The following is a 57,671-nucleotide window of genomic DNA, read 5'->3' as shown; positions in this document are numbered from 1 at the left end:
CCCTTGCCGCGCACGAAATGGTCCACATGCATCACCGGCGTGCCATCCGGGGCCTCGTCATTCACGGGCCACTGCAGGCTGCCGTCCCGGTCAAGACGGGCGAAGCTAACACCTGCAAACGTGGGGGTCAGCGCCGCGATCTCATCCATGATCTCAGCCGCACTCGAATATGGCATTGGGTACCCCATCGCTTCAGAAAGCTTCGCGGTCACCTGCCATTCTTCCATGCCGGTCTGGGTTTTCATCACTGGACGCACGCGGCCAAGGCGGCGTTCGGCGTTGATGAAAGTGCCGTCTTTTTCAAGGAAGCTGGTACCGGGCAGGAACACATGGGCGAAACGCGCGGTTTCATTCAGGAACAGGTCCTGCACCACTACGCAGTCCATGTTCCTCAGCGCTGCTTCCACATGAAGCGTGTTCGGGTCAGATTGCGCCACGTCTTCACCCTGAATGTAGATACCGCGATACTTGCCCGCATGGGCTTCATCAAACATACCGGGAATGCGAAGGCCGGGTTCGCCGTCCAGTCCCACACCCCAGTAATCTTCGAATGTTTTCCTGACCGCATCATCTGCCACAGGGCGATAGCCCGCAAATTCATGCGGGAAGGAACCCATATCGCACGAGCCCTGCACATTGTTCTGGCCGCGCATCGGGTTCACGCCTACGCCCGGGCGCCCGAAATTGCCGGTCGCCATCGCAAGGTTGGCCATGCCCATCACCATGGTGGACCCCTGGCTGTGTTCGGTTACGCCGAGGCCATAGTATATGGCCCCATTGCCGCCCGTGGCATAAAGCCGGGCCGCCGCACGGATATCGTCTGCGCTGATGCCCGCCACCTTGGCGACTTCCTCAGGCGAATTGACCGGATCAAGGATGAAGGCCTTCCATTCCTCGAATGCGTCCATTTCACAGCGCTCGCGCACGAAAACTTCATCATGCAGCCCTTCGGAGATAATCACATGCGCCAACGCGTTCACCACCGCCACATTGGTGCCGGGCTGCAGCGCCAGGTGATAGTCCGCCTTCACGTGCGGGGTTTCCACCAGGTCAATACGCCGGGGGTCGATCACGATGAGTTTCGCACCCTGGCGAAGCCGCCGTTTCATCTGGCTGCCGAACACTGGGTGGGCGTCCGTGGGGTTGGAGCCGATCACCATGATCACGTCGCAATGTTCGACGGAATCAAAGTTTTGCGTGCCTGCCGATGTGCCCAGCGTTTGCTTCAAGCCGTATCCGGTGGGCGAATGGCAAACCCGCGCGCAAGTATCCACATTGTTGTTGCCGAAGGCCGCGCGGACGATCTTCTGAACCAGCCAGACTTCCTCGTTGGTACAACGGCTGGAGGTGATCCCGCCGATAGCTTTCTTGCCGTACTTGGCCTGAATGTCCTTGAAGCGCTTCGCGGTGAATTCAAAGGCCTCATCCCACGGCACTTCGCGCCATTCGTCGGTGATATTTTCCCGGATCATCGGCTTGGTCACCCGGTCCTTGTGAGTGGCATAGCCCCAGGCGAACCGGCCCTTGACGCAGGAGTGGCCATGGTTGGCCTTGCCCGCTTTTTCCGGGATCATACGCACCACGCGGTCGCCCTTGATTTCCGCCTTGAAGCTGCAGCCAACGCCGCAGTAGGCGCAGGTGGTGATCACCGTGCGGTCAGGCACGCCGTGCTCGATCAGGTCATTTTCCGCGAGTGTGGCGGTTGGGCAGGCCTGCACGCAGGCCCCGCATGACACGCATTCCGAACTGAAGAAATCGTCTGTGCCGGTTGCCACGCGACTTTCGAACCCCCGTCCTTCGATGGTCAGCGCGAGCGTGCCCTGCACCTCATCACACGCCCGCACGCAGCGCGAGCAGACAATGCATTTGGATGGGTCATAGGTGAAGTAAGGCGTGCTTTCGTCTTTCGTCAGGTCCAGATGGTTCTCGCCTTCATAACCGTAGCGCACGTCCCTGAGCCCCACGGCACCCGCCATATCCTGCAGCTCACAGTCGCCGTTCGTGGGGCAGGTCAGACAGTCAAGCGGGTGGTCAGAGATATAGAGCTCCATCACCCCGCGCCTAAGGCGCGCCAGCCGGTCTGTCTGGGTATGCACCACCATGCCGTCTTCTGCATGCGTGGTGCAGCTTGAAGGCGTGCCCTTACGGCCGTCAATTTCCACAAGGCACAGGCGGCAACTGCCAAACTGCTTGACCATATCGGTCGCGCACAATTTGGGAATGGAAATCCCAGCCTCTGCCGCCGCGCGCATCACGCTGGTGCCCTTGGGCACAGTCACGTTGAAGCCGTCCACTTCCAGCGTCACAGTCTCGTCCGACTTGACCTCTGGGGTTCCGAAATCTGGTTCTTTCAGGAGCGCCATTTTATTCGCCTCCTTCCATGCTGATGTCTTTTTGGCCCCGGCCCACGGCCTCGGGGAAATATTCAAGGACACTTTTCACCGGCACGGGCGTCATGCCGCCCATCGCGCACAGGGAGCCGTCTTCCATGACCTCAAGAAGGTCTTCGATAAGCTCAAGATTGGTATCGACATCTTCGCCCGCAATCACCTTGGCCATGACTTCCGAGCCGCGGACCGCGCCAATCCGGCACGGCGTACATTTGCCGCAGCTTTCATGGGCGCAGAAATCGAAGGCATATTTGGCCTGTGCCGCCATATCGGCTGTGTCGTCAAACACCACTATACCACCATGGCCCACCCCAGCGCCAATTTTGCCGAAAGTTTCATAGTCCATCGGCATGTCGAACTTACCCACAGGGATATAGGCGCCCAAAGGCCCACCCACCTGCGCGGCCCTGACCGGACGGCCAGACCGGGTGCCGCCGCCGAAGTCATTCACCAGTTCCCCAAGCGTGACGCCGAAGGCTTTTTCCACAAGGCCGCCATGGGCCACATTGCCCGCAATCTGGAACGGCATGGTGCCGGTGGAGCGCCCCATTCCGAGGTCACGGTAATATGCCCCGCCTTTCGCCAGAATGGTCGGCACCGCACACAGGGAAATCACATTATGGACCAGCGTGGGCTTGCCGTTCAGGCCCTCAAGTGCCGGTATGGGCGGCTTGGCGCGCACCTGACCCCGCTTGCCTTCAAGGCTTTCCAGAAGCGATGTTTCCTCGCCGCAAATATAGGCGCCTGCGCCCATGAAAAGCTCCAGGTGGAAGGCCTTGCCAGACCCCAGCACGTCATCGCCCAAGAGCCCTTTCCAATAGGCCCGGTCGATGGCGGCAGCCAAAAGGCGTTTCGCCACCGGATACTCAGACCGCAAGTAGATATAGCCCTTGGTCGCGCCCACACCGAGGCCCGCGATCACCATGCCTTCAACGAGCAGAAGCGGGTCGCCTTCCATGATCATTCGGTCGGCGAAGGTGCCGCTGTCGCCCTCGTCCGCGTTGCAGACAATATATTTCTGGTCGGCGTCAGCGCCCCGCACAGTGTTCCATTTGATACCCGCCGGGAAAGCCGCACCGCCACGGCCACGAAGACCGGAGGTCATCACCTCTTCACAGATGGCCTCAGCAGACATGCCGATGGCTTTCTGAATGCCTTCAAGGCCGCCGTGGGCCGCGTAATCTTCCACCGAAAGCGGGTCCGTGATGCCGCAGCGCGCGAAAGTCAGGCGCTCCTGCAATTTCAGAAACGGAATCTCGTCGGTCAGGCCGTGGCACAGCGCATGCGCCCGGCCTTCCATCATGCCGTCGCGGATCAAGCCCTCAATGTCATCGGCTGTCACCGGGCCATAGGCCACGCGGCCCTCCGGCGTTTCGACTTCCACCAGCGGCTCAAGCCACGCCATGCCGCGGCTACCGTTACGGATGGGGGCAATACCGGTGATGGCTTCGATCTTTTCAGCGACAGCATCAGCGCCCATGGCCACCGCGGAACTGTCGAGCGGGACGTAAATCTTGCTCATGCCTCATCCTCCGCGAAAGCATCAAAGAGGCCCGCCGTCACCCTGCCCTTCAGCTCGCCGTCCACCATGGCGGCAGGGCCGGACGCGCACAGCCCCAGGCAATAGACAGCCTCAACCGTCACCCTACCGTCTGGCGTGGTCTCGCCCAGGCCGATACCCAGTTTTTCAAGCGCTGCAGCCGTCAGCGCGCGGCTGCCCACCGCCTGGCAGGCCTCAGCCTGGCAGATGCGGATCACATGCTTGCCCTTGGGTGCACGCGTGAAATCATCATAAAAGCTGATCACACCCTTCACCTCGGCCTTGGTGATATTGAAGGCCTTGGCAAGCTTTGGAACATTGGCGGCATCAATATAGCCGTCATGCTCCTGCAGCGCATTCAAGGCACGCATCAGGCCGCCGACCTCCCCCACATGGGCTGTGATCAGGTCATGGTTAACACGCTGTGACTGGCTCAAGTTTTCGGCCAATTCCGCCCCCTCTTGGTCTTCTTGATGCATTCTAGCATATCTTTTTTGGAAGGTGCGATTTGACGGAGGGCAAATCAATGAAAAAATTGTGCGGCCTCATTCCGCTATGGGAACCAACAGGACCGAATTGGAAGGAGGATCAGTCGGTTAAGAGGCGCGGGCTTCGGGCGCGTCCTCGACCGCGATGGTAATGCCCAGCTCCTGCGCCAGGGTTTTCATGTCATAGTCCGGCAGATCCGCCGAGACCACACGCACGTTCATGGCCTGCCACGTGGCGACAAGCTGGCTCATCATTTCCTTGCCGTCAAAATGCCCGGCGAGCTTTTTCATCATTGGTGGCGGCATCTCGATCATCCCGCCCTTCAGGCACTGAAGCGCTTCGGGCGCCACCACCGCGTCTCCGAAACGGTCGATCCAGATGGGGTGGCCGTTTGCCGCCAAACGGTTCAGCGCGTCCCAGTGCAGGCCACCGCGGCGCACGGGCGGCATACCCTTGATGCGGAAGCCGATGCGCGACGCGTCTTCGCCGTGACGCTCAAGCATGGCGGCAAGCTCTTCCTGAAAACGCTCCTGAATCATGGTGGACCGGCACAGCTCATAATAGTCCGGCTTTTCGCGTTCATCCGCTGGCTTCCTGACCCGCATGCGGATCAGGTCCTCCAGCTGTGCGAGGTCATGTTCGATCGATATATCAGGGTGGTCGGCCAGCACGATAATCTCATCCGGGCGCCTGATCTGGCCCTCAAGATTCACCTTGCCCTGTTGCAGCACTGCAATGGAAACCGACGCCACGTTGTCTGACACAGACCGCGGGCTGGTGCGATACTTGTAGCGCTTGATCGCTTCCTGAATCAGCTTCCTGTTATGCTCGATGCCGTCGATAACGCCGGTGAGCTTTTCAATGCCGTGCTCGTCTTCAATTTCGCCCACAAACACGCCGCGCGCCTGATGAAGCGCCTGGTGCAGTTTCTCGGGCGCCACATCACGGTCATCGATCGCCATGTTGGCTTTATTGAGCGCGAGCTTTTCCGGCGCGATATTCAGCCGCGCCGCCACATTCTGCATCTCAAGGTCGAAGGCTTCCTCGTCGAACCCACTGGCGGTCAGGAGGCCATAGGACGCTTCATCCAGCTTACCCACCTTGCCGCCAACCGCGTGCTTTTGCAGGTTGGCCTCAAATTCAGACCGTGCGCTGTCTTTCTCTTCGTCCGTCAGGCCCGCATCGCTGCCGTCCCTCAGGGCATCCATGCTGACCATCGTCAGGTCCAGGTCGCCTTCAAACGGGGACGCCAGCAGGTCCTCAACGAAATTGAAGAAGCTGTACATATCAGCGGCGGGTGCAGCGGCCTCTGCTGTCTGTGCTGCGTTCAGATCATCCGCGCGGCCAGGCTTGTAGAAGTCCAGGCGGCGCCCGCCTTCCGCCACAGTCACCAGCTTCATGTCGAAATTGATATAGCCGCCGGTCTTGAGCCGGAGCGGCACGCGCGGGAACACCACATTCTGGAAGATGGACACATCATCGCGGTCCAAGAGGCGCTCCACCCGGTCATGGGCGTCAGCAGGGAACAGGAAACTCAGCGGCTGCCTGAAAAGATCAACATCCTTCCACCGCATGATCGTCTTGAACTGATCATCCGCCTTGTCGATGTAGCTCTTTTTGACAAGGAATAAGCTGAATTCTGGCTCGCTCACAACGCCCTCGCCTACCTAAATACTTGATGTGCCTGATTTACTCTCTTTCCCTCATAACACACGGATTTTAAGGTCATGTAAAATATTGCTTCAAATTTGAATGAACTCAAAGCAACTCGATCAGGCATCAAAGCATCAGCTTGCCAGAAACTCAACGACGTCAGGGTCGGACAGAGCCGATTGGATCAGGCTATCGAGCGCAAGGCTCAACAGCTCCCTGTTCGTTGCCTGATCCGACGTGAATTTCAGCTTCCGGTCTTCCGTGGATTTGTATCGACGTTCGAAGGTCTTGCCGTCCTTGTCAAAACTTAGCTTCGCAACGGCGATGGCGTGTCCGTTCGTACCCAGCGTTGCGAATCTTTCCTTGGTAACTGGGTCGATCTGCTCTCGCTCGCCAATCAGATCGACACGCAACAGGTCGAATTTTATTTCCAGCGGCGTGCGGGAAGTGAAAAGCTTGTCTGCGATCAAAGCACTTCCCAGGCGATATTTTACATGGTCCATCACTGCCTGATTCAGCAGCAGTCGTTCATCGTAATTCTCATAAACTTTCTTGACGAAAGCACCGCGCTGAAACAGCGGATGCACGACAACCTCAATCACCGCATATTGGGCCGGTGCGGCAACATCAGCATCCGTATCTGCTGACCGCGCAGCCAAAGGGCTGGAAACTGCCACAAGCACAGCGGCAAACAAAAGTCCCAAAGATCTCATCTTGCATCCCCCACCTAATTGCAGTTGGCGACGCAAATAGCCACCAACCACCAGTGTTAAAGATACAACTATTAGATAGGGCTGTAAACGATGCGGAAAGGCAGCCTAATTGGCCGCCCGGGTCTTTTCCACATCTGCCCGGATGCGGGCTGAAATCTCCAGCACGCGGGCACGCAGGGCATCTTCATCGATGGTCAGCACCTTGCCGTCCTGCATCAGCACGTTACCGTCCACAATAGTGGTCACCACATCCTGCTGATCCGCCACATAGACAAGCTGCGACACCACATCATAAAGCGGCTGCATGCGAAGGCTGTCAATCGATACCTGGATCATGTCAGCCCGAAGGCCCGACTTCAGCACACCGGTCACACCTTCAAGCCCTGCGGCTTTGGCGCCCATGCGGGTTGCAAGGTCAAGCGCGGTCGCCGCCGGCAGCACCGTGGGGTCGGTTGCCACGCCCTTGTGAACAAGTGCCGCCAGATGGATTTCATCCCACATATTGAGGTTATTGTTGGATGCCGCGCCGTCTGTCGCCAACCCCACAGTCACACCCGCTTCCAGCAGCTTCGGCACGGGCGAAAAGCCGGCCCCGGTTTTCATGTTGGATGTGGGGTTGTGGATCGCGGCGAAGTTTTTGCCCGCCACAAGCTTCATGTCGCTGTCGGATGGCCAGACAACATGGGCCGCGATCACCTGTGCGTCCAGCATGCCAACATCCGACAGTTCTTCGATGGAGGTCTGCTGGTATTTGCCGCGGATTGTATCGAGCTCAGATTTATCTTCCGCAATATGGATCGAGATAGGCGCATCCAGCTCGATCGCCACTTTGGCAACGTCCGCCAGATGCTCTTTCGACACCGTATAGGGCGCGTGGGGCGCAAGCCCTGGGGTGATGCGGGCATTCTTGCCCTGCCAGTCGCGCACGAACTTGACACCAGCATTGAAGCTGTCATCCCAGCCCTTGAACCCAGGGCTCGGAAAGTCAATCATCGGCGCGGTGATCACAGCGCGCAGGCCGCATTTATCCACCACACCCGCGATCACTTCCGGGTAAAAATACATATCGACAAAGCTTGTCGTGCCACTCTGGATCATCTCCCAGCAGGCCAGTTCCGATCCCACCTTGATGAAGTCAGGGTCCACATAGCGGCCTTCCATGGGGAAGATATATTTGGTCAGCCATGTCATCAGCTCAAGGTCGTCTGCCATACCGCGGAACAGGGTCATGGCCGTATGCGTGTGCGCGTTCACAAGGCCCGGCATCAGCACCCGGCCCTCGCCCGCGATAACCTGATCGGATGTGTAAGCACCGGTGATTTCCGCGTCTGTGCCCACGGCCACTATCGCGCCGTCCTTGACCGCAACCGCACCTCCTTCGATCACGCCTTTTGCGTCATCCATGGTCACCAGATAGCTGCCATGAACGATCATATCTACGGGGGTCTTGTCCGAAGCTGCACTCATGAAAAGGCTTCCTTCAACTGTCATGAAAGCGGCGATCAAACCCGCCACTCTTGCCATTGTTTTCGCTATCATTCTCTGTCTCATCCTAGCCTGAAACCTGTGTCTCAATTGTTAACCCTAGCCCAGCGGTTAAGCCCCGCCAATCACTTGCGCGCCAATTTGCGCCACTGCGCCGGAGAGGCTTGGAACCAGCGCCGGAAAGCCCGCACAAAAGCCGCGGGTTCCGAATAGCCAAGCCTTATGGCGATATCCGAGACCGGCAATGCTGTTTCCTTCAGAAGGCGGCAGGCCTCGTTCCGCCGTACCTCTGTAAGCATATCCCGAAAGGCCGCCCCTTCCGCCGCCAGCGCCCGCTGCAGGCTGCGTTCAGACATGCCGACCGCCTTTGCCGCCGCTGTGATGCTGACGTCGGTGCCGTCAGAAAGCGCTTTCAGAAGGGTGGCCTTTACCTGCGCCAGCACGCCTTCCTTCTTTGGTATTTCCGCTTCCACATGGGCGCGCAGCATTTCATTGAGCGCAGGGTTGGCATCATTCATCGGCTGACTGAGGGCCGCCGCATCCCAGACAACTGCATGACGGCGACCGCCAAATGTAACCGGCGCGCCAAAAGCATCAACAAAGGCCTGGGGTTTGGGTGGGATTGGCCGGGTCAGGATCACTTGTTTGGGCTCCACACCCGGCGAAGCCCAGCGCGCAAACCTTACCATGGGCAGCAGAACGGCTTCTGACCGCACAAAGGGTGCGCGCCAGTCTGCCCGCAGCGGTTCATAGACAATGGCGCATTCGTCCGCCGCCTCTTCCATGTGAAGCTGTCCTGCCGCGCCCACATAAAAGGCCAGGTCACACGCAGCCTTGAGCGACTCGCCCACCGTTTTCGCGGTCACAAGAAGATGCCCAAGGGTGGAATAGCTGCTGTAGCGAACGCGCGCCCCAACCTTCAGGCCCAAAAGCCCGTCGCCCGATAGCTTTTCGGCGGCCACCCACAGGGCTTCAGCGGTCTCTTCGCCGACCCGCCCTTCCGCAAGGGGCGCGATCCCCGCGGCTTTATAAAGCGCGCCGGGTGCAACACCATATTCGGCGTGCATCACATCCACGAGCGTGGCCAGATAGCGGGTAAGGACGGTATCGTTCACTTGATCTTCTTGGCGTAAAATATCAATTTTTAGACGCCGACTGTCATTCACAAGGCAGCAATCGTCAAGTAGATTTACCGCGTCCTTTGGGAAGGGGACACTTTGGGAGGGATGGAAAAGCATGGACGCAAGCGCCATCAATGACGCCGTGATCACGCTGGAGCCGGGCACGCAGCTCGCGCTCGCCGTCTCTCTCGCCTTCACCATGTTCTCTGTGGCGCTGGGGCTCAAGACCGATGATTTCTCATTCCTCAGAACCCACAAGCGCAGCGTTTTCTATGGCCTGATGGCACAGATTATAGGCCTGCCGCTGGTCACACTCGCGATCCTCACGCTGTTCGAACCCATGGCGGGCATCGCCCTTGGTATGATCATCGTGGCCTGCTGCCCGGGTGGGAATGTATCCAACCTGTTCACGCGGCTCAGCCGGGGCGATGTGGCCTACAGCGTCTCGCTCACCACATGCTCCAGCCTGTTTTCAGCCGCCTTCCTGCCGCTTGCGATCCTTTTCTGGACCAGCCTTTATGGCCCCACGCGGGACCTTGTGGAAGCCATCCATCTGGACCGGCTGTCATTTGTGCTGAACACCAGCCTCACGCTTCTTGTGCCGCTCGGGTTCGGAATTGTGCTGTCACACTACCGGCCCAAGCTTGCCCACAAGCTGCAGCGCATGTGCCTGCCGCTCGCGGTCGCGGTGATTGTGGTGATTGTGGCCGTGGGGCTGGCGACCAACCTTGACCTTCTCAAGCATTTTGGCGACCAGATTTTGCCCTATGTGGCGCTTCACAACACGGCTGCTTTCATCCTTGGTGGGCTTGTTGGCATGTTTGGCCTCAGGACCCGTGCCGCCCGGCGCGCGCTGGTGTTCGAGATCGGCATCCAGAATTCAGGTCTCGGCCTTCTTATCATGCTCAGCCAGTTTGGCGGGCTTGGCTCCGGGGCGATGGTTCTCGCCACCTGGGGCATCTGGCATTTCATTGGCGGCTTTGCTGTTACCGGCCTGTTCCGGCTGGCGGACCGCATAACACACTATTCACCCCCTAAATTGCAGGAGGACACACATGGCATATGACCTGATCATCAAGGGCGGCACCATCTATGACGGCAACGGCGGCGAGCCCACCACGGGCGACGTGGCGGTCAAGGACGGCAAAATTGCCGCCATCGGTTTGGGCCTTGGAGAGGCCGAGCGCGTGATCGATGCCGCAGGCGCCATCGTCACCCCCGGTTTCCTTGACCTGCACACCCATTATGACGGCCAGGTTTCCTGGGACGCGGACCTCCAGCCCAGCGTCAACCACGGCGTGACCACCGCAGTGATGGGCAGCTGCGGCGTGGGCTTCGCGCCTGTCCTGCCAAAAGACCATGACCGCCTCGTGCGCCTGATGGAAGGGGTTGAGGACATCCCCGGCACCGCGCTGGCGGAAGGCCTCAGCTGGAACTGGGAAAGCTTCGCGGACTATATGGACGCCATCGATTTCCCGCACACCATCGACTATGCGGCCCAAGTGGTGCATGACCCGCTGCGCGTCTATGTGATGGGCGACCGCGCGGTATCAGGCGAGCCCGCGACCGATGAGGATATCGCCAGGATGCGCGAACTGACGCGCGCGGCTCTCGAGGCTGGCGCAGTTGGTTTCTCCACCGGGCGATCAGACGTACACCGCACAGCCGACGGCGACTGGACCCCTGCATCCGAAGCCACGAAGGAAGAGCTCGTGGGCATCGCCGAAGCCTTCAAAGGGCTGGACCACGGCGTGTTGCAGGCGGTGAATGATTTCGACCTTGAGCGCGGTGACCCGGCGGCCTTCGACCGCGAGTTCGACCTCCTTGAAGCCTTCGCGGGCGCATCCGGCGGGCGGCCTTTTTCGCTGTCTCTGATGCAGCGGGACTTCGCGCCCAAACAGTGGAAGAACATCATTGCCCGCGCCGAAGGCGCTAAAGACAAGGGCATCAACATGCGCCTGCAGACCGCGCCGCGCGGCATTGGCGTGATATTGGGGCTTCAGTGCACCTTCCACCCATTCATTGGCTTCCCAAGCTACAAACGCATCAGCCACCTGCCACTGGACGAGCGTGTGGAAGCCATGCGCGATCCTGAGTTCAAGGAACAGCTGCTGAGCGAGAAATCAGAGAAGGTCGCGGGCGACGGCACGGCCATTCCGCCCCTTGCAGACATCCTTTTGCAGCAGATTGATTTCATCAGCTGCAAGATGTTCAAGCTGGGGGAAAACCCGGATTATGAGCAGAGCGTGAATGCCAGCGTCTACAAGATGGCCCAGGAAGACGGCGTAACGCCGTTATCAAAGATCTACGACATCCTCTTGGAAAAAGACGGGCAGGAATTCCTCTATTTCCCGATCTATAATTATACCGACCTGAATTATACCGCCGTGCACGAGATGATGACCCACCCGCAGGCGATCATGGGCCTGTCGGACGGCGGGGCGCATGTTGGCACCGTGTGTGACGCCAGCTTCCCGACCTATCTGTTGTGCCACTGGGCGCGGGACCGCAAGCAGGGGCCACAGATCCCGCTCGCACGCGCTGTGCAGATGCTGACGTCCGAGATCGCAGATTATGTCGGCTTCAAGGATCGCGGTAGGCTGGAGGTGGGCAAGAAAGCCAACATCAATGTGATCGACCATGCGAGGTTGCGCCTGCACGCGCCGCATATGGTCAAGGACCTTCCGGCGGGCGGCCAGCGCTTGCTTCAGGAAGCCACGGGCTATATAGCCACGATTGTAGACGGCAAAGTGGTTCTTGAGAACGACAAGCTTACAGGCCTAAGGCCCGGCCGTCTGGTAAGGCTTGGCTCAAAGGCGGCATAACAAACGTGGCGGACATTCTTTCCGAAATTGGCCTCCTCACACTTGTGGGGCTGGCCGCAACCGTTCTTCTGGCAGCGATCCTTCGCGCCTTCACCGGCTTCGGCTTCGCGCTGGCGGCACTGCCGGTCTTCAGCCTTGTGATCGCGCCAACCACGGCGGCAAGCGTGATCGTGCTGCTGACCCTGACAGTATCGCTGCAGACCATCCGCACCTATTGGAAGGACGTACCGATAAGGGATATGGCAGGCATGATCGTCACGTCTGCCGTTGGAACATTGCTCGGCACCTATCTTCTGCTGCTGTTCAGCCCCGATGCTTTCCGGCTGCTGATCGGCGGCACGGTGATGCTGGCCTGTTTCCTCTTGGCCAAATACAAGCCCGCACCGCACCGGGCGGGTGGCATCTTCGGGCTTGGCTCTGGGCTGATGTCCGGCCTCCTGAATGGGGCACTGGCCATCCCAGGGCCGCCGGTGATCATCTATTCGATGGCGGTCTATGACCGGGCCCGCGTCGCGCGCGCCTTCCTTATGGGCTTTTTCCTTTTCTCTGCCGCCTTCGCTGCCACAAGCTACACCATTGAGGGCATCATCGGGCTGAAGGAGCTGACGCTGTTCGCCGTCTGTTATCCTGCCATGCTGATCGGCAACAGGACCGGCGACTGGCTATTCGAGAAATACGGCGACGCCAGCCACCGCCCCATCGCCATCTGGGCGCTGTTCGCTATCGGTCTCAGCGTCGCGGCGGCCGCGATCTTCTAGCTGGTCATTTTAGCTGGCTTCGGCCAGCGGGTTCTCGTCCGCCGGCAACACCGGGGCGGGCTTGGCGAAATAATAGCCCTGCAGGTAATCCGCGCCCATTTTCGTAAGGCACTGGGCTTCTTCTGCACATTCAATGCCCTCAGCAATCGTTTTGATGCCGTTGTCCTTGGCAATCTGCAGCAGGCGTTTCACGATCGTCTGCTTGAAAACATCTTCATGGACATCCCGCACCAGATCCATGTCCAGCTTGACATAGTCGGGCCGCATCTCGTGCAGCATATTAAGACCGGACCAGCCCGAGCCGATATCATCCAGCGCCACGCCAAAGCCTGCGCTCCGGTAAAACGCCAGAATACCCTTCAGGTGTGCCTTGTCCCGCGCCTGATGCGTTTCCGTCAGCTCGAAAACCACGTCGCGAGGCTTGAGCCCGGCGGCCTCAATGGCCGCGGCCGTTGCGCGCAGGCAATAGGCGGGATCATAGATGCTGGATGGGTTGAAGTTGATGAAAATCTTGCCTTTCAGCCGTCCCGCCGCAGCAGCCTCAACCGCGCTTTTACGCGCCAGAAGGTCTGCAGTGAACAGCAGGTCAGACTTGCTAGCCACATCAAAGACGTGACCGGGTGGAATGATGGTGCCCTCAGCATCGCGCAGCCTGAAAAGCCCTTCCTGGCCAAAGGCCTGGTCCGGCTGTTTGGCGTGGAAGATGGGCTGGAACCATGTCTCATAGCGTTTTGCCTCCAGGGATTCGATAATCCACTGGCTCTGGAAGCGATTGATAAACACATCAGCCTGGAACACACGCCCCATGTCTGACGGCGAAAGGGTTTCATCCTTTGTCGTGACGATCTTGGTGTTGGCAAGTTCCTGGCCGTTGAACTCCCCAAAGAGGGTGGTCAGAAACGCCCCCACATCAGCCCTGCCCATGACGATGCGGTAGGATGTCTGGTCAAAGGCCTCCCCCTCAAGCCCACGATGTCTGGCGATTTCCTTCAGCCGGTCGGCAGCCTTGCTCGTTGGAACGTAAATCCAGAAGAACGTCTTCTCGAAGATGTGGGCGTGGATGGTTTCACATTCCTTGCAGTCCATGGCGGCCTCCTGAAGTTTGTTTCGTCTGGCTTACGACAGCCCAAACGCATTGGATCAGCAAACCCATAAAGCAAAAGCCCCGACCAGCAGGCCGGGGCTTCGTATTTTCTGGCTGTGTGCGAGACCTAGTCGGTCAGGCCGCGGGCCTCAAGGATAGCGTCCAGCTTGTATTCGCGGCCTTTGAATTCCTCGAACATTTCCATCGGGTCGCGCGCGCCCCGTGGCTCAAGGATCGAATGCCTCAGACGCGCCGCCACATCCTGGTTGAAGATGCCCTCTTCCGCGAAGGTGGCGTAAGCATCAGCCGACAGCACTTCAGACCACAGGTAAGTATAGTAGCCCGCCGCATAGGCCGAACCACCAAAGGCGTGGTTGAAGTATGGCGTGCGGTAGCGCACAACGATCTCGTCGATCAGGCCGATCTCATCCAGCACCTGCTTCTCGAACGCCGCCACATCAACGTCGTCCGCAATACTGCGGGTGTGCCAGTGCATGTCCAGAAGGGCGGCAGACACATATTCAACTGTCGCGAAGCCTTGGTTGAACTTCGAAGCCGCTTCCAGGCGTTCGATCATGTTCTCCGGGATCACCTCACCAGTTTTATAGTGCTTGGCGTAAACGCGCAGCACCTCTGGCTCCCACGCCCAGCCTTCGAAAATCTGGCTCGGGAATTCGACAAAGTCCCAGGCCATGCTGTTCATGCGGTCATAGGTCACGTCAGACATCAGCGTGTGCATGGCGTGGCCGAACTCATGGAATAGCGTGCCCACATTATCAGCAGACAACAGAGGCGGCACGTCGCCAGAGCCCTTGGGGAAGCTCATCACGTTGACCACAATCGGCGTCGCGACACCGTCCACTTTCTTCTGGGACCGGAAGCTGTTGTTCCAGGCACCGCCGCGCTTGGACGCACGGGCATGATGGTCTGTCAGGTAAAGACCCAGGTAGCTGCCGTCTTTTTCATACACCTCGAAGGTGCGGACATCGGGGTGATAGGTGTCAATATCCGTGCGTTCCTTGAACGTCAGGCCCCACAGCTTGTTTGCTGTGTGGAACGCGCCCTTCAGCACGTTATCTAGCACGAAATATGGCTTCAGCGTCTGCTCATCCAGGTCATAGCGCGCCTTGCGGACTTTTTCGGCATAGTGCCACCAGTCCCACGCCGCCAGCTCGAAATCGCCGCCTTCGCTGTTCACCATTTCCTGAAGCGCTGCGCGCTCTTCTTTGGCTTTTTCCAGCGCAGGTTCCCAGATACGGTTCAAAAGCTCGAACGCCCGGTCAGGGTGCCCCATCATGCGGTCCGCCATCTGATATTCAGCGTGGTTCTTGTAGCCCAGAAGCTTGGCCCGCTTTTCGCGCGCCTGCAGGATGTCCTTTACGATCTCGGTATTATCGAACTCGGTGCCCTTGGCGCCGCGTGCCATATAGCCCTTATGCAGCTTCTCGCGCAGGTCCCGGCGGGTGGAGAAGGTCATGAACGGCGTGAAGCTGGAGCGCGTGGCGGTGAACATCCATTTGCCTTCATGCCCACGTTCCTTGGCCATCTCGGCCGCTGCCGCAACCACGAAATCAGGCAGGCCCGCCAGATCCGCCTCATTTTCCACGATCATCTCGAATGCGTTCGTGGCACCCAGCACGTTGCGCCCAAACTTTGTCGTCAGGCCCGAGATTTCCTCATTCAGCTTCGCCAGTTCCGCTTTCGCGTCCTCATCCAGATTTGCGCCAGCGCTGGTGAAATCCAGGTGCGTGCGCCACAGCATGCGCGCCTGTTCAGGCGTCAGATCCAGGCTGTCGCGTTTCTGGTAAAGCGCGTCCACACGGTCGAACAGCTTCTTGTTGAAAAGCGTCTCGTTGTTGTGGCGACTGAACATGCCGGAAACCGTGGCCTGGATTTCCTGCATCTCCGGGTTGGTATGCGAGCCGGTGAGGTTATAGAAAACACCAGCTACCTTGTTCAAAAGCTTGCCTGACTTATCCAGCGCGGCAATGGTGTTCTCAAAGGTTGGCGCGTCCGGGTTGTTCGCAATGGCATCAATATCCGCGCGGCTTTCTGCAAAGGCCTTCTCGAACGCGGGCATATAGTCTGCGTTTTCGATCTGGCTGAAAGGCGCCAGGCCATGCGGCGTGGTCCATTCCTCAAAGAACGGGTTGGTGTCTTCAGCTGTCGCGGATGGTGCAGCCATCGGCAGCGCCATGCCCATAAGCGCCGCTGCAAGCGCGGCTTTCTTGAATTTTTTCATGGTAACCCCTTAGGTCTGTTTTGGTGCGGCCCTACCCTTGTCGGGCCTTCTTCTTTTTCTAGGGGCACAGTTATAAACGGGGATATTGGCAAGACACAAGGAATGCGGCGAAATGCGGGGCGTTTGCGACGGATGGTTAGCCGTCACCCTGAACTTGTTTCAGGGTCCACCACTAAATCCCTGCCACTTGAGGCAGTCATGGATGCCGTTCCCTCGCGCCTTCTGGCGCTCGCCCGGCATGACAAGCCTGCTTTAGGACTGAAGGAAGGTAGTCAGCACCTCATCCGCCAGGGCCTTCAGGGTCATCTTGCCGTCTGGTTGGAACCAGTTCCGCGTCCAGGCAAGTGCGCCGCGGATCAGCTGACGTGTGATCTTGGGGTCGCCCTTGAGAAGCCCCTTGGCGGCACAGCCCTCGAGCGCGCTGTTCCAGCAGGCATCGTAGCTGCCGTCCCGGATGGCCAGCACAGCATCGCGGTACTGCGGTTCCAGGCTGCGCCATTCGTCCACCAGCACATAAGCCGCATGGCCGCTTTCCCGGTGAATGCTGTTAAGCTCATTCAAGACAAGCGCCCTGAGCTGCTCGACCGGATCGTCAAGACCCTCAACCGCCTTCTCGGCACTTTCACCCATGGAGCGAGTCGTCAGCGCCATGGCTGTATAAAGGATTTCCTGCTTGCTTTTGAAATGATGAAACAGGCTGCCGGACAGGATGCCGGCACGCGCCGCAATGTCCCGCACAGTCGTGCGCTCGAACCCTTTTTCATAAAATAGATCAATGGCTTCCTTCAAAATCCGCTCCTTCGCGCGGCTGATTTCAAAGGCATCCGGGACCTGATTTTCCAAAGCAACTGTCATGCGGGAAGGCTACTCCATCCGACAACGCTTGACAACCAAGCGCTTGCTTGTTTTTAATTAATGCCAACAATTAAATCAAGTGGAAGGATACCGATGTCTGGGGAGGCTCAATCGGGATACAGGTCTGTCTTCAAGGGCGGGCTTTTTACGGGGACACGTATTGTCGTCACCGGCGGCGGCAGCGGCATCGGGCGCTGCACCGCGCATGAGCTCGCAAGCCTTGGCGCAGAGGTCATCATCACCGGCCGCAACCAGGACAAACTGGACACAGTTCAGGCTGAAATCACTGAAGATGGCGGCACGTGCCAAACAAGCGCCTTCGATATCCGCGATGAAGAGGCCGTAAAGGCCGCCATTGCAGACATCCTCAAGGGTGGCCCCGTGACGGGCCTGGTGAATAACGCGGGCGGGCAATACCCTTCCCCTCTTGAGGCCATTTCCACCAAAGGGTTTGAAACTGTGCTGCGCACCAACGTGGTGGGCGCCTTTAACGTGACGCGTGAGTTGGTTACGCAAAGCATGAAGGACACCGGCGGCGCAGTGGTGAACATCACCGCCGATTTCTGGAACGGCATGCCTACCATGGGCCATTCAGGTGCAGCGCGCGCGGCGTGCGATAATTTCACCAAAACCGCGGCGGTCGAATGGGGCCGCTTCGGCGTGCGGGTAAACTCGGTGGCCCCCGGCTGGGTGGCCTCCTCGGGCTTCGACACCTATACCGACCCGCAGGTGAAGGCGATCCTGCCGCAGCTCAAGAATTTCGTGCCGCTTGGGCGCATCGCCACCGAAGCGGAAATCGCCAGCACCATTGTGTTCCTTCTGTCTCCCGGTGCGGCGTTTGTATCCGGCGCCAGCCTGCGCGTGGATGGCGGCGGCAGCCTGTTCAGCCCCATGTTCCCGCCCCAGGGTGCGAAGAACAGCGAAAGCTACCAAGGCTTCCACCGCTATCGTGTGCCCAAACTGCTGGGTGGGGAAGACTGATGCCCGAACTTGACAGCCAGATCGATACATCGTCCGACACGTTCAAAGCGAACGCCGCCTCCATGCAGGCCGCGCTGGATGAGATCGCAGCCATTGAGGACCTGAAAGCGCAGGCGCAGGAAAAGGCCCGTGCGCTGTTTGACAAGCGCGGCAAGCTTCTGCCCAAGGAGCGGCTCGCGCTACTCCTCGACCCCGGCACGCCGTTTCTGGAACTATCGGCTCTCGCGGGCTACAAGATGTATGATGACCGGGACGGGTCTGGCGCTGGCGGCTCCATCGCGGGGATCGGCTATGTCAGCGGCAAGCGCTGCATGGTGATTGTGTCAAACAGTGCGGTCAAAGGCGGCACAGTATCGCCCGCAGGCCTCAACAAAGGGCTGCGCCTTCAGAATATCGCCATGGAAAACAAGCTGCCCATTGTCGGCCTGATGGAAGGCGGCGGCGCGAACCTGCAGCATGTCTCCGACATGTTTGTTGAAGGCGCGCGCAGCTTCGCAAACCAGGCGCGCCTTTCCGCCGCTGGCATTCCGCAAATCACGGTGGTGCACGGAAGCAGCACGGCGGGCGGAGCGTACCAGCCCGGCCTATCGGATTATGTCGTGATGGTGCGCGGGCGCTCGAAAGTGTTCCTTGCGGGGCCACCACTTCTGAAGGCTGCCACCGGCGAGATCGCCGTAGATGAGGAACTTGGCGGCGCAGAACTACACGCGGAAGTCACCGGCACAGCCGAATATCTGGCCGAAGATGACGCTGACGGCATTCGTTACGCCTGCGAAATAATGAAGCGCCTACCATGGAAAGCGCCCGGTACGAAACAGGACGACTATCCAGCACCGCTCTTCTCACCCAATGAGCTGATCGGCGTGGTGCCCGCAGACGCCAAAACGCCTTATGACGTGCGCGAGGTGATCGCGCGGCTGGTGGACGGCTCAGATTTCCTTGATTTCAAGAATGACTATGACAGCCAGACGGTATGCGGCCACGCAAGCGTCGCAGGCCAGACCGTGGGCATCATCGGCAATAACGGCCCCATCACGCCCATCGGTGCCACAAAGGCCGCCCAGTTCGTGCAGCTCTGTGATCAGTCTGGCGTGCCCATCTTGTTCCTCCATAACACCACCGGCTTCATGGTGGGCAAGGATGCGGAAGCGGGCGGCGTGGTGAAGCACGGCTCAAAGCTTATTCAGGCGGTCACGAACGCGCGGGTGCCCAGAATTTCCATTCATATCGGCGGCAGCTACGGCGCTGGCAACTATGCCATGTGCGGTCGCGGTGTGGACCCGCGCTTTGTTTTCTCCTGGCCTAACGCCCGCACCGCCGTGATGGGCGGCGCGCAGGCGGGTATGGTGCTCCGGATCGTGGGCACAGAGAAAGCCAAACGCATGGGTGAAACGCCGGATGAAGACATGCTGGCGGCCATGGAAAAGGCGACAGCCGACCAGATGGACGCCTGCTCAACCGCGCTCTATGGCACCGCGCGGCTGTGGGATGACGGCATCATCGACCCGCGCGATACGCGTAACCTACTGATTTACCTATTGGATATCTGCCGGGACGCGGACAGCCGCGAAACCCGGCCCAACACTTTTGGCGTTGCACGCTTTTAGGGGGAACACGACATGCTTTTTACTGACCAACATAATGAACTCCGCCGCACCGTCGCCCGCTTCGTTGCGGAAGAAGTGAACCCCTATGTGGATGAATGGGAAGAGGCTGGCATTTTCCCGGCGCATGAGCTGTTCAAGAAAATGGGTGACCTTGGCCTTCTGGGCATCTCCAAGCCCGAAGAATTCGGCGGCCTGGGCCTGGATTATAGCTACGAGATGGTGCTGGCCGAAGAATTGGGCGGCATCAACTGCGGCGGCGTGCCCATGGGCATCAGCGTGCAGACCAACATGGCCACCCCTGCCCTCGCCCGTTTCGGGTCGGACGAGCTTAGGCACGAATTCCTCGCCCCCGCCATCGCGGGCGACATGGTGTGTTCCATCGCCGTATCCGAACCCCACGCGGGCTCTGACGTGGCGGCGATCAAGACCAACGCAGTCAGGGACGGTGACGACTATGTCATCAACGGCACCAAAATGTGGATCACCAACTCAACCCAGGCGGATTTCCTGTGCCTTTTGGCCAACACCGGCGACGCGCAGGAGCATGTGAACAAATCGCTGATCATTGTGCCGACGAACACGCCCGGCATCAGCTTTTCGGAAAAGCTGAACAAGCCGGGGATGCGGTCATCCGACACGGCGCAGATTTTCTTTGATGACGTGCGCGTGCCGCAGCGCTACCGGATCGGTCGCGAAGGTGACGGCTTCAGGATGCAGATGATGCAGTTCCAGGAGGAACGCCTGTGCGCCGCCATGCTGGGCCCCAAAGGCATGTCAGACACCATCCAGCGCACCATTGAATATACCAAGGACCGGCAGATTTTCGGCGGCAGCGTGCTGGATAACCAGGTGGTGCAGTACCGGCTGGCGGAACTGCAGACGGAAGTGGAGGCGCTGCGCGCGCTGATCTGGCACGCGACCGAGCAATATATCAACGGCATTGATGTAACCAAACTCGCGACCATGGCCAAGCTGAAGGCCGGGCGACTGGGCCGCGAAGTGCCGGATGCCTGCCTGCAGTATTGGGGCGGCATGGGCTTCATGTGGGACAACCTGGTGGCGCGGAGCTACCGCGACGGGCGCTTGTCCTCAATCGGTGGCGGGTCGGACGAGACCATGCTCCGTATCCTGACCAAACTGATGGGCATGTCCAATGGTTGATCCTGTGGCTGACACTGGGATTGATCCCGTCCTCATCAGCCAGGCCGGCGGCGTTTTCTACGTGACGCTCAATCGGCCTGAGGTGAAAAACGCCATGAACTTCAAAATGGTTGACGCGCTGATGGATGCGTTTGACACAGCCGAGGCAGACGACAGCGTGCGCATCATGGTAATCCGCGGTGCAAACGGCGTCTTCTGCGCGGGCGGCGACCTGAAAGACTTCAGCACTGGCCACAAGAACGCAGATGACATCGCCATCGGCAACCGCCGGTTCGGCACACTGCTGGAGCGCGCCCAGCGCTTTCCGAAACTGCTTGTCACTTTCGTTCGCGGCGCGGCCATGGGCGGCGGCTTCGGGCTTGTGTGCGTGTCGGACGTTGCCATCACGGAAGACAGCTGCCGCTTTGGCATGCCGGAAGTGACGCTGGGACTTATCCCGGCGCAAATCGCGCCGTTCGTGCGTGCCCGCATGGGGCTGACGGAAACCCGAAGGATGGCGCTCACAGGCGATATCATCACAGGCAAAAAGGCCCGGAAAGTGGGCCTTGTGCATTATTCCGAACCCACTGTCGAAGCCATGGACCGCAGGCTGACCGACACCATTGAAAAGGCCAGGAAAGCAGCCCCCGGCGCTGTGGCTGCCACCAAGAAGTTGCTGATGGACATGGGGGACACGGTCACGCCTGAAACGCTGGATGAGGCCGCCAACCTGTTTGCGCGGTCGCTTCAGGGCGAAGGGCTGGAGGGCACCAAAGCCTTCGTTGAAAAACGCCCAGCCAAATGGATGGAGGGCGACAAATGATAAGGCGCCTGTTGATTGCCAACCGGGGGGAGATTGCCTGCCGGATCATCGGCACCGCGCGCGCGATGGGCATTGAAACCGTCGCCGTCTATTCCGACGCAGACACATGCGCCCAGCATGTGAAAATGGCGGACCGCGCCGTTCACATCGGCCCCTCACCCGTGAAAGACAGCTATCTGAAGATCGACGCTATCATCGCAGCGGCCAGAGAAACAGAAGCGGATGCCATCCACCCGGGCTATGGATTCCTGTCCGAAAACGCGGCCTTCGCAAAAGCTGTCGCAGACGCCGGCATCACCTTTGTCGGGCCTTCCGCTGACGTCATCGCCCAAATGGGTGACAAGCGCACCGCGCGCGGCATCGCAGACAAAGCCGGTGTGCCCACCGTACCCGGCTATGACGGCGCTGATGCGGACGACGCCCTGCTGCTGAAGGAAGCAAAGCGCATCGGCACGCCCCTGATGATCAAGGCCACAGCCGGCGGCGGCGGGCGCGGCCTCAGGCGCGTGGATGACCTGAAGGGTTTCACCGAAGCGCTTGAAAGCGCCCGGCGCGAAGCGGGCTCCGCCTTCGGCGACAGCGGCATCATCCTGGAGCGGATGATCGCCGAGGCCCGGCACGTGGAAGTGCAAGTGCTGGGCGACACCCATGGCAATGTAATTCATCTGTTTGAGCGCGATTGTTCATCCCAGCGCCGACACCAGAAGGTGATTGAAGAAGCGCCCTGCGCCACCATCACAAGTGAGACCCGCACGGGCCTGACAGATGCTGCCGTGAAGCTCGCGAAAGCTGTGGGCTACACGGGTGCTGGCACGGTCGAGTTCCTGGTGGACGAAGACGGTGCCTTCTATTTCCTTGAAATGAACACCCGCCTTCAGGTGGAACATCCAGTAACGGAACTGGTGACCGGCATAGACCTTGTGGCCGAGCAACTCCGCGTGGCCTCAGGCGAGGCGCTGAGCGTCAGTCAGGATGACATCACGCTTTCGGGCCATGCGATCGAGGCGCGGCTTTATGCCGAAGACCCGGCCCAGAGCTTCATGCCGCAAACCGGCACGCTGGGTGCCTTAGACATCCCCATCGGGGAAGGCTGTCGGCTCGACAGCGGCGTGGTGGCGGGTGATACAGTCAGCCCCTATTATGACCCGATGCTGGCGAAGCTGATCGCGCATGGCAAAACCCGCGAGGAGGCAAGAAACCGCCTTTCCGTCATGCTATCTGAAAGCCGTATCGCAGGCATGGCAACCAACAAGGCGTGGCTGGCCTACCTCTTGAACGATGAACCCTTCCGGTCAGGCACCATGCGCACCCACACGCTGGATCATGCCACCCCTTTCATCCCGCTGCCACCGGAGACACAGGCGTTGACGCTTGCGCTTCTGTTGCAGGGTGCGGCCCTTAAGGCCAGCCCAATGGCCGCGCTGGCAGGATGGCGAACCCATGCAGGAAACTATACCCGGCGGGTGTTTGAAGTGGACGGCACGCGCGTGCCCGTTGAAGTGCGCCAGTCACGCACCGCCACCGGCTGGGAAATCACAGCCAGCACAACCGACAAAACGCGTAGCACGCTATTTGACGGCGAGACCTTCACCTACAAGGGCGAAAAACTGCGGGTGGCCCACGCCCGAAACGGCGATCAGCATTCAGCAGATTTCGGCCGCTGGCACATTGCCGGGCGGGACGTGACCCACGCCCCGGCTTCAAGGGCCACTGCTGGCGGCACCGGCAGGCTGACCGCCCCAATGGACGGGCAGATCGTGGCCGTACAGGTTGAAAAAGGCGCGCTGGTGAAATCCGGCGACCTGATCTGCGTGATCGAAGCCATGAAAATGGAACATCACATCCGGGCCGACATGGACGGCACCATTGAAGAGTTATCCGCAAGCATTGGCGCGCAAGTGAAAAGCCGCGCGCCCCTTGCCACTATTATTTCGGGGGATACCGCATGACAGACAAAGCCATTTTGACCTGTGCGCTGACGGGCGTACTGACGGACCCAACCCAGCACAATGTGCCGGTGACACCCGAGCAGATGGCGGCTGAGGCCAAGGCCGCCTATGACCAGGGCGCCACCATCATGCATTGCCATTACCGGCAGCAGGAGTCCGGCAAGGGCCATCTGCCTAGTTGGGACGGTGCGCTGGCGCTTGAGATCAACGACGCCATCCGCGCCGCCTGCCCGGGCGTGGTGATCAACATGACCACCGGCGTTGTGGGCCGGGACCAGACGGAAGTGCTGGACTATCTTGCACACTGCAAGCCAGAGATGGCGGCAATGAACGCGGGCACGCTGAATTACCTGAAGACCCGGAAGGACGGCAGCTGGGCCTGGCCGCCCATGACTTTCCAGAACCCGGTCGATAAGGTGGCCGAGATGCTGGACTGCATGCGCGAACACAATATCGTGCCAGAATTCGAATGTTTCGACATTGGCATCCTCCGCTCCGTCAGTCTCTATATCCAGAATGGTATGGTTGATCATGCGGACGTGAATTTTGTCATGGGCGTGGCCTCGGGCATGCCGTGCGACGCGGACCTGCTCCCCTTACTCGTGAAATACCGCCCGGAAGGCAGCCCCTGGCAGGCCACGCTGATCGGGCGGGCAGATGTCTGGGGCGTGCACCAGCGGGTGGCGGAGCTGGGCGGCAACCTGCGCACGGGCCTTGAGGACTGTTTCTATCTGCCATCGGGTGACAAGGCACGGTCAAACGGTGAGATGATCGAGGCGCTGGCGGCCTGCGCGCGAAATGCCGGGCGCGAGGTCACGACACCAGAGGAAACCCGCGCACACCTGGCCACCCAGGACTGGAGGCAGGCATGATCCCCGATCTTAAAAGCTTCGGCTTCACATCTGAACACCAGGCCCTTTACGACACAGCGTACAAGTACGCCGAGAAGGAATTGTGGCCGCTGTTGCCGAAGATGGATGACGAGGACTGGTTCCCGGATGCGGCCTACCGCGCCATGGCGGATGTGGGTTTCCTGGGCACCACAGTTCCGGAAGCACTTGGCGGTGCCAACCTTGACTTCACCAGCCAGGCATTGGTTGCGGAAGCCTTCGGATATTGGAACCACTGCTTCGGCGCCAGCTGGGGCGCCAGCGAAAACCTGTGCGTGAACAATATTGTCAGGAACGCAAACGATGCGCAGAAAGAAAAATATCTGCCGCGCTTTGTGAAAGGCGCCATCGGTGCGCTGGGGCTCACGGAACCCGGCGCCGGGTCTGACGCGCTGGGGTCCATGGCTACCACGGCGACGCGCGACGGTGATCATTATGTGCTCAATGGCCGCAAGATGTTCATCACCAACGGCCCGGTGGCGGATATTCTGCTGGTGTATGCAAAAACCAACCCGGCTGCTGGCCCGCACGGTATTTCCGCCTTCATTGTTGAAAAAGAATTCGAAGGCTTCAGTGTCGCCCAAAAGCTTGACAAGATGGGCTGGCGCGGCAGCCCAACGGGCGAACTGGTGTTCGACAATTGCCGCGTGCCAGCTGAAAATCTTGTGGGCGCGGAAAACCATGGTGTCGCCGTGGTCATGAGCGGCCTCAATATCGAGCGTGCTTTCCTGTGCACATCCACCGTGGGCGTGGCGCAGCGGGCACTTGACCTCAGCGTCGCCTACGCCAAGGAACGCCAGCAGTTCGGCAAACCAATCGCGCATTTCCAGCTGATCAAGGGCTTACTAGCCGACATGTACACGGACGTGGAGACCATGCGCGCCACCGCCTACCAGTTGATGAAAGAGATCAACGATCTGGAAAAAGGCGGCGGCGGTCGCGGCACCATTCATATGCGGACGGCCATGAACGCGCTGCACACGGGCCGGGCACTGATGCGCGTGCTGGATAGCGCGGTGCAAATTCACGGCGGCATGGGCTTCATGCGCGAAACGGAAGTGAACCGGCTCTATAGAAGCGGCAAGGTGATCGAGATCGGCGCCGGCACCAACCAGATACGGCAGACGATCATCGCGCAGGAGCTGCTGAAATAGACACAATAATCGTGGGGGAGACGATCATGTGGGAAGGCAATGAAATAGGAATCGGCTGCAAGACGGTGATGGAAGACCTGGCCTTCTGGGCCAAGGAAAAACCAGACGTGTCTTTCCTTGTGGACCTGAAGGCAGGCGAGCAAATCCCGGTCAGTTGGGCGGAAACAGCCGAGACCGTGGACCGCGCCGCCCGCGCCATACACACCCACTTTGGCAAAAGTGGCCACAAGACGGCGATCCTATCAAAGAACCGGGCGCACTGGATACTGGCGGACCTCGCCATCCTTGCGTCCGGCAGCGTGGCCGTCCCTGTGTTCACCACCATGCGGCCAGAGACCTTCCATTATGTGCTGGATTTCGCCGATGTGGAATTGTTGTTCCTGGGCGAAAGCGCCAACTGGGCGGAGGTGAAAGCCCATGTGCCTGCAGGCATCACCATTGTCACCCTGCCGGGCGTGGATGCAGCCGAAGGCGACATGACATGGGACGAGTTTCTGGCGCTTGGGGACGGGAAACCCACCCCTCAAGGTCACGGACCAGAAGATGTCGCGACACTGATTTTCACTTCAGGCACCACTGGAAAACCAAAGGGCGTGATGCATTCCATGGGCAGCCTGGGGCGCGCCACCCACACGCTGGTAGAGCAAACGGAATCCGGTACTGGTTGGAATTTCATTTCCTACCTGCCGCTGGCGCATCTGGCGGAACGGCTGATTATTGAACTGCATGCGCTTCGGATCGGCGGCACCATATTCTTCAACGAAAGTCTTGAAACATTCGGGCAAGACCTGGCGCTCGCCAAGCCCAACTATTTCTTCGGCGTACCCCGCATCTGGGACAAGCTTTCATCCGCCGTGATCGCAGGCACTGAAGGCGGGACTGAGGCCTTGAGGGCCGCGCTTACCGGGCCGCATGCCGATATGGCGGCCGCTGCCGTACGTGACAAGCTTGGCCTCGCGAGCGTGGAGAAGCTAGTGTCCACCACGGCCCCCGTGCCGCCCCACATCAAGGAATGGTTCAAGCTTTTCGGCCTGCCGCTGATGGACGGCTACGGCCAGACGGAAATCCTGCCGCTGGCCACCACGCCCATGGGGTCCAACAAGCCCCATACGGTAGGCCGCCCCGCCCCCGGTGTTGAAGTGCGCATCACGGAAGAAGGCGAACTGATCGCCCGCGGCCCCGGCTGCAGCCTTGGCTACTATAAGATGCCGGAAAAAACGGCGGAAACATTCCGTGACGGCTGGGTCTATACTGGCGACCGCGCGGAACTGGACGAAGATGGCTTCGTGATCCTGAAAGGCCGGGTGAAGGAAACCTTCAAGACCGCCAAGGGCAAATATGTCGCGCCCATGCCGATTGAGGCCAAATTCCTTGAAAGCGACTATCTCGATCAGGCCTGCCTTGTGGGCCACGGCATGCCGCAGACGGTGCTGTTGCTGGTGATCGCTGAGCTGGCAGAAGGCTTGGCACGGGACGCGATTGAAGCCCATGTGCGCGAACGAGTGGCTGAGATCAACCCGACCCTTGAGCGCCACGCGCAGGTGGGCGCAGTGCTGGTGGCGCCGGAGGCCTGGACCATCGAGAACGGCATCCTGACCCACACCATGAAAGTGCGGCGCGAACGGGTGTTGGACCAGTTCGGCGATGCCATTGATAAGGCCGCTGGGGCCATGGGAAGCGGCGCGGCCTTAAGGGTCGAATTTCTGTAACTCTGTGGCTATGGACCCTGTTTGCGAAGCTAGCGGCACGCCAAACAAGTTCAGGGTGACAACTGGTTTTATCTCAACCGTCATGCTGAACTTGGTTCAGCATCCATCAGCCCGCCATCAGGCCTTCAAGCTCGACCCCTTGGGCGTTTCACCCGCGGCCAGTTGGTCGGCGAACAAATGGTTGCGGTCGCGGTGCCCGGCTTCATCCTCACGCACGACAATCACCACATCACGGAGCGTAGCGCCTGCGCCCAGGCCCCAATAATCAATGGCGATCTGCGGCGCGGGTACATTTTCGTGCCGCCCGGCGTCAATCTCCGCCAGATAGCTGGTGTAGCTCGTTACCGCCTCTTCCTCGAAGTATCCCACCACGCGGTGCGCGGTCTTGGGCGCGAACAGATAGAGGAAGAAATAGAGATTATAGAAAATGGCTTGCGTCACCATGATCACGGCGCGCTCGAACAGCGTTGGCTGTGCCACATGGATGAAGGTCATCAGGTGCATGCGCTCATTATCAGCTTCTTCGAGTAATTCCTTCACCCAGCCTTCATCGTCACGGATCTGGCGAAGCGCCTTCAGGTGCTGCAACAGGCCGCCAACCATACCGGGCACGGCCGCGACGGTCTCCAGCACCACCGCCCGGTGGCCATAGCGTTTGGCAAAGAATGTATCGGCAAAGAAGCGCAGAAGCTTAACAAAGCCGAACGCGATACGGTCCGACGCGCCTTTGGGCACATGGTGGGGGTTCTGATAGCCATGATCTGGCTTCGTCGTGGTTTGCATCTCATCTCTCCCATACTCAATGGTCACCGGGCGGCGGCGTGTTCCAAGCGTCGTGCCCGTGACCTGAATATAGGAGAGAGGAGATCAGATTACCCTGCGACAACCCGCCCCTGCGACAGTTTGGCAGGCCTACATCTTGCGATCGAGCCTAAAGCTTGCAATCGAGAATAAAGGGGTCGAACACGCTGCCGATCAGCATGCGTCCCGCATAGGGTGCTGCAACACTTGAGCCCGAAATGGGATCACCGTCATTCAGATACACTTCCTGCAGATCAAAGCCGCCGTCCGCAAGCGTCGCCTTTAACACCTGGCTGGGTGACCGATTGGCGGCATCCTTGGCATGCTCGACAAACTTGAGCGTCTGGGGATGCGCGCCAATCCACAGATTGCCGTCGGCGTCCCACTCCAGGTTATCGAGCGCGGTATTCAGGTTATCTTCCGCCACCAGGGTCAGCTCCATCGGGGTTTCGCTCGGCTTGAATTTCAGGAGCCGCCGACCGGTGGTTTCCGCGACATACAGATGCACGCCGTCCCACTGGATGCCGTTCGGGTACACAAGGCCGCCTTCTACCCGCCGCATGCCGTGTTCATCCCCATAGGCGATACCGCCGCGCGACAGGCGAAGATAGCTTTCAAGGCTGCGGCCCAGCTTTGTCTCGCTGCCCTTGTCGATCGATGCATAGAAGGTTTCAGGCCCCGTGGCCACCACGTCATTGAGGCTGTAGGGCCCGTCCGTTTTGACCGTGCGAATGTGAGTGAGCCGCGCGGGGCCGACCTCAAAAATTTCAACCTGGCTAAGGGGCATGCCGCCCGCATCCGCGCTGTTCGGGTGATTAACCACCATCAGGCGGTCCGGGCCCGTGGCGTCGAGCCACAGGGAAATGCCGTGCGGGTGAAAAGACCCTTCATAGTCATGCGGCATGGCAAGCGGGGTCGCCAGGCTGCCAGGGCGGTAAAGGAAGATATCGCCTTCTGCCTCGCCGGTTTTGGCCCAGGTGCGCCGGTCATGGGAGGACAGGTAGGCGAAGCCAGAATCCGGGTCGATCGTGATGTCCTCAACGCCCACTACGCCGGTCACCGCGTCACATTTCCCGTGATAGTGCGGGTTGATCTTGCGGAACGTGCCCGCCGCCATGAGGGTGTTGAGAACAAAACCAACCACCGCCACAACAAGCACACCGCTACCAATCAGGATTTTCTTCTTCACCAGTCATTCTCCCCATCCGTTCGACAGGTAGAACAACCGATTTCAGCATCGAATGCAAAGGGAAATTCCCGCGTGCCTAGGCCTTCGGCTTCAGGTGGATGCCCGCCAGCATGCAGCGTGCGCTGCCGCCGGCTTTCTCAATCGTCGGCACATGAAGCGGCACGAGCGGCATCTCAGCCTCGATCATTTCGATCTGGTCGGGTGTCAGGCTGGCAAGTGCAGTGTCGGAAAGCACCAGCACAAGGCCCTTGGCCGTCCGTACTTCAAGGGCGTTACCGGCAAACTGCGCGATCTGGTCTGCGCCCAAGTCAATGATGGTGCGCCCCGTGGCGGCCAGCCGGTCTTCAATTTCCTGCCGTTTGTCCGCGCCAACAATGGTTGACAGGCCAACAAGCGCAAGCTTGGTGCCCACATTCATCATCACATTGGTATGATAGATAGGGTTGCCGTCAGGTCCGCGCGTCTCGAAGGTGACGGGGTCATATCCAAAATCGCTGCAAAAGCGTTGCACCAGATCTTCATCGGCGCGATGCGACAGCGTCACATAAGCCGCCATGTTCGCATGATCCAGCACCATGGCGCCCGTACCCTCGAGGAATTTTTCAGCATATTCAAAAGACGAATAATCGATCACGCCCGCGACATCATAGCTCTCGCGCAGGAAATCGATGATGTCATCGCGGCGCTCCGCCCGGCGGGACGGCGCATACATCGGGTACAGCACCACGCGGCCATCCGGGTGGGTGGAAAACCAGTTGTTGGGGAACACGCTGTCTGGCGTGTCCACGCCCTTGTCTTCAAACAAATGAACCGTCACACCAACTGCACGCAGGGCGTCCACCGCACCCTGCACCTCATCAAAGGCGCGCTTTTCGGTTCGTTCCCGGTTGCCGCCCTCCACCTGGAAGGCGTTGTCTTCCGCCGTTTCTTCATTGGGATAAAAATGGTGGGGTAGCACCATCACTACAGCGTGCGGCGCCTGGCCTTTGCGTGGGCTGTTCGTCTCTGTCGTCATCCCTTGTCCCTTGGGCTTGGTTAATGGCTGCATATGAGCACAAAAGATGCCGAAAGAATGGCGGAAAATTATTCGTCAACCGCATCTTTTGCGGTCAGGCAGCCCATCTTCCGGCAAAAAATCAGGCGACCACATGCTACCACTGTATCAAGGGAAGGAACGCCAATGATTATTCGACCTGCAAAAGATACTGACACCGAAAAGCTGATGACGCTGGCCGCCAAGGCCGGACAGGGCCTGACCACGCTGCCGAAAAATGAGGCCGGCTGGCAGGAGCGGATCGAGGACTCGCTCACTTCCTTTGCCCGGCCCGCAGACAGCCTGAGCGCGGAGACATATCTTCTGGTGCTTGAAGAGACCGACGGCACGCTATCCGGCGTCAGCGCCATCTATACCAACCTGGGCCAGGGCCAACCCTTTTATAGCTACCGGCTTTCCAAACACGCAGCGCGCGCGCCAGAGATTGGCGTTTCGTGTGAAGCCACTGTGCTGTCGCTGGTGAATGATTTTCATGGCTACGCCGAGATCGGCACCCTGTTTCTGGATCCTGCCATGCGCGGCGGCGGGCGCGGCACGCTCCTGTCCTTCAGCCGTTTCATGCTGATGGCGTCCATGCGCGAGCGTTTCGGCCCACAGGTCATGGCGGAGATGCGCGGCTGGACAGATGCGGATGGGCGCTCGCCCTTCTGGGAAGCCGTGGGCCGCAAATTCTTCAAGCTGGATTTCGCAGAAGCCGATATGCGCTCGGGCGTATCCAACCGCTTTATCGCTGACCTGATGCCCAAGGTACCGATATACACCGAGCTGCTGCCCGATGAGGCGCAGCGGGTGATCGGCCTGACCCACGACAAAACGCGGCCTGCCCGCGCGCTTCTTGAAAAGCAGGGTTTCCGTTTCAGAAACCAGGTGGATGTATTCGATGCAGGCCCCTGCCTTGAGGCAGATCTTGAAAATATCCCGCTCATCCGCGGTGCGCGCGCCTGCACGGCTGGCGACCTTTCAGACGAAGACCTTGCGGCAAGCGCCTTGATCGCCCGCGCAGATGATGATCTCCGCGTGGTGCAAGCCGCCATCGGCCGCGAAGACCTGACTGCTGCGCTGGGCGCCGCCCCCGATACGCCGCTTATCTATTCCCCGCTCTAGGCCCTAAGCCGCCTTCGCGGGCAGGAACCAGTCCTTGAGGTGCCCGATGATATCCGCCGTGAGCTTTTCCGCCACGGCCTGTTCGCGCCAGAAGGGGTTCATGAACACGCACCGGATCAGCACCAGCCGGTCATCATCCAAGACGCCGCCATAGGCGCCCACATGGCGCTCGATCACCTTGGCGTGTGCCTTGCCCGACAGCGTGGTTTTGGAAACGGAAAATTCCGGGCAGGCAACGAAACGGTCAAACACGGCTTCCGTGGCGGCGTTTGAGGTCTTCAGGCTCATGCCCTCATGCGCCAGCGAATAACAGAGGATGTTGGTCTCTGATGGGTCCAAGGGGCGCACGAATGGCAGCTCAGCAACCAGCCTTTCCCGGAACGCCCGGCAGGCGACAATCGTTTCCGCGATCACGCCGCCAAGGCCGGACGTGTCGAACCCCATGGTCTTGCCCGTGAGCCATGTGGCAGCCGCTCCGGCGGCAGAGCGCGAGCCTTCAAGCGTGGTCGACCATTTGTCGGGCACTTCCAATTGACGCTCAAGATACGGTGCCTTGAAACTTGAGACCGCATAAGCCTGTTCGTCCTTCGTGATGATCGCCCCGCAGCTATAGGGCACATAGCCCAGCTTATGGGGGTCGATGGTGACGGAATGCGCCTGCCCGATGGCCGCCAGCGCCGCGGTGTTCGCGTCACTCAGCACGCTTGAGGGCTCACCGCGCAACAGGCTGCACAGGAAACCGCCATAGGCCGCATCCACATGGTGCCAGATGTCCCAGCCCTCGCGCTCTCGCACTGCATTCAGTACGGCCTGCACCTGATCCACGGGGTCGATCTCGCCGGTTTCCGTCGTGCCCGCGACCGACACCACCATGCTGATGGGGCGCGTCTCCTGCTTAGCTTTCTGGATCAGCCCCGCAAGCGCTGTCACGTCCATTTTGCCGCGCGCGTCCAGTGCCACAGGCCAGAAGGCATGCTCGCCATAGCCGAAAATGTTGGTCGCCTTGGTCCAGGAAAAATGCTTGTTCTCCGGCACCAGCAGGATTGGTCCGCGATAGGGCTGGTCAAACGCCCGTGTCATGCGCTCGCCGAATTCATAAGGGTTGGTGGCCACGCCGCTATAGCCGCGCAGGTCGTCAAGCGGAACATTATGTTCGGCCAGCAGCTCTGCGAAGCGGTTCCAGCCCATATGAGCAGCGGAAAAGAGGTCCAGCTTAACGCCGCGCTCTTCTGCAAGATAGAGCGCCAGGCTCAGCCAATGATCCTGCCGGAAACGGGCGCGCCAGACGGCCTCGAAGTTCGCGACCGTGCCGCCCCCGGTGATGTGTCCTGTGGCGCGGGTTGGGTCAAACCCCATCATTTCTGCCAGCATGGCGATGACCTCGGCCTCCACCTTCTGGCCCACTTTGGAGGCGTCGCGGCTGGTGTTGTTGGGGTTATGCAACAGCATGGCGAAATGGCCCATCAGCGCCGGCAGCGTCAAGTCAGACACCATATGGCCGATATAGCGCGGCGTGAACTTGGGAAGCTCATCCTCAAGAAGCTCAGTCAGGTCTTCAAGCCCCGCGATCATGCGCTCCCGCGCCTCAAGATAGGCGGGTGTGCGGCGCTCGGTTTTCACAGACACCGGCGCGTCGCCGGGGAACAGGTCTTTCCGCCACTGGAACCAATGCTCAAGGATCGCCTGGAATTCGGAACGCACCCAGGCTTCGTTTTCCGCCTTGGGGCCAAGAAAAAAGGCCTTGTAGGCCCCGCTTGCTTGATTGGTCGTCATGCTTGTCACCATATAGTTTCACTTGTAACTATGTGGTTTTCTACTTCACTTCTCCTCAGCGAGTGTTGACCGAGGTCAAGTCGCTACCAAATTTCCCGCTGGATCGGGCACCAAAATTCAATATAGTGAACAAAAGCCCGATAAGGACAGAAGCATGACACGCAATTCGCCGCCCGACGTGGGCCAGAAAATCAAGGCCCTGAGAACGGCCGAAAAGCTGACGCTGGACGGTCTGGCCAGAATGTCCGGCGTGTCGAAATCCATGCTGTCGCAGATCGAGCGGGGGCTCACGAACCCGACGCTTGGTACGCTCTGGAGCCTGACCCAGTCGCTGGGGATCGATATCGCGTCGCTTCTCGATGACGGCGCAGGCGAAACACCGGGCGGGCCTGAAATCAAGCTTACCAAAGCCTATGAAACGCCAGAGATACAAAGCGCCGACGGCCGCTGTACGCTGCGCATTCTGGGCCCGATTGATCTGGTGAGCAAAACAGAATGGTATGATATGCGCCTGGAGGCTGGCGGCATCCTCGAATCAGAGGGGCACGCCAGCGGCACAATGGAGCATCTGACGGTGCTTGATGGCGCGCTCAGCGTGCGCGTCGGTACCAGCGTACAGGAAATTGAAGCCGGCGACTCGGCGCGCTATCAGGCGGACGTGCCGCACTTTATTGAAAATAAAGGGCAAAATCCCGCCCGCGCCCTGATGCTGGTTCTGGCGCCATAAAAGCACAGTATCACGGATTATATTGGCTATTGACCAATATATTGAACAATGTATTTAACATATCGAACTCAGCCGTCACCCTGAACTCGTTTCAGGGTCCATTGGCAAACCCCACTGGATACGGCAATAATCTTGGGCATGGATGCTGAAACAAGTTCAGCATGACAAGTGGTATTTCAGGAGGACTTTGGGCATGACCGATCGCTACACAGCGTATCTTCAGGAACAGTTGGCAGAGGTGAAAGAAGCGGGGCTCTATAAGAAAGAGCGCGTCATCACCACGCCGCAGTCATCTGCCGTGCATGTGGAAGGCAGTGGCGACACTGATTTCATCAACTTCTGCGCCAACAACTATCTGGGCCTGTCAAACGACCATATCCTGGTCGAAACCGCCAAAAAGGCGTTGGATGAGCATGGCTACGGCATGTCGTCCGTACGTTTCATCTGCGGCACACAGGATGTGCACAAGGAGCTTGAGGGCAAGCTGGCGAAATTCCTGAAAATGGAAGATGTGATCCTTTACCCAAGCTGTTTTGACGCCAACGCTGGCCTGTTTGAAACGCTGCTGGGCCCTGAGGACGCGATCATCTCAGACGCGCTGAACCACGCCTCCATCATTGATGGCGTGCGGCTTTGCAAGGCCAAGCGCTTCCGCTATGCCAACAACGACATGGCCGAGCTGGAACAGTGCCTGAAGGACGCGCAGGATGCTCGTTTCCGCCTGATCGCCACCGACGGCGTCTTCTCCATGGACGGCATTCTGGCGAACCTGCCCGCCATCTGTGACCTGGCGGAAAAATACGACGCCATGGTGATGGTGGACGACAGCCACGCCGTGGGCTTCATCGGCGAAAGTGGCGCGGGCACGCCCGAGCATTTCGGCGTGCAGGACCGGGTTCATATCATCACCGGCACGCTTGGCAAGGCGCTGGGTGGTGCATCCGGCGGCTACACCGCTGCAAGCGCAGAGATTGTGGACTGGCTGCGCCAACGCTCCCGCCCTTATCTGTTCTCGAACACGCTGGCGCCTGTGATTGCGGCGACAAGCGTGAAGGTGCTGGAGCTTCTGGAAGAAGGCTCTGAGCTGCGTGACCGCGTGCATGCGAACTCAAAGCGCTTCCGCGAGGGCATGGAAAAGCTTGGGTTCACGCTGGCGGGTGCTAACCACCCGATCATCCCTGTGATGCTGGGCGACGCCAAGCTGGCCGCCGACATGGCAGACAAGCTGTTGGGTGAAGGCATTTTTGTCATCGGCTTCTCCTTCCCGGTCGTACCGAAAGGACAGGCGCGCATCCGTACACAGATGTCCGCCGGACACACGCCGGAACAGATCGACCGTGCGGTCGAGGCATTCGGCAAGGTAGGCCGCGAACTGGGTATTATCAGCTAAAGCCCAAAAGGGCACAAGTGAGGGACAAAGGCCATGAAAGCACTGGTCAAAGCAAAAGCCGAAACCGGCATCTGGATGGAAGACGTGCCGATGCCGGAAGTCGGTCACAACGACGTTCTGGTGAAGGTTAAGAAAACCGCCATCTGCGGCACGGACGTGCATATCTACAAATGGGACCAGTGGGCATCCCAGACCATTCCGGTGGGCATGCATGTGGGCCACGAGTTCGCGGGCGAGATCGTGGAACTGGGCTCTGAGGTCAAAGGCCTTGAGATCGGCCAGCGCGTGTCTGCCGAAGGCCATATCACCTGCGGCCACTGCCGCAACTGCCGCGCGGGCCAACGCCACCTGTGCCGCAATACCGAAGGCATTGGGGTGAACCGCCCGGGCGCATTTGCGGAATATATCTCTGTCCCTGCGGTGAACATCTGCCCGCTGCCGGATGGGGTTTCAGACGAACTTGGTGCGATCCTTGACCCGCTCGGGAACGCAACCCACACGGCGCTGTCGTTCGACCTTGTCGGCGAAGACGTGCTCATCACCGGCGCAGGCCCCATCGGCATCATGGCGGTTGCCATCGCCCGCAAGGTGGGCGCACGCAATATCGTGATCACGGATGTGAACGACTTTCGCCTTGATCTGGCGCGCAAGATGGGTGCCACCAAGGCCGTGAATGTGACGACAGACAGCCTAAAGGACACCATGGCGGACCTGCATATGACCGAAGGTTTCGACGTGGGGCTTGAAATGTCTGGCGTACCGCAGGCGTTTGGCAACATGCTGGAAACCATCAACCACGGCGGCAAGGTTGCGCTGCTGGGCATCCTGCCTGAAGGCTCCGGCATCAACTGGAACCATGTAATCTTCAAGGGCCTTGAAATTCACGGCATCTATGGCCGCCGGATGTTCGAGACCTGGTACAAGATGATCGCCATGCTTGAAAGCGGCCTCGACATGAGCCCGATCCTGACCCACCGGTACGGCGTGGATGATTTCCAGAAGGGCTTCGACGTGATGTGCTCAGGCCAATCCGGCAAGGTGATCCTGGACTGGGCAGCTTAAGCTTCAGTGAATTCAGAGCGGGGCGGCCTGCGGGCCGCCACCAGCCACCTGGGCAAGTAGAATAAATCCAGCTTCTCTGCTTATGGGGCTATTTCCCCTATTCCCAAGATGGTCGCGCTATGCCACAAGAGCCTGCTTCCATCGAAGGACAATAGTCATGCAGTCCCAGTCCCCAAACGCCTTTCTGACCGGCCTTATCCTGGTATGCAACACCGTGCTTTTCTGGGGCATCCTGCCCATCGCACTGGTGTTCGCGCTTGAACTGCAGGACGGGGTGACGATCACATGGTTCCGCTTTCTGGTGGCCGCCATTGTGGTTACAGGCATTCAGGCGTGGCGCGGCAAATTGCGCCAGTTCCTGAGCCTGACAGGGCGGGAATGGCTGATGCTGTTGTTCGCGGCCATCTTCCTGATCGCAGACTATGTGCTGTTCATCTATGGCCTGACCTACCTTGAGCCCTCTGCCATGGCGGTCTTCTCCCAGACCACGCCGGTGTTTCTGGCACTGACGGGCGTGGTGTTCTTCCATGAACGCCTGAACCGGTTCCAGACAGCCTGTTTCCTGACACTGTTTGTTGGGCTGGGCCTCTTTTTCAATGCCTCGATCGCTGAACTGGATTTCGGACAGGAAGGTTTTTTGGTCGGCGTGTTGATTGCTGTCTCAGCCTCCTTCATCTGGGCGCTATACGCGGCGCTGCAGAAAAAGCTGATCGGCAGGCTGTCATCAGCCAATATCCTGTTGTTCATTTATCTTGCCGCCGTTGTCAGCCTTTTACCGATGTCTGACCTTACAAGCTTTGGCGCGCTTGAGAGCGCAGACTGGATGATCATCACCTTCTGCGCGTTTAACACGCTTATTGCCTACAGCACCTTTTCGGAAAGCATGAAATATTGGCCATCCACCCACATCTCCAGCGTCGTGGCCACGACACCGGTCGCAACCATCATTGCGAGCTACGTAGGGCACCTGCTGTGGCCGGACGTGATCCGCTTTACCAACGTCAACATGCTTGGCTGGATTGGTGTTCTGGTGGTTCTGACGTCAGCTGTTGCTTTCAATGCCCGTCCACGGCGTAAAACGGAAGTCGCGGCCCTGGGCCAGGACTGCATAGAGTAAGCACCTACATCAGCGGAAGCGGCTACTGGTCCTGCTGCCAATAGCGGGCAAGCACGTTGTTCCTCACCGTCTCAAGGCTGTCGTTAGCCGCTATCAGCCGGTCGATCAATTCGTCACTTGTTTTCAGCGAACAGCCAATGGCAACGGATGCTTCCTGCAGCACATAGGCCACGCGAAACTCTTCCTCGCGTCCGGTTCGCGCCAGCAAGGTTTTCGACATCAGCAGGCCTGACATGAGAAGATCGCCCCGCCCACGCGCGAGCAGGTTGAAGCCGTCCATATCACTGTCCACCTTGACAATGGTGATGTTGGGGAAATCTTCCAGGCGCTTGCTTGTTGCCTCTGCCGTGCGCGACAGAAGCACATTGCCTTTTATGTCTGCGTCCGTCTCATACTGGCGCGGATCGTCCGCGCGGGCATAGAAGGCTAGTCCGCCACCGCCATAAAGTGGCTTGACCCATTTAAAAAGCGGGGCGCGCTCTTCGGTATAATTCATGGAAAAGAGACAAACATTGGCGTCGCCCTGCGCCTGAGCGAACGCGCGGCGCCACGGCATGATCCGAATGTCATATGCGAACCCCGCGCGGCGCATCATCTCATGAACCAGTTCAACACTGGCGCCTACAATGGCCCCGGTTTCATGGTTGCTATAGTTGAAGGGCGGATTCTGTTCTGTCAGCATCAGGAATTTCGGCGGGTCGCCAGCTTCATCCGACTGACCGGCATCCGGCAAGATACCATTCCCAAACGCCGGGAAAGCCGCCAGTTGGCCTACTGCCAAGCATAAAAATACACCGAGAACGCGCACAAACATGCATACATCCAATGTCTGGGCGGCCTGTGCCGCCAACAATACTCTCGCCCCGATAAGCGCCACCATAGGCAGCGAGCATTACAAAAAGGTTAAACTGCCCAACTCGCCTTTCTGGCAGAGCGCATCAACAGACCAATGTGGTCATCAACCATGGACATAAACTTAATCCGTGCCATCTTATGATCAAAGAAACCATGGGAGGGACACATCATGCTTCGACACATTTTGAAAGCCGCACTCGCGAGCGCGCTTCTGGCCTTCAGCGCCCAGGCGGAACAGACCGCCCTTGTGGGCGGCAGGCTCATTGACGGCTTCGGCCACCGGCCCATCGCCAACAGCGTAATCCTGATCAAGGACGGCGTGATCGAAAAGGTCGGCACCAAAGAGACGCTCAAGGTGCCCGAAGGCTATAATGTTGTGTCCACCGAAGGCATGGACCTGCTGCCTGGCCTGTGGGAAAGCCATGCCCACCTGATGCTGAACGGACACGCGGATTATGAGCATTGGGACAAGGCCTACATTAACCGCCTGGCGGACGAGATCATGCCCGCAAGCGCAGCACAGCTGCTGCTGGCCGGTGTGACCTCTGCGCGGGATCTGGGCGCGCCCCTAGAGGCTTCCGTATCCGTCAAGGCACGCATCGCATCAGGCGAAACGCCGGGGCCGCGGCTCTTTATCTCCGGCCCTTTCCTGCAGGATGAACCCTACCCCGGCACGGAAGCCTTCCGCTGGGGCGTGAAATCGGTCTCTGAGGCTCGGGAAAAGGTGAAGATACTCCATGAAGCAGGCGTCGATATCGTCAAGCTGATCGACCAGGACAAGATGGACTATGAAGTGGCGAAAACCATCGTTCACCACGCCCACAAATACGGCATGAAGGTGGTAGCCCACTCCCACCGCCCTGATGAAATCCGCCGCGGGCTGCAGATTGGTGTCGATAATTTCGAGCATACGGGCCTCACGACCGCGCCTGAATATCCAGCTGATGTCATGGAAAAGCTGAAGGAACGCACAGCCACCGGCCGCGTGGCGGGCGGGCCTTTATATTGGACACCCACGGTCGAGGGCCTGTGGAACTTCCAATATACGGTCGACAACCCCGAAAAGCTGGACAGCAATTGCTGGCACCGCGGCCTGAAGGATGACACCATCGCGGATATCAAGCAGTCCATCCAGAACCCCGGCCAGCTTGGCTATACGCAGCTGACACCGCTTAGGCGACCTACGCTCAAGCGCAAGATCGCACAGCTTCGGGAAGCGGGCCTTGTGTTCCTTGTGGGTACCGACAGCGGCATTCCGATGAAATTCCACTGCCAGAGCACCTGGAACGAAATGGACGTGTGGGTGAATGTGATGGACATCCCGGTGATGGATACCATCCGCGCCGCCACATACTGGCCCGCCGTTATGATGGGTGTGGCTGACAAACAGGGCACCGTATCGGCGGGCAAATATGCCGACATCATCGGTGTGAAGGGCGATGTGCTTCGCCACATCAACCTCCTGTCCCGCGTCGACTTCGTGATGAAAGACGGTACGGTCTATAAATATGATGGCCAGGTGAATGAGGCCGCCATGGGGCCATTGGCCCTGACCAATTAAGACAACTAACCCAGATCAGCGGTCAGTCTGTATAGGGGCTGGCCGCTATCACGGTACTTGCGCTCGAAGGCCGTCAGCGGATCGGCAGCCTCGAACTCTGCCACATCGGCCTTGTGCCCGACCACATCAAGCGCCGCAGCAAACTCGTCCAGATACAGCTTCCAGTTCGAGCGCATCTCAAACACGCCGCCCAGCTTCACCATATGGGGGAACACCGGTGAGGCGTGCCAACGCCGTTTCAGGTGAACCGATTTCGGATAAGGGTTGGGGTACAGCACATAATGACGCGCCAGGCGCCAGCCCGCCGCCACAGCAAGGCGGTAGAAATCATTCAGGTCCGCCCGCATCAGCACCAGATTATCCCGGAACAACGTGGGGCGCTCGCGCATGATCCGGCTTTCCGACTTGTCGATACCGATGACCCAGTGGTCTTCATGCTGTTCAGCGATCGTCCGGCTGCTATCCCCCACGCCGCAGCAGGCATCCAGGATAAGGGGGCGCTTCGGCGCGTCATCCAGCCGCCTGCACACTGCATCAAACGCCCGCTTGGTGTGGTCTGCCACCGGTTTCCTGAATTCTGATTCGAGGTGTTTTTTTACAACCGATTCCAGATTTTCATGGATGCCCGACTGGTTGCTGATAATTTTTTTTGAGGCCGAAATCATGCCATTTCCAACGCCTGTGCCACTCAAAACCGGCGCACATTAGCAAAATGCGCCCCAGAGTTCCAACTGCCAATTACCCGATAAGCCACATTAAATACACGAGATTTCATGCCATCGAAAAATTTATCGATATTTTAGGTTTATTCAAAACAGAACCAGTCAAAGGTCAATAAAGTCATCCATTTTTTATTATATTTTTCGCAAAAATCGGACGAAATATTGCGACGACGATATGTTTCGTAGATTTTTGGCGTCGAATTATTTTGCGATTCTTTCAGGCAAAGCTCGCTCGAGCACAAAGAAATCGCAAACCGGCACGGGAAAAACCGGCCGGATTTCCATCAGGCAAAAGAGAATACACGCCGGTTTGACCGGCAAGGGACGAACCTGTTGTTTGATAGGATGAAGTAATCGTGTTCAAAAAATTGCTAATTCTGAGTTTGGCGCTTTTCCTCCCGGCCTGCATGGGCACCGGCGAAGGCATGGGCCCTGTTGCATCCCTGAGCACCCTTGCGCCCAAATCCGCCATGCCTGCCGGCACAAAAACAGCCGCGCCACAGGCCTTTTCAGAGTTTTGTGCGCGCAACCCTGGTGAATGCAAATTGCCTAGCACAGATGCGGTGCTTGGCGAAGTTGCCTCAGCCCACGCGGAAACCAAAGCGCTGGTCATTCCTGAAGATGAAAACGGCACAGATGTTTGGAAAAGCCTGAGCGATGTCGGCCCGGGCGACTGCGAAGATTTCGCCCTGACCATGCGCCGCATCCTGCGCGGCCGCTACCCCGCATATAGTGGCTCGTTCCTTATCGCCACGGCCTATACGGAAGAAAGCCAGTATCACGCGGTCCTGACGGTTGAGACCTCAGACGGCACGCTTGTCTGTGATATCCGCTTCCCTGAATGTGCGCCATGGGAGCAGTTCCCCTATCAGTGGCGCATGCGCGAAGTAGCGGGCGCGGATCATTGGCAGGAACTCGGCCCCGTCCGCTACCTGCCACAAACGGCAACGGCGTCTTCCGGCCGCTAACATCAATTACCCAAAAAAATTACCCTCAGGCAAACGGGTGGCGTTCGGCATAACGCCACCCGTTCTTCATTCATCACCCTTCGGGCGGCCCTGATACCTCTTCTCTGGCACATCAATGCGGACGCGAAATCCGGGCGTGTTCTGCATCGGCCGTCATTTTGGCAAAGGCCATCCGGTCAATATGCAGCAGGCTTCGGTGATCCCCCGCTTCCAGATAAAGGTCATCCTGGTCATCAAGGCAACTGTCGATAATCATGGGCATGCCGTAGGCACTACCACAGGCCGGTACGGCGCCAGCGTCACAGTCATCGAAGATACTGCAGGCTTCCTCTTCGGTGGCCAGCCCGAGCCGCGCATGCGCCCGGTGGCTCAGCTCCTGCAGGTCCACATGATGCGATGCAGGCACAACGGCCATCATAAATCCGTGGTCCGACTTCAGGAGCACGCCTTTCGCCATGGCGTTTCCGGAAATATGGGCAGCCTGGGCGATCTTGGTCGCAACAACTTCCCTGTCATGGGGCATGATTTCATAATCAATGCCGTTTTGCTCCATATAGCGTTGGAGCCGCGGGGCAATAGTCATGATGGTCCTCCAAAATGTGGGTCTGAAAAGTCCCCATATGGGCATGGAGGTATGGGGGAGCGGTGCATTATAGCACAAGCACGCTTGCTTGGCTGTCGGATTCAACCGGCTTTGCCAACCCTAATCTCTTTATAGTTTTGCATATAAACTTTTTGCGATACTATCTCGCCTAAGGGGAGAAAATCATGGCAATTCATGATTGGCTATACTGGGGTCTCCAGGTCTGGCTGGCGCTTATGGTTGCGACGGTTGTCGTCAAGATGCTGCAGGGTGACATCGCCTTGACAGAAGCCATGGCTCACGAACACCAGGGCACATTGGCCCCTGAACGCGCCCAACTGTTTCTCATGTCTATCGGGGCCGTCGCCTATTACGCCTTCCAGGGGTTTTCGCTGCTGGGCACAGGGGCAACCAGCCTGCCTGACGTGGACGACACAGTGGTCACACTTTTTGCCGGCAGTAATGGCATCTATCTTTTCGGAAAACATACTTTTGCCAACAGGCGTTTACCATAGAAGGGGAGAATTTTCATGGACAGCGCACTCAAGGGGCCGGAACTTATCAGCCTTGTCACATTTGGGGTCTTAAGCCTCATCCTGCTGGGGTTTGCCGGCACCGTTCTTTATAAAATATGGGTCGGCAAGATCGACATCACGCAGCTTCTGGTGGGCAAAACCAAAGCCAGCCTGTCGCGCTTCCAGTTCCTGATTTTCACTTTTGTCATCGCCGGTCTTTTCCTGGCGCTGAGCATCGAAGCCGGTACCTTTGTGGAAATTCCAGGCAACGTGCTGGTGCTTCTGGGCATCTCTGGCGCGGGCTATGCCATGGGCAAATCCATGTCAAAGCCGCCAGCCCCCTCGAACCCGCCGGCCACCGACGGAGACGGCAAGTGAGGATCGCGCGGTTCTTAAAGGGCGGCGCACCCCTTCTGGCGGCAGCCTTGATCGGTGGGGCCTCTTGGGCACAGGATAGCGAAGTCCCTGCTGCCAGCGCCGCTGCCACGCCTGAAAGAACGGCAGCCGCGCCTGCCGCCGCCCCGGATGCCGAGGCCGCGGTCTCAAGCGTCGACTGTGACAAATCGCCCTTCATGGCCTGGAAGCCTGAAGACATGGGAGACCTGACGGGCATGATAACCCTGTGCCGCGTGGCCTATGCCGCGCGCTTCAACCCGCAAACCCGCAACCCGGACTGGGTGGTGGAAGTTTTGAACCCGCAGAACCTGAAGGGCACAGCAGATCGGGACGACGCCAAGTTCCAGGCAGACCCGGACCTTACGCGCATGAATGTGGAGACCCGCGCCACCCTGCCCGACTATAAAGGCAGCGGTTTTGACCGCGGCCACCAGGCCCCGGCGGGCGACATGAAGCGCAGCGACGAAGTGATGATGGAAAGCTTCTATCTCACCAACATGGCGCCACAGGTGGGCATCGGTTTCAACCGGGGCGCCTGGCGCAAGCTTGAAAGCGTTGTGCGCGGATGGGCGGAAAGCCGACCGGGCACCAGCCTGATCGTGATCACGGGGCCCATCTATAAGACCGACGCGGAAAAGCGCTTCATGGATAGCTCCTCGGGTGAAACCAAGGTCCGCATTCCGGATGCCTTCTACAAGATCGTATTCGACACCACGCGGCGGCGGTCCATTGCCTTTGTGCTGGATAACAAGAAGCTGGATTATAACGCCTACAGGGACTCGCTGGTGACGATCCGTAGCATCGAGGACCAGACGGGCTATAATTTCTTCCCGCACTGGTCAGAGCGTGAATCCACCATTCAGGAAACAAATGTCGCCAACCTATGGCGCTAGCTGGCGGTGGGATTTCATTAAAAAGAAAGGGCGCTCCATCCGGGCGCCCTTTTTACTTTCAGCGTCAGTCTTCTGCTTGGTAGCGGTCTATCCCGCCAATAACGGTGCGCAGAACCTTGGTGTCCTTGATGGTCACTGGGTCCACATCAAACAGGTTGGCATCCAGCACCACAAAATCCGCCAGATAACCGGGCTTGATCAGCCCCAACCTGTCTTCCTGATAGCTGGCGTAAGCGTTATTCACCGTATAGGCCCGAAGGGCATCCAAGACACTGATCTTCTCGTCTGGTATCCAGCCGTCCGGGTTGGCGCCGTCTGTTGTGCGGCGGGTCACGGCGGCATAAATGCCCATGATGGGATCAAGCGGCGCCACCGGCCAGTCTGACCCGAAGCTCACGCGCCCGCCCGCGCGCATCACAGACCCGATGGCATAGGTGCCCTTTAGCCGGTCCTTGCCCAAACGCTTTTCCGCCCAGCGGCCATCGTCGATCAGGTGGAAGGGATGCATCGAGGCCGTCACATCCAGTTCAGCAAAGCGCTTGATGGCGCTTTCCGTCAGATGCTGCGCGTGTTCGATACTGAAGCGGAGATCCTTTCGGTCCACCCGCTCGGCGACATTTTCAAAGATATCCAGAAGCATGTCGTTGGCCTTGAAGCCGATACCGTGCACCGCCACATGCAGGCCCACCTGCGTGCCGCCAAGCACGCTTTCCTGCAATTCATCCATCGGCAAAAGCGGAAAACCAGATGTCTCAGGCGCGTCGGCATAGGGTTGATACATCCAGGCCGTGGTGGACCCAAGCGCCCCATCGACAAATCCTTTCAGGCCGCCCCAGCGCAGCATGTCGTCGCCGCGGCCGTTTTCATCCACATAAGCTGCCATGCGCTGCCACTGGTCAAGCGGGGTGTAAGCATAAATCCTGAGCGCCAGCTCATCCTTCGATTTCAAACGGCGGTACGCTTCCAATGACCGGTAATTATAGGCCATGTCACGCACCTGCGTGACGCCCATTTTAGCGGCATAGGCCATGCCCATACGGTAAACTTCATCCATCCGGTCATCGGATGGCGCAGGCACCGCCTTATCCATCATGAACATGGCAGCATCCTTCAACACACCTGTGGGGCGACCATCTGCGTCACGCACGATCACGCCGCCTTCCGGATCTGGCGTTGTCTCGTCAATGCCCGCCAACTCCAGCGCTTTTGAGTTCGCAAGCACCATATGGCCGTCCAGCCGATTAACGGAAACAGGCACATCGCCTGTTAACTCGTCAATCCAGGTGCGGTCCGGCAGTTCCCCGCCCCACAGTTCATGATCCCAGTTGCCGCCCAGTACCCAGGCCCCTTCGGGTGCCTTGGCCGCGGCCTCCGCGATGCGCCGGGTGAACTCCTCTGGCGTTGCAGCGTCGCGAAGCTGTACCTGCGTCAGCGTGAAAGAGCCTTCAAAGAAATGAACATGGTTGTCGATCAGGCCGGGCACGACAAACGCGCCCTCAAGGTCGATCACGTCTGTATCCGCGCCAATATGGGCCGCCATGTCAGCTGACGATCCCACAGCCAAAACCTTGCCGTCCTTGACCGCAAAAGCTTCGGCGTCCACGCCCTTTGCCGCGCCACCGGTCCATATCTGGCCGTGGGTGAACACGCGGTCAGCGGTCTCGGCGTTCTGGCCCTCTTGTCCGCAGGCGCCCAGAAGCAAAAGGCAAAATGCCGCGAATACAGTTTTGAATGTCATAATGAAACCCTCCCCTGGCCGGTTACCCGTCACATCAGCAAGCGTGCCGGAAAACGGCCGAAATTGACCCCGAAACTCAAAACAGCAACCGGATTTTAGCGTGCGCAAATACGCCTAGATCACATACAGGTAAATCGCCACAAAATGGCAGGCCGCGCCTGCCACCACAAAGACGTGCCAGACCGCGTGGGTATAGGGCACTTTCTTGAGCGCATAGAATATGGCCCCCAGCGTGTAGGCCAAACCACCCGCGATGATCCAGTTGATGGCTACGCCCGGCAGGCGTTCTGCCAGTTCGCCCATCATCAGGACAGCCGCCCACCCCATGGCCAGATACAGACCGAGTGAAAGCGGGCTGAACTTCTTGGCTGACTTGCGGACATAGGCCCGTGCCTTCAGCACTGTGCCCAGAAGCGCGGCGCCCCAGGCGCCTGCGGCCACCCACGCCCCCAATGAGACAGGCAGCGTGACAAGTGCGAAAGGCGTGTAAGTGCCGGCGATCTTGAAATAGATGGCCGAATGATCAAGCATCTTGAAAAAGTCGCGCGCCTTGGTCTTGAACAGGCTGTGATAGAGCGTCGAAGCCGTGAACATGAAAACCATACAGCCCGCGTAAAGCGCGGCCGCTGTAATTTCCAGCGCGCCACCAACCTCCGCTGCCTTGATCACCAGGAACACAAGGCCGACAATCGCAGCCACTGCCGCCACACCGTGGCTGATCGCGTGCGCGATTTCTTCACCCAGTGAATAATCCCTGCTCATGGTAGCAGTGCTCATGGTTCAGCTCCTTGCTTGCGTATGATCAGACTGTAATGGCTTTTGTCGCCCGAGTACAGTGGGCAGCCTAAGGTGGCCAACAGCTTACCAATATTTGGCGATGACCTTTTCGCGCAGCCCGTCAAGCACCGGCATAGCCGAGCGGAGCTTGGCAAGCGTCGCAGCATCAGTGCCTTTGGCGCATCCCATATAGACCACCGACCTGCGCCACATCAGCTTGAGTTCCGGCACCGGCAGGCCTTCGAGCTCCGCGCTTTTGCCGACATGCACAATGCCCGTCAGCCACAGATCGGCGCGGCCACGTTCCAGGAGCCGCACCCCTACCCTGTCGGTTTCCACGGTCAGCACCCGGGCGTCGGGTCGGGCGGCAGCAAATGCGTTTGCGACCGCGTCGCCGGATTTCACCACAACGATCTGGTCCTCGATGTCTGTCAGGCTATGGAGCTTGATAGTCTTGTCATAGCTATAAAAGGCCCAGCCACTTTCGAATAGCGGCCCGATCCACTCAAACAGCTCTTCCCGGTCATGGGTCCGGTTGATGCCGTAGATGCAGCTGTTCGGGTTTTCAAGTGCCCGGCGGTAGCCACGGTGCCAGGGCAGCAGGGTGGTGGTGAACGGCACCTCTGCCTCAGCCATCAGGGCAACTACCAGTTCATGAGCAGCACCCTTGAGCACCCCGGTCGAGCCTTCGGTATAATTGAAGGGCGGATTGTCCTCCGTGATCAGCTGCAGCGTCTGCGCATCAGCGGGCTGGCCGACAATCGCCAGCAAAATCAAAACAATGGTCGTCCGAACAGACATATAGTCCCCCATACCTTCCTGCTCCCATACCATGGGACCGGGTAGTTCAAAATTGGTCAAGCCCGGTCAGTTCCCCGGCTCCATAATGAGGTGACGGCCACAGTCCGCCACGCTGGCACAGCCCGAAAGCGCCATGGACCGCTGAATTTCACTGGTCATCAGGCCAAGCATCCTGTCCACGCCGGCTTCACCCGCTGTCGCCAGCGCATAAAGATACGGCCTACCAAAGGAAACAGCATTCGCTCCAAGCGCCAGGGCCTTCACCACATGGCTGCCGCGCCGGACACCGCCGTCAACGATCAGTTCCATCTTGTCACCGACCGCATCACGCATGGGCGCCACACAGTCAATCGGAGCCGCGGCACCATCAAGCTGCCGCCCGCCGTGGTTCGATATCATCACAGCAGTTGCCCCCGCGTCATGGGCGCGCACAGCATCCGCCGGCGACAGGATGCCCTTGATGGCAAAAGGACCGCCCCAGGCCTCGATCACCTTTGCTGCATCACCCCAGGTCACGCTATGGTCGAACTGGCTGTTCACATAGCCGATCACCCCCATGGCCCCACCCGCCAGCGCGTCCTGACGGTGCGCCACATTGGCCAGGCGAAAATCACTGTTACGCAGTAAATTGAATGTCCATTTTGGATGCGTAATAAAGCTGCCAAGGCTGGATAGCGTCAACCTCGGCGGCATGGTAAACCCGGTGCGCATATCACGCTCGCGGTTGCCACCTGCCACCATGTCCACAGTCAAGCACAGGGCGTCATAGCCTGACGCCTTGGCGCGTTCGACAAACTCCATGGTCAGGCCGCGGTCCTTGTGGACATAAATCTGATACATCTTGGGCCCGGTGCTGGTCGCCGCTACATCTTCCATGCTGGTGGTTCCAAGGGTGGAAAGGCTGTACATCAGCCCATGCTTCGCCGCAGCCCGTGCCACAGCCGGTTCGCGCTCATGGTGGAACAGCCGGTTCATACCGGTGGGCGACAGGATCAATGGGGATTTCAGTTCAGCGCCCAGCACCCGGGTGCTGGTGTCCACCACGCTCAGGTCCTTCAGATACTCAGGCAACAGGCGGTAGCGCGCGAAGGCGTCCGTGCTTTCCGCCAACGTCCATTCGTCATCCGCCCCGCCGTCCAGATAATGGAACATGGGCGCGGGCAGCGCACGCTTGGCTGCCTTGCGAAAGTCCTTTGTGTTCAGAAGTTTATCCAGCCGCACCAAGTGCTTGCCCCCTCATCCATCCTCGCAGGCATTCTACGCAGGGAAAGCGATAACCGGCAAGCCTGAAGAGGGTATAAAAAATCGGGCTGGCCGGGGGTTCCATCGGGCAGCCCGAGGCTGTGAAGGAGCGAGAGCTACTCTGTTATCCTTCACACTGGGATTGAAAGACTCCGCTGACGTGCTTCGGGCTCAACTCGCGTGCTTCGCAGTAATCGGCAAGCGCGCCGCTCATGTCACCCAGCGCCTTGCGCGCATGCCCGCGGTTAACAAAGGCTTTCCAGTAGCGACCGTCTTCGGTAATGGCATCCGTGCAGGCAGTGGCTGCTTCTTCATAGGCCCCCTGGAAATAAAGGGATGCGCACAGGCTGTTCTGGACAATCGCGCGGTGTTCACTTGAAAGACCACGGCGCGCTGCTTTCTTCAGATATCGGACCGCGCGCTCATAATCGCCATCACGCATGGCATCCTGGCCCTTTTCAATATTGCGGTCGGCATTCACATAGATGACTTGGTCTTGGGCATTCGACGGCACGCTCAGGAGGAACAGCGCCGCCAGGAAAATCACCACACCAAAGGCCAATAGTCTCGACATATACTCATGGCTTATAGACATTATATTTACTCCTTATCCTCGTCTGAGTAATAATATCTGTGGCCTTCAGCGTTTTTATAGGATAGTTTTTTCTCTTAAAATTATGAGATATATTCATGAATAGCAGATTGGTAAAACTGGTTCAGGCAAGCCCTTTCCTGGCGGCCCTGCACCAGGAACAGAATTTCACAAAGGCCGCAGAAGCCCTGGGCGTGCACCAGACAGCCGTGAGCCACCGGGTGCGCGCCATCGAAGACATGCTGGGCATGCAGCTGTTTGAGCGCACAACCCGGTCCCTGAAGTTCACTCATGCCGGTGAAATCCTGTGCCGGGCAGCTTTTTCCAGTGTTCATGACCTTGAAGACGCGCTTGACCGCATCCTGCAGGCGCGCCATTCAAGCGCGATCCGCGTGTCCGTTCCACCCTCGCTTGCGATGAAATGGATGGTGCCGCGATTGATGCAGGCACGCGCCGCCGGGCTGACCCTTTCGGTGCAGGCGCAAACGCGGCTGGTGGATTTCACGCGTGGCGAGGCAGATGTGGCCATCCGCTACGGCATCGGCCCCTACCCTGGCCTCAGGTGCGTGAAACTGGGCACATCCATGATGCAGGCAGTGGCCAGCCCATCCTATATCAAGGAAAAAGGCATCAACCCTTCCCGCCCCTGGACGGTGGATCATGACATCCTGATGGATCATGTGACTGAGGTGGATCCCATCCCGTTCGGCTGGCGCGAATTCGATGAAGCCGAGCCCGACTTCTCACAGAAGATAGACCCGGTCAGCCGTTTCGACCGCACTGACCTTGCGCTGCAGGCCGCCATGAGCGGACTTGGTGTCGCGCTTGGCCGGTCGCTGCTCTATGAGCATGATGTTGAAAACGGCTTCCTTGTGCCGCTCGGACGCCCCTATCCGGTACAGCCGTCAGACTGGCTTGTGTGCTCCTACGAGTTCGCGGAAACCGACAAATACAAGGAATTCGCTGCCTGGCTCAAGGGCGAAGTGGACAAGACACAGGCCATCATGGACGGCCTCTTCCCGGCAGATCAGGGCGCGCCATAATGGTAGCGGGCCATCAGGTGCAGGTCATTGAGGCCCGCATTGATCTGCCTGAGCCGCTCCATAAGCTGAGGGTCCGTCCCCTTGCTGCACGCCAGCGCGATCACGCTGGGGCGCCAGATAAAGGCGACTTCCGGCATCGGAAGACCCGCTGTTTTGGCAGAATGGGGTGCTGCAAACACGCCCGACAACCAAAGGTCTGCCCGGCCATGATATAGAAGCGCAAGTGCTGTATCATCGCGCTGGGCGGTCACGACCTCGGCATTGGTGGCGCTTTTAAGTTTGGCCAGCGCGGCGGTCCCGGCCATGGCGGCCACAACATGACCTTCGAGCTTATCGATCGCTGTTACATCCAGCGCACTGCCGGGCCGCTTATAGAGCGCCCAGCCGCCGACAAAAAGCGGCGACACCCATTCGAACCTATCTTCCCGCTCTTCAGACCGTACGGTAGCAAAAACGCAGTGGTTGGCAGTATCCCTGGCTTGCCGGAACGCCCGCGCCCACGGCAGGCTGCGAATGGTGAAATCGACATCGGCTGCATCCAGAATAGCCGTAACAAGTTCGGTGGCTGCCCCGGTGATTTCGCCTGTCTCGGCGTCCGTGTAATTCAGTGGCGGGTTTTCTTCGGTCAAAAGCGTCAAGGTCTGCGCGGCTGACGCCTGCGTCAGAAAAAGCAATATGATCACACCCACAATCAAGCGCATTGCAGTATTCCCCTTATCCCTAAGAAGAGCCTAGCAAACAAGTGGTTAACAGCTTGCAAACGCCCATAAAAAAGGGAGGCCGAAGCCTCCCCAAATTCCGGTATCCGGCGCTTTTTACCGAATGCTGCTTTCAGGTCGGTCGGCCCAATAGAACGGCTTGGGCGTAAAGTCGCCCGTCGCCTCTTCCGCCAGCGTATCAGCCCGGTAAAGCCGGCCGTTGAGCATCACATGGGTCAGCTTGTCGCTGTCCTTGATGTCCGCAAGCGGGTCACCGTCGATGATGATGAGGTCCGCAAGCTTGCCCGCCTTCAGGCTGCCGATGTCGGCGTCCATGCCCATATAGCGGGCCGGGTTGATTGTGGCAGTCTGAAGCGCCTGGTGGGGCGTCATGCCGCCGCGCACAAAGGACCACAGCTCCCAGTGAGTGCCCAGGCCTTCACGCTGGCCGTGTGCGCCCGTGTGCACACTGACACCGCGCTCCATCAGGTCTTTGGCGAAGGCAGCGTTCATCGCATCGCCATAGTCTTCCTCTGGCGCGATTTCCCGCCGCACAGACCGCGGCTGAAGGACGGTTGGCGGTACGAAGTGGCTGAGGCGCGGGTGCTTCCACACATCCATATGCTTGTACCAGTAATCTTCGCCGCCGATACCACCAAAGGCCACCACCAGCGTCGGCGTGAAGCCCACGTCCGTCTGCGGCCAGAACTGCAGCACATCATCGTAGATATGCTGGTTGGGCAGCGTGTGCTCAACGCCCGTATTGCCGTCCACGATCAGGTTCATGTCCTGATGGAACAGAGAGCCGCCTTCGGCCACCACATTGAGGCCCAACTGGCGACCGGCTTCCACTACCTGCTGGCGCTGATCGCGCCGCGGCTGGTTATAGTTCTTGATGCTGATTGCACCTTGCGCCTTCAGGCGGCGGGCGTGCGCAAGCGCATCGTTGATTTCATCGACAGGTGCCCAGTAGCTGGACTTGGCACCATAAACGATTTCAGCGGTCGAGAAAGTGCGCGGCGCCAGGATCTTGCCCGCCTGCTGATATTCAGCCGCCGAGAAAACAAGCGTCGCGCGGCTGGATGGGTCATGCGTCGTGGTTACACCGAACGCCAGATGGCCCATCTGCGACCAGTTCTGCTGCGGCACAATCTCGCCGCTGCCGTAGGGGCCGTGGGCGTGGATATCGATAAAGCCTGGCAATACAGTTTTGCCCGCAGCATCAATCACCGTCGCACCTTCGGGCACCTGAACATCCACGCCCAGCGCCTGGATGCGGTTGCCGTCGATGACGATGGTGCCGCTTTCAATCACCTCATCGCCTTCCATGGTGACAATGCGGGCGTTCATAATGGCAGTGATGCCCTCAGGCTTCGCGGTCGCGACTTCCTGCGACAGGTCAAGCCCGCCTTCAGGCGCCTTGAAATCCGCCCCGAAAGCATCAGCCACATCCACCTGCTTCATCACCGGGCCGATGGACCAAAAGGCCGTATCGTCATCCGCCCAGCCAATATAGGTGCCGCCGTCGCGCGTGAGCTTAGCTACCGGTACGCTACCGCCAGAGGTAGAGAGCGTAACCGCCTGCCCGGTCGCGGGCACAGGCGCCATGTAAACATGATAATTTTCACGCCAGATGATATGGCTGCCGGTTTTGTTCAGGCGCAGGTCAGACGCATATTGCGCACTGGCAATCGTGCGGGCGTCATAGCCGTTCGCAGACAGGCTGACGAGCGCATTGCCGCGCTGCACCAGGATGCGGCCATCCGGGCCGAACGCCGGGTCGCTGCCTTCCTTGGTGACCAGCTCAGGCGTGCCACCTTTTACGCCCAAACGGTAGATGCCCTGGGCTTCATCATGGGTGTCATCCAGCAAATAGCCACCACCGCGCTTCTGAAACAGAAGCGTGTCGCCAGCGTCATCAATCGCCAGATCGGCATAATGTCCTGGCGCGCCAAGCACCGCCTTCGGCTTGCCGCCCCGGGCGCTGACGCGCTGGATGCTGCCCAGCTTTTCGTCGTCCCAGGTAATGAAATAGATGGTCTTGCCGTCAGGCGACCAGATGGGCGACAGCTCAAAGCCATAGTCACCACTGCGTGTCAGCTTCTTGGGCTCAGCGTCCCCTGATTTCACATAAAGGCTGCCCAGGCTTTCAAACACGACAGACTTGCCGTCCGGTGACGGGGTGGCGAACCGCACCATCTTGGTGCGGAACACGTCGGGCGCCACATCCACCTTGAAGCGCGGCGGGGCGTAAACCGTGCGCGTATCCTGAACATGGAAAGGGATCTCCGCCTTTTCACCGCTCGCGGCATCAATGCGCCAGATTTTCCCGCGCGACCAATAAACGATTTCCTTGCCGTCCGGCGTCCAGTCCATGTTCGGATACAGGCCATGCACAGCCCAGCCTTCCTGCATGTCATAGTCCAGATCGTCATCCAGCATGGTCAGCTCACCCGTTGCCATATCCTTGACAAACAGGCGGGACTTGGCGCGCACGCGCTTGACAAACGCCAGCTTCGATCCGTCTGGCGAGGGTGCAGGGCGCACGGCCCCACCCGGGCCGCCAACAGCGGTTTCCACGCTGCCGTCCTCAAGCGATACTTTCTTGATCTGGAACACTTCCGTGTTGCTGTCCTGCGCGTAAAGGAAGGTATTACCGGGCGTCACATTCATTGTGTAGTAGATGGATTTGCCGTCCGGGCTGAACATGGGCTCGCCCAGTTCTTTCTGGAAGGCGTCGTTCGGGCGCTTCACCACCTGCAGCCCACCAGACGCCTTGCCCGACGCGTGATAGAGCCAGATTTCACCTGTCCCGAGCGAGCGCCGCGTGGTGAAATGCTTGCGCGCCGCGATGAATTCGCCGTCCGGGCTCCAGGCCGGGTTGTTCATCAGGCGGAAGCTTTCCTTGGTGATCTGCCGCGCGTCAGTGCCATCAGCCTTCATCACCCAGATATTGTCGCCGCCCGCACGGTCGCTGGTGAAGGCGATTTCGCTGCCGTCAGGCGAAAAGCGCGGCTGCATGTCCCACGCCACACCGCTGGCGATCGGGGTAGCCTTGCCGCCCGCGATCGGCATCACATAAATATCGCCGAGCAGGTCGAACGCGATCATCCGACCGTCCGGGCTGACATCCAGGCTCATCCATGTGCCTTCAGCCGTATCAACCAGAACTTCTCTGGCCTCGCCGGACACCGGCGGGTTGTTGACATCCCATTTTTCCTTGGCTTCCATGGCAGTGGCGCTGGTGCTGATCGCAAGCGCGGCACCAAAGGCGGCGGCCCATCCAAGCTCCCTGAATTGCATATTGTATCCCCTCATGATGTTTCGAAACACCGTAGGGTCAACCTTGAGGCCGCGCAAGCCCACAAATGCGTGATACGGCAGGCGATAAACCAAAGATATATTCGAAGAAATAAGCGGAGATATGGAGGAGGCTGAAAACTAGTCTGGCTGCAGTGCCGGGTGCCGTTCGCGGGTGTAATAATAGTGGCGCGCCTTCAGTTGCTGCCGCAAGGCATCAAGGGACACATTGGCCGTATTCAGCCGGGCGATAGCCTCGTCGCTGGTTGCCTTATTGCAGGCCAGCGACAGCTCAATCGGGCGCCATAGGAAAGCCAGTTCCGGCACCACACCGGCCTTGTCGCCACCGATAAAGGCGGTGAACACGCCGGATACCCACAAATCCGCGCGGCCTTCGTTCAGTAGCACCAGTGCCCGGTGGTCTGTCGGGACTTCAAGCAGCTTTATGCCCGGAATTTCCTTGATGCCCGAGATATTGATGGTGCCTGTTGTGGCGGTAACCACCTTGCCCGCCATGTCTTCGAGGCTGTCGACCACGATCCCTGCCCCGGCGGGGCGGTAGAAGGCCCAGCCACTGGTGTAAAGCGGGCCAACCCATTTGAACTGCCCTTCGCGTTCGGGCGTGCGAACCGTGGTGAAAATGCAGGTATTGGCGTCCCTGAGGGCATAGCGGTACGCACGGTTCCACGGCAGCAGCGACAGCTCATACTCAAAGCCCGCCTTGGTCATGATGGCTTCGACAAGTTCAGTGGTAATGCCCACCACCCGGCCAGTTTCCGGGTCGCGAAAGTTCATTGGGGGTTGTTCTTCGGTCACGAGCTTGAAGGTCTGCGCCGACGCGGGTGCAGACAACATCAAGAGCAGCAAACCTATCCAAACCAAACGCATCCAAACTCCAGACCGACCCCATGCGCCTCTTCATCATATGCAGCAAATTGTTAACAGGCTACAAATGATCGCAGGCCAGCGGACGCTGGACCTCTTCCAGCCGCCTGGCACTGAGATACATGATCGCCTTATGAAATGGCATAATGGTATAAAGGTAAAGCCAGCCATACCAGGCATGGGGGTGCACCCATGTGGCCACATACCAGGCCACCGGCGTGCGAAACACGCTCACCCGGAAATCCAGATGGCGATCATCCTCGCCCAAGATGATCTCATTTTCATAGCGCTCGCGTACTGTGAAGACGATTCTTTCGCTCGGCGCTGACATCTCCAGCGGGGCGTCCTCGCCAGCCTCCCCTTTCCGGCTGTGCTTCCCGGCCTTTAGCCCCAGGGGCCCGACTATGCGGTTGCGAATATCCATCAACCACCGGACCCAGCCCGGCATGTGATTGAGCGCGGTCCGCACAGCCTCTTCCATGCCCAGCTCAATGGGCACTGCAGTTGCGCGGTAACAATCCAGAAAGTCGCCCGCCTGAACATGGGCCCAAAGGGCACTTGATTTCGGCAAATCTACAGCTGACACGCTCATGGCATTCTCCCAGTTTCGGAAGTCCATTGTGTCTGGTTACGGGCTTGCCCCCAACTGGCAATTTGTCGCAGCGTCAGAGGCTGTCACTCGTCCAATGCGAACGTGAGCCCCGCATGCTTTTCAAGCCTGCCGATCAGCTTGTCGCCCATGGCTGTGGCCGGGGTCCAGAAATTGCCAGCCAGATCTTCTTTCGCGACATCCTGCGCCATGCAGATACCCGCCTGCGCCAGCATCTTGGCGGTTGAGCCATACCCTGGGTCACGGTCACCTTTCACCTTGGCGCGAAGCACATCGCCCGCGTCGGCCTTGCCATGGAAACGCAGATCATAAAAGCCGGTGCGCTGCGCCTCCGGACTTGGGCCTTCGCCGGGTTTCGGCACCACGAACCGCTCCAGCAGATACCGGGTGGGCGCAAGTGAGGCCAGCACCATGAAAACCCCCATGCCCAACGCGGCCATGGTGGCCTGCATCCGGCTTTTCATGAACATGGCTTCGTCATACCGGAACTGGGGCCCGTATGCCTTGTTCTTTAGTGCGTTGGTCCGGTGCACGACCCGCGTGTTGATCGCCGCCATAATGAAGGGCGCGAGCCAGCGACCGAAATCCTTGTCGAATTTTGCACCGGTGATATTGCGCTGTTTCGCACGGAAGCCATGTTCGCGCGGGCAGATGCTGTAGGGGTCTGCCAGCTCTTTCTTCAGTTCAGGCTCTTTGGCAACTTCTTTCAGCACATTCATCAGGCTGGCAACCGTGCCGCCGGACATACCGCCCTTTATCGCCTTAACACCCATCTTGACCCGCGTTACCGGCGCGCCGAACTTGGCCAGCGCCTCGCGCTCCAGAAAGTGCACGCCCAGGTCGCTTGGTATGCTGTCGAACCCGCAGCAGTGAACGATACGCGCGCCCGACTGCCGGGCCATATCCTCGTAGCGGCGAACCATGCGCCTGATCCACTGAGTTTCGCCTGTCAGGTCGACATAATCGGTGCCGGTCTCAGCACACACTTTCACCAGCGGCTCGCCATAGAGCGCATATGGACCAACGGTTGAAATCATCACTTTCGCGCGCGCCACCATGGTGTTCAGTGCCACCTCATCCGCCGCGTCGGCCACGATCAGCTCCAGCCCGTCAGCACCCTTGCCAAGGCTTTCCCTGAGCGCTTCCAGCTTGGTCGGCGACCGACCGGCCACAGCCCAGCGCACGCTGCCATCCAGGCCGTAATGTTTCATCATATAGTCGCACAAAATCTTGCCCACGAAGCTCGTTGCCCCGAAGACGACAATGTCGAATGGTTCTTCTGTCATATTGGCTCCCGGCCCCAAAATAAGCATGCCCCCATGCGTGGCGCTACTGTAGCGCAAGAAGGGGGTAGCTCAAAATGGATTAGATACAGGTTCGGTGACCCACTGCCCTCAAGGACGGTCGGCAATCTGTACGGCCTGCGCCTCCGGGTCTTCCTCGAAACCCAGATCGTCTTCTTCCTCAGCCCGTGGGTCCAGCTCATAGGCCATAGCCGTGGTGCTGGTGACAGGCACGAAGCTTTCTGTATCTTCCGCGTCCACGCCAGCGCGCTGGGTCATGCGGTAAGCCGTGAAGGTGGCAAGCACGACGCCGGCAATCGCCAGACAAAGGAACAAACCGCCCGGCCCCACAAGGCGCATGGCAACCGTACCCAGAAGTGGCCCTGTTACCGCACCGATGCCGTATAGCATCAGCAGCGAAGCCCCCGCTGGCACGAAATCCTCAGCCTCAAGGTGGTCGTTGGTATGGGCAAGCACCAGGCCATACAGCGGCAGCACGAGCCCGCCCATCACCGCGCCCATCACATAAAGCCATGGATCGTCCGGTAATACATCTGTCGCCACAAGGATGCCCACAGCGGAAA

Annotated in this window: 50 protein-coding genes (2 of these 50 only partly in view); 22 read left to right on the top strand and 28 right to left on the bottom strand. The window is 59.0% G+C overall.

Going from position 1 to position 57,671, the window contains the following annotated elements; translation table 11 throughout:
• The 7 genes from fdhF to ACFO5Q_RS05755 all read right to left on the bottom strand — a co-directional run.
• Positions 1-2,363 carry the 5' portion of a formate dehydrogenase subunit alpha gene (gene fdhF, locus ACFO5Q_RS05785; protein WP_068152782.1) on the bottom strand. 478 nt of this gene lie to the left of the window's left edge, so 2,363 of the gene's 2,841 nt are visible here — the first part of the coding sequence; the start codon lies at positions 2,361-2,363; its stop codon lies off the left edge, out of view.
• A 1-nt stretch (position 2,364) separates the two neighbouring features.
• The gene (locus ACFO5Q_RS05780) at positions 2,365-3,912 is read right to left on the bottom strand and encodes a formate dehydrogenase beta subunit (RefSeq protein WP_068152779.1); all 1,548 of its coding nucleotides are present in this window, start codon (positions 3,910-3,912) and stop codon (positions 2,365-2,367) included.
• A complete protein-coding gene (locus ACFO5Q_RS05775; protein ID WP_380084295.1) occupies positions 3,909-4,379 on the bottom strand; it encodes an NAD(P)H-dependent oxidoreductase subunit E in 471 nt (156 codons plus the stop codon). Before ACFO5Q_RS05775 ends, ACFO5Q_RS05780 begins: the two co-directional genes overlap by 4 nt.
• A gap of 147 nt (positions 4,380-4,526) precedes the next feature.
• Positions 4,527-6,071 carry an EAL domain-containing protein gene (locus tag ACFO5Q_RS05770; protein ID WP_068152774.1) on the bottom strand — a complete coding sequence of 515 codons (1,545 nt, stop codon included), beginning with the start codon at positions 6,069-6,071 and terminating at the stop codon, positions 4,527-4,529.
• Between the two features lie 135 nt (positions 6,072-6,206).
• The gene (locus ACFO5Q_RS05765; protein WP_068152772.1) at positions 6,207-6,785 is read right to left on the bottom strand and encodes a hypothetical protein; all 579 of its coding nucleotides are present in this window, start codon (positions 6,783-6,785) and stop codon (positions 6,207-6,209) included.
• Between the two features lie 105 nt (positions 6,786-6,890).
• Positions 6,891-8,252 (bottom strand): amidohydrolase family protein, encoded by a 1,362-nt coding sequence (locus tag ACFO5Q_RS05760; RefSeq protein ID WP_231727357.1) that lies wholly within the window; start codon positions 8,250-8,252, stop codon positions 6,891-6,893.
• A gap of 143 nt (positions 8,253-8,395) precedes the next feature.
• Entirely contained in the window at positions 8,396-9,385 is a 990-nt protein-coding gene (locus ACFO5Q_RS05755) for an AraC family transcriptional regulator (protein WP_068152766.1), read from the bottom strand.
• A gap of 121 nt (positions 9,386-9,506) precedes the next feature.
• On the opposite strand from ACFO5Q_RS05755, the gene ACFO5Q_RS05750 reads away from it, so the two are divergent.
• From ACFO5Q_RS05750 to ACFO5Q_RS05740, 3 genes are read left to right on the top strand one after another with little or no spacing between them, the layout of a single operon-like run.
• Positions 9,507-10,457 (top strand): bile acid:sodium symporter family protein, encoded by a 951-nt coding sequence (locus ACFO5Q_RS05750; protein WP_068152765.1) that lies wholly within the window; start codon positions 9,507-9,509, stop codon positions 10,455-10,457.
• Positions 10,447-12,216 (top strand): N-acyl-D-amino-acid deacylase family protein, encoded by a 1,770-nt coding sequence (locus ACFO5Q_RS05745; RefSeq protein ID WP_068152762.1) that lies wholly within the window; start codon positions 10,447-10,449, stop codon positions 12,214-12,216. The genes ACFO5Q_RS05750 and ACFO5Q_RS05745 overlap by 11 nt, the downstream gene beginning before the upstream one ends.
• A 5-nt stretch (positions 12,217-12,221) precedes the next feature.
• Entirely contained in the window at positions 12,222-12,974 is a 753-nt protein-coding gene (locus ACFO5Q_RS05740; protein ID WP_068152760.1) for a sulfite exporter TauE/SafE family protein, read from the top strand.
• 9 nt (positions 12,975-12,983) lie between these two features.
• Here the strand turns inward: ACFO5Q_RS05740 and ACFO5Q_RS05735 are convergent, their stop codons facing one another.
• The 3 genes from ACFO5Q_RS05735 to ACFO5Q_RS05725 all read right to left on the bottom strand — a co-directional run bounded on the left by ACFO5Q_RS05735 (position 12,984) and on the right by ACFO5Q_RS05725 (position 17,155).
• On the bottom strand, positions 12,984-14,060 hold the full coding sequence (locus tag ACFO5Q_RS05735) for an EAL domain-containing protein (RefSeq protein WP_068152757.1): 1,077 nt from the start codon (positions 14,058-14,060) through the stop codon (positions 12,984-12,986).
• 125 nt (positions 14,061-14,185) lie between these two features.
• On the bottom strand, positions 14,186-16,300 hold the full coding sequence (locus tag ACFO5Q_RS05730; RefSeq protein ID WP_068152754.1) for a M3 family metallopeptidase: 2,115 nt from the start codon (positions 16,298-16,300) through the stop codon (positions 14,186-14,188).
• A gap of 252 nt (positions 16,301-16,552) precedes the next feature.
• A complete protein-coding gene (locus ACFO5Q_RS05725) occupies positions 16,553-17,155 on the bottom strand; it encodes a TetR/AcrR family transcriptional regulator (RefSeq protein ID WP_068152751.1) in 603 nt (200 codons plus the stop codon).
• Between the two features lie 93 nt (positions 17,156-17,248).
• Between ACFO5Q_RS05725 and ACFO5Q_RS05720 the strand changes: the two genes are divergently transcribed.
• From ACFO5Q_RS05720 to ACFO5Q_RS05685, 8 genes are read left to right on the top strand one after another with little or no spacing between them, the layout of a single operon-like run.
• Positions 17,249-18,136 (top strand): SDR family oxidoreductase, encoded by an 888-nt coding sequence (locus tag ACFO5Q_RS05720; RefSeq protein ID WP_068152746.1) that lies wholly within the window; start codon positions 17,249-17,251, stop codon positions 18,134-18,136.
• Positions 18,136-19,743 (top strand): acyl-CoA carboxylase subunit beta, encoded by a 1,608-nt coding sequence (locus ACFO5Q_RS05715; protein WP_068152743.1) that lies wholly within the window; start codon positions 18,136-18,138, stop codon positions 19,741-19,743. The genes ACFO5Q_RS05720 and ACFO5Q_RS05715 overlap by 1 nt, the downstream gene beginning before the upstream one ends.
• Before the next feature lie 12 nt (positions 19,744-19,755).
• On the top strand, positions 19,756-20,904 hold the full coding sequence (locus ACFO5Q_RS05710; protein ID WP_068152740.1) for an acyl-CoA dehydrogenase family protein: 1,149 nt from the start codon (positions 19,756-19,758) through the stop codon (positions 20,902-20,904).
• Entirely contained in the window at positions 20,897-21,706 is an 810-nt protein-coding gene (locus ACFO5Q_RS05705; protein WP_197421327.1) for an enoyl-CoA hydratase/isomerase family protein, read from the top strand. The genes ACFO5Q_RS05710 and ACFO5Q_RS05705 overlap by 8 nt, the downstream gene beginning before the upstream one ends.
• The gene (locus tag ACFO5Q_RS05700) at positions 21,703-23,655 is read left to right on the top strand and encodes an acetyl/propionyl/methylcrotonyl-CoA carboxylase subunit alpha (protein WP_156432073.1); all 1,953 of its coding nucleotides are present in this window, start codon (positions 21,703-21,705) and stop codon (positions 23,653-23,655) included. Before ACFO5Q_RS05705 ends, ACFO5Q_RS05700 begins: the two co-directional genes overlap by 4 nt.
• Positions 23,652-24,527 (top strand): BKACE family enzyme, encoded by an 876-nt coding sequence (locus tag ACFO5Q_RS05695; RefSeq protein ID WP_068152735.1) that lies wholly within the window; start codon positions 23,652-23,654, stop codon positions 24,525-24,527. Before ACFO5Q_RS05700 ends, ACFO5Q_RS05695 begins: the two co-directional genes overlap by 4 nt.
• On the top strand, positions 24,524-25,699 hold the full coding sequence (locus ACFO5Q_RS05690) for an acyl-CoA dehydrogenase family protein (protein WP_068152731.1): 1,176 nt from the start codon (positions 24,524-24,526) through the stop codon (positions 25,697-25,699). Before ACFO5Q_RS05695 ends, ACFO5Q_RS05690 begins: the two co-directional genes overlap by 4 nt.
• Before the next feature lie 26 nt (positions 25,700-25,725).
• Positions 25,726-27,408, top strand: coding sequence for an AMP-dependent synthetase/ligase (locus tag ACFO5Q_RS05685; RefSeq protein ID WP_068152730.1), 1,683 nt, complete (start codon positions 25,726-25,728; stop codon positions 27,406-27,408).
• Positions 27,409-27,525: 117 nt separating this feature from the next.
• Here ACFO5Q_RS05685 and ACFO5Q_RS05680 read toward each other — a convergent pair whose 3' ends face one another.
• The 3 genes from ACFO5Q_RS05680 to ctlX form a co-directional block, all read right to left on the bottom strand.
• A complete protein-coding gene (locus ACFO5Q_RS05680) occupies positions 27,526-28,191 on the bottom strand; it encodes an alternative oxidase (protein ID WP_068152727.1) in 666 nt (221 codons plus the stop codon).
• A gap of 148 nt (positions 28,192-28,339) precedes the next feature.
• A complete protein-coding gene (locus tag ACFO5Q_RS05675; RefSeq protein WP_068152724.1) occupies positions 28,340-29,398 on the bottom strand; it encodes an SMP-30/gluconolactonase/LRE family protein in 1,059 nt (352 codons plus the stop codon).
• 76 nt (positions 29,399-29,474) lie between these two features.
• Complete coding sequence (gene ctlX, locus ACFO5Q_RS05670; RefSeq protein WP_068152722.1) at positions 29,475-30,413, bottom strand: citrulline utilization hydrolase CtlX; 939 nt, start codon at positions 30,411-30,413, stop codon at positions 29,475-29,477.
• A 165-nt stretch (positions 30,414-30,578) separates the two neighbouring features.
• Here ctlX and ACFO5Q_RS05665 point away from each other — a divergent pair, with 165 nt between their 5' ends.
• The gene (locus tag ACFO5Q_RS05665; RefSeq protein ID WP_068152720.1) at positions 30,579-31,556 is read left to right on the top strand and encodes an arginine N-succinyltransferase; all 978 of its coding nucleotides are present in this window, start codon (positions 30,579-30,581) and stop codon (positions 31,554-31,556) included.
• 3 nt (positions 31,557-31,559) lie between these two features.
• Here the strand turns inward: ACFO5Q_RS05665 and ACFO5Q_RS05660 are convergent, their stop codons facing one another.
• Positions 31,560-33,329, bottom strand: coding sequence for a pyridoxal phosphate-dependent decarboxylase family protein (locus tag ACFO5Q_RS05660; RefSeq protein WP_197421325.1), 1,770 nt, complete (start codon positions 33,327-33,329; stop codon positions 31,560-31,562).
• A gap of 154 nt (positions 33,330-33,483) precedes the next feature.
• Here ACFO5Q_RS05660 and ACFO5Q_RS05655 point away from each other — a divergent pair, with 154 nt between their 5' ends.
• The 4 genes from ACFO5Q_RS05655 (at position 33,484) to ACFO5Q_RS05640 (ending at position 37,625) form a co-directional block, all read left to right on the top strand.
• Positions 33,484-34,056 carry a helix-turn-helix domain-containing protein gene (locus ACFO5Q_RS05655; RefSeq protein WP_068152714.1) on the top strand — a complete coding sequence of 191 codons (573 nt, stop codon included), beginning with the start codon at positions 33,484-33,486 and terminating at the stop codon, positions 34,054-34,056.
• 193 nt (positions 34,057-34,249) lie between these two features.
• Positions 34,250-35,446 carry a glycine C-acetyltransferase gene (locus ACFO5Q_RS05650; RefSeq protein ID WP_068152711.1) on the top strand — a complete coding sequence of 399 codons (1,197 nt, stop codon included), beginning with the start codon at positions 34,250-34,252 and terminating at the stop codon, positions 35,444-35,446.
• Positions 35,447-35,479: 33 nt separating this feature from the next.
• Complete coding sequence (tdh, locus tag ACFO5Q_RS05645) at positions 35,480-36,508, top strand: L-threonine 3-dehydrogenase (RefSeq protein ID WP_068152707.1); 1,029 nt, start codon at positions 35,480-35,482, stop codon at positions 36,506-36,508.
• A 157-nt stretch (positions 36,509-36,665) separates the two neighbouring features.
• Positions 36,666-37,625 carry a DMT family transporter gene (locus ACFO5Q_RS05640; protein WP_068152704.1) on the top strand — a complete coding sequence of 320 codons (960 nt, stop codon included), beginning with the start codon at positions 36,666-36,668 and terminating at the stop codon, positions 37,623-37,625.
• Between the two features lie 22 nt (positions 37,626-37,647).
• Here ACFO5Q_RS05640 and ACFO5Q_RS05635 read toward each other — a convergent pair whose 3' ends face one another.
• Entirely contained in the window at positions 37,648-38,439 is a 792-nt protein-coding gene (locus tag ACFO5Q_RS05635; RefSeq protein WP_068152699.1) for a substrate-binding periplasmic protein, read from the bottom strand.
• Between the two features lie 210 nt (positions 38,440-38,649).
• Here ACFO5Q_RS05635 and ACFO5Q_RS05630 point away from each other — a divergent pair, with 210 nt between their 5' ends.
• Positions 38,650-40,041, top strand: coding sequence for an amidohydrolase family protein (locus ACFO5Q_RS05630; RefSeq protein ID WP_068152695.1), 1,392 nt, complete (start codon positions 38,650-38,652; stop codon positions 40,039-40,041).
• Between the two features lie 5 nt (positions 40,042-40,046).
• Here the strand turns inward: ACFO5Q_RS05630 and trmB are convergent, their stop codons facing one another.
• Entirely contained in the window at positions 40,047-40,706 is a 660-nt protein-coding gene (gene trmB, locus ACFO5Q_RS05625; RefSeq protein WP_068152692.1) for a tRNA (guanine(46)-N(7))-methyltransferase TrmB, read from the bottom strand.
• A gap of 413 nt (positions 40,707-41,119) precedes the next feature.
• On the opposite strand from trmB, the gene ACFO5Q_RS05620 reads away from it, so the two are divergent.
• The gene (locus ACFO5Q_RS05620) at positions 41,120-41,731 is read left to right on the top strand and encodes a transglutaminase-like cysteine peptidase (RefSeq protein ID WP_068152689.1); all 612 of its coding nucleotides are present in this window, start codon (positions 41,120-41,122) and stop codon (positions 41,729-41,731) included.
• A 112-nt stretch (positions 41,732-41,843) separates the two neighbouring features.
• Here ACFO5Q_RS05620 and ACFO5Q_RS05615 read toward each other — a convergent pair whose 3' ends face one another.
• Positions 41,844-42,314: an aminoacyl-tRNA deacylase gene (locus ACFO5Q_RS05615; RefSeq protein ID WP_068152686.1), complete on the bottom strand. Its 471-nt coding sequence runs from the start codon at positions 42,312-42,314 to the stop codon at positions 41,844-41,846.
• A 185-nt stretch (positions 42,315-42,499) separates the two neighbouring features.
• Between ACFO5Q_RS05615 and ACFO5Q_RS05610 the strand changes: the two genes are divergently transcribed.
• From ACFO5Q_RS05610 to ACFO5Q_RS05600, 3 genes are read left to right on the top strand one after another with little or no spacing between them, the layout of a single operon-like run.
• Positions 42,500-42,829 (top strand): hypothetical protein, encoded by a 330-nt coding sequence (locus ACFO5Q_RS05610; protein ID WP_068152683.1) that lies wholly within the window; start codon positions 42,500-42,502, stop codon positions 42,827-42,829.
• A gap of 15 nt (positions 42,830-42,844) precedes the next feature.
• Entirely contained in the window at positions 42,845-43,207 is a 363-nt protein-coding gene (locus ACFO5Q_RS05605; protein WP_068152681.1) for a hypothetical protein, read from the top strand.
• A complete protein-coding gene (locus ACFO5Q_RS05600; protein WP_068152678.1) occupies positions 43,204-44,118 on the top strand; it encodes a DNA/RNA non-specific endonuclease in 915 nt (304 codons plus the stop codon). The genes ACFO5Q_RS05605 and ACFO5Q_RS05600 overlap by 4 nt, the downstream gene beginning before the upstream one ends.
• 64 nt (positions 44,119-44,182) lie before the next feature.
• Here ACFO5Q_RS05600 and ACFO5Q_RS05595 read toward each other — a convergent pair whose 3' ends face one another.
• The 5 genes from ACFO5Q_RS05595 to ACFO5Q_RS05575 all read right to left on the bottom strand — a co-directional run bounded on the left by ACFO5Q_RS05595 (position 44,183) and on the right by ACFO5Q_RS05575 (position 49,271).
• Positions 44,183-45,856, bottom strand: a complete 1,674-nt coding sequence (locus tag ACFO5Q_RS05595) for an amidohydrolase (RefSeq protein WP_068152675.1) — start codon at positions 45,854-45,856, stop codon at positions 44,183-44,185.
• A gap of 114 nt (positions 45,857-45,970) precedes the next feature.
• On the bottom strand, positions 45,971-46,633 hold the full coding sequence (trhA, locus tag ACFO5Q_RS05590; protein WP_068152672.1) for a PAQR family membrane homeostasis protein TrhA: 663 nt from the start codon (positions 46,631-46,633) through the stop codon (positions 45,971-45,973).
• 84 nt (positions 46,634-46,717) lie between these two features.
• Positions 46,718-47,434 (bottom strand): substrate-binding periplasmic protein, encoded by a 717-nt coding sequence (locus ACFO5Q_RS05585; RefSeq protein ID WP_197421324.1) that lies wholly within the window; start codon positions 47,432-47,434, stop codon positions 46,718-46,720.
• 66 nt (positions 47,435-47,500) lie between these two features.
• Complete coding sequence (locus ACFO5Q_RS05580; protein WP_068153468.1) at positions 47,501-48,655, bottom strand: alpha-hydroxy acid oxidase; 1,155 nt, start codon at positions 48,653-48,655, stop codon at positions 47,501-47,503.
• A 145-nt stretch (positions 48,656-48,800) separates the two neighbouring features.
• Positions 48,801-49,271 (bottom strand): hypothetical protein, encoded by a 471-nt coding sequence (locus ACFO5Q_RS05575; RefSeq protein ID WP_068152667.1) that lies wholly within the window; start codon positions 49,269-49,271, stop codon positions 48,801-48,803.
• Between the two features lie 95 nt (positions 49,272-49,366).
• Here ACFO5Q_RS05575 and ACFO5Q_RS05570 point away from each other — a divergent pair, with 95 nt between their 5' ends.
• Positions 49,367-50,311: a LysR substrate-binding domain-containing protein gene (locus ACFO5Q_RS05570; protein WP_068152664.1), complete on the top strand. Its 945-nt coding sequence runs from the start codon at positions 49,367-49,369 to the stop codon at positions 50,309-50,311.
• Here the strand turns inward: ACFO5Q_RS05570 and ACFO5Q_RS05565 are convergent.
• The 6 genes from ACFO5Q_RS05565 to ACFO5Q_RS05540 form a co-directional block, all read right to left on the bottom strand.
• A complete protein-coding gene (locus ACFO5Q_RS05565) occupies positions 50,296-51,012 on the bottom strand; it encodes a substrate-binding periplasmic protein (RefSeq protein ID WP_068152661.1) in 717 nt (238 codons plus the stop codon). The genes ACFO5Q_RS05570 and ACFO5Q_RS05565 overlap by 16 nt on opposite strands.
• Positions 51,013-51,126: 114 nt before the next feature.
• Complete coding sequence (locus ACFO5Q_RS05560) at positions 51,127-54,312, bottom strand: amidohydrolase family protein (protein WP_068152657.1); 3,186 nt, start codon at positions 54,310-54,312, stop codon at positions 51,127-51,129.
• A gap of 138 nt (positions 54,313-54,450) precedes the next feature.
• Complete coding sequence (locus ACFO5Q_RS05555; protein WP_068152654.1) at positions 54,451-55,197, bottom strand: substrate-binding periplasmic protein; 747 nt, start codon at positions 55,195-55,197, stop codon at positions 54,451-54,453.
• A gap of 58 nt (positions 55,198-55,255) precedes the next feature.
• The gene (locus tag ACFO5Q_RS05550) at positions 55,256-55,786 is read right to left on the bottom strand and encodes a DUF2867 domain-containing protein (protein ID WP_068152651.1); all 531 of its coding nucleotides are present in this window, start codon (positions 55,784-55,786) and stop codon (positions 55,256-55,258) included.
• Positions 55,787-55,869: 83 nt separating this feature from the next.
• Complete coding sequence (locus ACFO5Q_RS05545) at positions 55,870-57,090, bottom strand: saccharopine dehydrogenase family protein (RefSeq protein ID WP_068153467.1); 1,221 nt, start codon at positions 57,088-57,090, stop codon at positions 55,870-55,872.
• A 108-nt stretch (positions 57,091-57,198) separates the two neighbouring features.
• A protein-coding gene (locus ACFO5Q_RS05540; protein ID WP_197421323.1) for an MFS transporter crosses the window boundary here: on the bottom strand, positions 57,199-57,671 show its end. 823 nt of this gene lie beyond the right edge of the window; only the last 473 of its 1,296 coding nucleotides appear in the window; its start codon lies beyond the right edge, outside the window; its stop codon occupies positions 57,199-57,201.

The organism is Kordiimonas lipolytica, assembly GCF_042651265.1.
In the GTDB taxonomy this organism is placed as follows: domain Bacteria; phylum Pseudomonadota; class Alphaproteobacteria; order Sphingomonadales; family Kordiimonadaceae; genus Kordiimonas; species Kordiimonas lipolytica.
This window is presented reverse-complemented; position numbering and strand designations above follow the sequence as displayed.

What these genes read in the sequence shown, in the direction of transcription:
- ACFO5Q_RS05705 (WP_197421327.1), top strand. Translation starts at nt 20,897, where the DNA reads ATGGTTGATCCTGTGGCTGACACTGGGATTGATCCCGTCCTCATCAGC.
- ACFO5Q_RS05765 (WP_068152772.1), bottom strand. Translation starts at nt 6,785, where the DNA reads ATGAGATCTTTGGGACTTTTGTTTGCCGCTGTGCTTGTGGCAGTTTCC.
- tdh (WP_068152707.1), top strand. Translation starts at nt 35,480, where the DNA reads ATGAAAGCACTGGTCAAAGCAAAAGCCGAAACCGGCATCTGGATGGAA.
- ACFO5Q_RS05565 (WP_068152661.1), bottom strand. Translation starts at nt 51,012, where the DNA reads ATGCGCTTGATTGTGGGTGTGATCATATTGCTTTTTCTGACGCAGGCG.
- ACFO5Q_RS05595 (WP_068152675.1), bottom strand. Translation starts at nt 45,856, where the DNA reads ATGACATTCAAAACTGTATTCGCGGCATTTTGCCTTTTGCTTCTGGGC.
- ACFO5Q_RS05715 (WP_068152743.1), top strand. Translation starts at nt 18,136, where the DNA reads ATGCCCGAACTTGACAGCCAGATCGATACATCGTCCGACACGTTCAAA.
- ACFO5Q_RS05780 (WP_068152779.1), bottom strand. Translation starts at nt 3,912, where the DNA reads ATGAGCAAGATTTACGTCCCGCTCGACAGTTCCGCGGTGGCCATGGGC.
- trmB (WP_068152692.1), bottom strand. Translation starts at nt 40,706, where the DNA reads ATGATTTCGGCCTCAAAAAAAATTATCAGCAACCAGTCGGGCATCCAT.
- ACFO5Q_RS05635 (WP_068152699.1), bottom strand. Translation starts at nt 38,439, where the DNA reads ATGTTTGTGCGCGTTCTCGGTGTATTTTTATGCTTGGCAGTAGGCCAA.
- ACFO5Q_RS05735 (WP_068152757.1), bottom strand. Translation starts at nt 14,060, where the DNA reads ATGGACTGCAAGGAATGTGAAACCATCCACGCCCACATCTTCGAGAAG.
- ACFO5Q_RS05730 (WP_068152754.1), bottom strand. Translation starts at nt 16,300, where the DNA reads ATGAAAAAATTCAAGAAAGCCGCGCTTGCAGCGGCGCTTATGGGCATG.
- ACFO5Q_RS05550 (WP_068152651.1), bottom strand. Translation starts at nt 55,786, where the DNA reads ATGAGCGTGTCAGCTGTAGATTTGCCGAAATCAAGTGCCCTTTGGGCC.
- ACFO5Q_RS05555 (WP_068152654.1), bottom strand. Translation starts at nt 55,197, where the DNA reads ATGCGTTTGGTTTGGATAGGTTTGCTGCTCTTGATGTTGTCTGCACCC.
- ACFO5Q_RS05710 (WP_068152740.1), top strand. Translation starts at nt 19,756, where the DNA reads ATGCTTTTTACTGACCAACATAATGAACTCCGCCGCACCGTCGCCCGC.
- ACFO5Q_RS05680 (WP_068152727.1), bottom strand. Translation starts at nt 28,191, where the DNA reads ATGCAAACCACGACGAAGCCAGATCATGGCTATCAGAACCCCCACCAT.
- ACFO5Q_RS05700 (WP_156432073.1), top strand. Translation starts at nt 21,703, where the DNA reads ATGATAAGGCGCCTGTTGATTGCCAACCGGGGGGAGATTGCCTGCCGG.
- ACFO5Q_RS05745 (WP_068152762.1), top strand. Translation starts at nt 10,447, where the DNA reads ATGGCATATGACCTGATCATCAAGGGCGGCACCATCTATGACGGCAAC.
- ACFO5Q_RS05630 (WP_068152695.1), top strand. Translation starts at nt 38,650, where the DNA reads ATGCTTCGACACATTTTGAAAGCCGCACTCGCGAGCGCGCTTCTGGCC.
- ACFO5Q_RS05610 (WP_068152683.1), top strand. Translation starts at nt 42,500, where the DNA reads ATGGCAATTCATGATTGGCTATACTGGGGTCTCCAGGTCTGGCTGGCG.
- ACFO5Q_RS05725 (WP_068152751.1), bottom strand. Translation starts at nt 17,155, where the DNA reads ATGACAGTTGCTTTGGAAAATCAGGTCCCGGATGCCTTTGAAATCAGC.
- ACFO5Q_RS05685 (WP_068152730.1), top strand. Translation starts at nt 25,726, where the DNA reads ATGTGGGAAGGCAATGAAATAGGAATCGGCTGCAAGACGGTGATGGAA.
- ACFO5Q_RS05760 (WP_231727357.1), bottom strand. Translation starts at nt 8,252, where the DNA reads ATGAGTGCAGCTTCGGACAAGACCCCCGTAGATATGATCGTTCATGGC.
- ACFO5Q_RS05575 (WP_068152667.1), bottom strand. Translation starts at nt 49,271, where the DNA reads ATGTCTATAAGCCATGAGTATATGTCGAGACTATTGGCCTTTGGTGTG.
- ACFO5Q_RS05690 (WP_068152731.1), top strand. Translation starts at nt 24,524, where the DNA reads ATGATCCCCGATCTTAAAAGCTTCGGCTTCACATCTGAACACCAGGCC.
- ACFO5Q_RS05570 (WP_068152664.1), top strand. Translation starts at nt 49,367, where the DNA reads ATGAATAGCAGATTGGTAAAACTGGTTCAGGCAAGCCCTTTCCTGGCG.
- ACFO5Q_RS05585 (WP_197421324.1), bottom strand. Translation starts at nt 47,434, where the DNA reads ATGTCTGTTCGGACGACCATTGTTTTGATTTTGCTGGCGATTGTCGGC.
- ACFO5Q_RS05695 (WP_068152735.1), top strand. Translation starts at nt 23,652, where the DNA reads ATGACAGACAAAGCCATTTTGACCTGTGCGCTGACGGGCGTACTGACG.
- trhA (WP_068152672.1), bottom strand. Translation starts at nt 46,633, where the DNA reads ATGAGCACTGCTACCATGAGCAGGGATTATTCACTGGGTGAAGAAATC.
- ACFO5Q_RS05545 (WP_068153467.1), bottom strand. Translation starts at nt 57,090, where the DNA reads ATGACAGAAGAACCATTCGACATTGTCGTCTTCGGGGCAACGAGCTTC.
- ACFO5Q_RS05720 (WP_068152746.1), top strand. Translation starts at nt 17,249, where the DNA reads ATGTCTGGGGAGGCTCAATCGGGATACAGGTCTGTCTTCAAGGGCGGG.
- ACFO5Q_RS05605 (WP_068152681.1), top strand. Translation starts at nt 42,845, where the DNA reads ATGGACAGCGCACTCAAGGGGCCGGAACTTATCAGCCTTGTCACATTT.
- ACFO5Q_RS05640 (WP_068152704.1), top strand. Translation starts at nt 36,666, where the DNA reads ATGCAGTCCCAGTCCCCAAACGCCTTTCTGACCGGCCTTATCCTGGTA.
- ACFO5Q_RS05615 (WP_068152686.1), bottom strand. Translation starts at nt 42,314, where the DNA reads ATGACTATTGCCCCGCGGCTCCAACGCTATATGGAGCAAAACGGCATT.
- ACFO5Q_RS05560 (WP_068152657.1), bottom strand. Translation starts at nt 54,312, where the DNA reads ATGCAATTCAGGGAGCTTGGATGGGCCGCCGCCTTTGGTGCCGCGCTT.
- ACFO5Q_RS05750 (WP_068152765.1), top strand. Translation starts at nt 9,507, where the DNA reads ATGGACGCAAGCGCCATCAATGACGCCGTGATCACGCTGGAGCCGGGC.
- ACFO5Q_RS05655 (WP_068152714.1), top strand. Translation starts at nt 33,484, where the DNA reads ATGACACGCAATTCGCCGCCCGACGTGGGCCAGAAAATCAAGGCCCTG.
- ctlX (WP_068152722.1), bottom strand. Translation starts at nt 30,413, where the DNA reads ATGACGACAGAGACGAACAGCCCACGCAAAGGCCAGGCGCCGCACGCT.
- ACFO5Q_RS05650 (WP_068152711.1), top strand. Translation starts at nt 34,250, where the DNA reads ATGACCGATCGCTACACAGCGTATCTTCAGGAACAGTTGGCAGAGGTG.
- ACFO5Q_RS05665 (WP_068152720.1), top strand. Translation starts at nt 30,579, where the DNA reads ATGATTATTCGACCTGCAAAAGATACTGACACCGAAAAGCTGATGACG.
- ACFO5Q_RS05660 (WP_197421325.1), bottom strand. Translation starts at nt 33,329, where the DNA reads ATGACGACCAATCAAGCAAGCGGGGCCTACAAGGCCTTTTTTCTTGGC.